The sequence below is a fragment of the Pseudomonas sp. AL03 genome, from assembly GCF_029960815.1.
GTDB lineage: Bacteria > Pseudomonadota > Gammaproteobacteria > Pseudomonadales > Pseudomonadaceae > Aquipseudomonas.
Genome location: NZ_JASBRE010000029.1, coordinates 1 through 55,958, shown reverse-complemented (window position 1 = coordinate 55,958; position 55,958 = coordinate 1). Strand labels below are relative to the sequence as shown.

General features: G+C 59.8%; 53 protein-coding genes and 4 pseudogenes (1 of these 57 running past the window's edge). 33 read left to right on the top strand and 24 right to left on the bottom strand.

Going from position 1 to position 55,958, the window contains the following annotated elements; translation table 11 throughout:
• Positions 1 to 151, top strand: the final stretch of a protein-coding gene (locus QK293_RS22860; RefSeq protein ID WP_007894425.1) for a DUF1820 family protein. Its footprint begins 179 nt before the window's first position; the window shows 151 of its 330 coding nt (coding positions 180-330); its start codon lies off the left edge, out of view; it ends in the stop codon at positions 149 to 151.
• A gap of 56 nt (positions 152 to 207) precedes the next feature.
• Here the strand turns inward: QK293_RS22860 and QK293_RS22855 are convergent, their stop codons facing one another.
• The 4 genes from QK293_RS22855 to QK293_RS22840 form a co-directional block, all read right to left on the bottom strand.
• A complete protein-coding gene (locus QK293_RS22855; protein WP_282381345.1) occupies positions 208 to 762 on the bottom strand; it encodes a tetratricopeptide repeat protein in 555 nt (184 codons plus the stop codon).
• 224 nt (positions 763 to 986) lie between these two features.
• A complete protein-coding gene (gene hemL / locus QK293_RS22850; RefSeq protein WP_282381343.1) occupies positions 987 to 2,270 on the bottom strand; it encodes a glutamate-1-semialdehyde 2,1-aminomutase in 1,284 nt (427 codons plus the stop codon).
• A 17-nt stretch (positions 2,271 to 2,287) separates the two neighbouring features.
• The gene (gene thiE / locus QK293_RS22845; protein WP_282381341.1) at positions 2,288 to 2,911 is read right to left on the bottom strand and encodes a thiamine phosphate synthase; all 624 of its coding nucleotides are present in this window, start codon (positions 2,909 to 2,911) and stop codon (positions 2,288 to 2,290) included.
• 32 nt (positions 2,912 to 2,943) lie between these two features.
• On the bottom strand, positions 2,944 to 3,741 hold the full coding sequence (locus QK293_RS22840) for a hydroxymethylpyrimidine/phosphomethylpyrimidine kinase (protein WP_282381340.1): 798 nt from the start codon (positions 3,739 to 3,741) through the stop codon (positions 2,944 to 2,946).
• A gap of 425 nt (positions 3,742 to 4,166) precedes the next feature.
• On the opposite strand from QK293_RS22840, the gene QK293_RS22835 reads away from it, so the two are divergent.
• The 4 genes from QK293_RS22835 (at position 4,167) to QK293_RS22820 (ending at position 10,504) form a co-directional block, all read left to right on the top strand.
• Positions 4,167 to 6,551 carry a hybrid sensor histidine kinase/response regulator gene (locus tag QK293_RS22835; protein ID WP_282381338.1) on the top strand — a complete coding sequence of 795 codons (2,385 nt, stop codon included), beginning with the start codon at positions 4,167 to 4,169 and terminating at the stop codon, positions 6,549 to 6,551.
• A gap of 74 nt (positions 6,552 to 6,625) precedes the next feature.
• Positions 6,626 to 8,275 carry an acyl-CoA dehydrogenase family protein gene (locus QK293_RS22830; protein ID WP_282381336.1) on the top strand — a complete coding sequence of 550 codons (1,650 nt, stop codon included), beginning with the start codon at positions 6,626 to 6,628 and terminating at the stop codon, positions 8,273 to 8,275.
• Positions 8,276 to 8,296: 21 nt separating this feature from the next.
• The gene (gene amn / locus QK293_RS22825) at positions 8,297 to 9,796 is read left to right on the top strand and encodes an AMP nucleosidase (protein WP_282381334.1); all 1,500 of its coding nucleotides are present in this window, start codon (positions 8,297 to 8,299) and stop codon (positions 9,794 to 9,796) included.
• A gap of 72 nt (positions 9,797 to 9,868) precedes the next feature.
• Positions 9,869 to 10,504 carry a pseudouridine synthase gene (locus tag QK293_RS22820; protein ID WP_282381331.1) on the top strand — a complete coding sequence of 212 codons (636 nt, stop codon included), beginning with the start codon at positions 9,869 to 9,871 and terminating at the stop codon, positions 10,502 to 10,504.
• Here the strand turns inward: QK293_RS22820 and QK293_RS22815 are convergent.
• Together QK293_RS22815 and QK293_RS22810 are read right to left on the bottom strand one after the other, a co-directional pair.
• Entirely contained in the window at positions 10,499 to 10,708 is a 210-nt protein-coding gene (locus tag QK293_RS22815) for a DUF2788 domain-containing protein (RefSeq protein WP_282381329.1), read from the bottom strand. The genes QK293_RS22820 and QK293_RS22815 overlap by 6 nt on opposite strands.
• A gap of 117 nt (positions 10,709 to 10,825) precedes the next feature.
• Positions 10,826 to 11,305: an Lrp/AsnC family transcriptional regulator gene (locus tag QK293_RS22810; protein ID WP_054052470.1), complete on the bottom strand. Its 480-nt coding sequence runs from the start codon at positions 11,303 to 11,305 to the stop codon at positions 10,826 to 10,828.
• Positions 11,306 to 11,752: 447 nt separating this feature from the next.
• On the opposite strand from QK293_RS22810, the gene QK293_RS22805 reads away from it, so the two are divergent.
• Positions 11,753 to 12,766: a DUF6515 family protein gene (locus QK293_RS22805; RefSeq protein ID WP_282381325.1), complete on the top strand. Its 1,014-nt coding sequence runs from the start codon at positions 11,753 to 11,755 to the stop codon at positions 12,764 to 12,766.
• On the opposite strand, the gene QK293_RS22800 is transcribed toward QK293_RS22805, so the two are convergent.
• Positions 12,751 to 13,656: a cation diffusion facilitator family transporter gene (locus QK293_RS22800; RefSeq protein WP_282381323.1), complete on the bottom strand. Its 906-nt coding sequence runs from the start codon at positions 13,654 to 13,656 to the stop codon at positions 12,751 to 12,753. The two genes, QK293_RS22805 and QK293_RS22800, sit on opposite strands and share 16 nt — an antisense overlap.
• Positions 13,657 to 13,697: 41 nt before the next feature.
• Positions 13,698 to 14,117: a polyribonucleotide nucleotidyltransferase gene (locus QK293_RS22795; protein ID WP_282381321.1), complete on the bottom strand. Its 420-nt coding sequence runs from the start codon at positions 14,115 to 14,117 to the stop codon at positions 13,698 to 13,700.
• Positions 14,118 to 14,479: 362 nt separating this feature from the next.
• Here QK293_RS22795 and hrpB point away from each other — a divergent pair, with 362 nt between their 5' ends.
• Positions 14,480 to 16,996 (top strand): ATP-dependent helicase HrpB, encoded by a 2,517-nt coding sequence (gene hrpB, locus QK293_RS22790; RefSeq protein ID WP_282381319.1) that lies wholly within the window; start codon positions 14,480 to 14,482, stop codon positions 16,994 to 16,996.
• A 3-nt stretch (positions 16,997 to 16,999) separates the two neighbouring features.
• On the opposite strand, the gene QK293_RS22785 is transcribed toward hrpB, so the two are convergent.
• Positions 17,000 to 17,920, bottom strand: coding sequence for a LysR substrate-binding domain-containing protein (locus QK293_RS22785; protein ID WP_282381354.1), 921 nt, complete (start codon positions 17,918 to 17,920; stop codon positions 17,000 to 17,002).
• 225 nt (positions 17,921 to 18,145) lie between these two features.
• Here QK293_RS22785 and QK293_RS22780 point away from each other — a divergent pair, with 225 nt between their 5' ends.
• The 5 genes and pseudogenes from QK293_RS22780 (at position 18,146) to QK293_RS22760 (ending at position 24,041) form a co-directional block, all read left to right on the top strand.
• A complete protein-coding gene (locus QK293_RS22780; RefSeq protein ID WP_282381352.1) occupies positions 18,146 to 19,639 on the top strand; it encodes an aldehyde dehydrogenase in 1,494 nt (497 codons plus the stop codon).
• A 31-nt stretch (positions 19,640 to 19,670) separates the two neighbouring features.
• A complete protein-coding gene (locus tag QK293_RS22775) occupies positions 19,671 to 21,041 on the top strand; it encodes an aspartate aminotransferase family protein (RefSeq protein WP_282381317.1) in 1,371 nt (456 codons plus the stop codon).
• A 375-nt stretch (positions 21,042 to 21,416) separates the two neighbouring features.
• Positions 21,417 to 22,404: pseudogene (locus QK293_RS22770) on the top strand (ABC transporter substrate-binding protein).
• Between the two features lie 9 nt (positions 22,405 to 22,413).
• Positions 22,414 to 23,217, top strand: coding sequence for an ABC transporter permease (locus QK293_RS22765; RefSeq protein ID WP_282381315.1), 804 nt, complete (start codon positions 22,414 to 22,416; stop codon positions 23,215 to 23,217).
• The gene (locus QK293_RS22760) at positions 23,205 to 24,041 is read left to right on the top strand and encodes an ABC transporter ATP-binding protein (RefSeq protein ID WP_282381313.1); all 837 of its coding nucleotides are present in this window, start codon (positions 23,205 to 23,207) and stop codon (positions 24,039 to 24,041) included. Before QK293_RS22765 ends, QK293_RS22760 begins: the two co-directional genes overlap by 13 nt.
• Positions 24,042 to 24,048: 7 nt before the next feature.
• Here QK293_RS22760 and QK293_RS22755 read toward each other — a convergent pair whose 3' ends face one another.
• Both QK293_RS22755 and QK293_RS22750 read right to left on the bottom strand, forming a co-directional pair.
• Positions 24,049 to 25,128, bottom strand: a complete 1,080-nt coding sequence (locus QK293_RS22755; RefSeq protein ID WP_282381310.1) for an endonuclease/exonuclease/phosphatase family protein — start codon at positions 25,126 to 25,128, stop codon at positions 24,049 to 24,051.
• Positions 25,129 to 25,383: 255 nt separating this feature from the next.
• Positions 25,384 to 26,058, bottom strand: coding sequence for a YciC family protein (locus tag QK293_RS22750; protein ID WP_282381308.1), 675 nt, complete (start codon positions 26,056 to 26,058; stop codon positions 25,384 to 25,386).
• A 175-nt stretch (positions 26,059 to 26,233) separates the two neighbouring features.
• On the opposite strand from QK293_RS22750, the gene QK293_RS22745 reads away from it, so the two are divergent.
• The 3 genes from QK293_RS22745 to QK293_RS22735 all read left to right on the top strand — a co-directional run bounded on the left by QK293_RS22745 (position 26,234) and on the right by QK293_RS22735 (position 28,243).
• Positions 26,234 to 26,992, top strand: a complete 759-nt coding sequence (locus tag QK293_RS22745) for a DUF2076 domain-containing protein (RefSeq protein WP_282381305.1) — start codon at positions 26,234 to 26,236, stop codon at positions 26,990 to 26,992.
• Positions 26,993 to 27,129: 137 nt separating this feature from the next.
• Positions 27,130 to 27,609, top strand: coding sequence for an NYN domain-containing protein (locus QK293_RS22740; protein WP_236483033.1), 480 nt, complete (start codon positions 27,130 to 27,132; stop codon positions 27,607 to 27,609).
• A 22-nt stretch (positions 27,610 to 27,631) separates the two neighbouring features.
• Positions 27,632 to 28,243: a 3'-5' exonuclease gene (locus tag QK293_RS22735; protein ID WP_282381297.1), complete on the top strand. Its 612-nt coding sequence runs from the start codon at positions 27,632 to 27,634 to the stop codon at positions 28,241 to 28,243.
• 22 nt (positions 28,244 to 28,265) lie between these two features.
• On the opposite strand, the gene QK293_RS22730 is transcribed toward QK293_RS22735, so the two are convergent.
• Positions 28,266 to 28,718 carry an Lrp/AsnC family transcriptional regulator gene (locus QK293_RS22730; RefSeq protein WP_282381295.1) on the bottom strand — a complete coding sequence of 151 codons (453 nt, stop codon included), beginning with the start codon at positions 28,716 to 28,718 and terminating at the stop codon, positions 28,266 to 28,268.
• Positions 28,719 to 28,881: 163 nt separating this feature from the next.
• Here QK293_RS22730 and yedA point away from each other — a divergent pair, with 163 nt between their 5' ends.
• Both yedA and QK293_RS22720 read left to right on the top strand, forming a co-directional pair.
• Complete coding sequence (yedA, locus tag QK293_RS22725) at positions 28,882 to 29,808, top strand: drug/metabolite exporter YedA (RefSeq protein WP_282381293.1); 927 nt, start codon at positions 28,882 to 28,884, stop codon at positions 29,806 to 29,808.
• A gap of 78 nt (positions 29,809 to 29,886) precedes the next feature.
• Positions 29,887 to 31,221, top strand: a complete 1,335-nt coding sequence (locus tag QK293_RS22720) for a DEAD/DEAH box helicase (RefSeq protein ID WP_282381292.1) — start codon at positions 29,887 to 29,889, stop codon at positions 31,219 to 31,221.
• 129 nt (positions 31,222 to 31,350) lie between these two features.
• Here QK293_RS22720 and QK293_RS22715 read toward each other — a convergent pair whose 3' ends face one another.
• On the bottom strand, positions 31,351 to 32,592 hold the full coding sequence (locus tag QK293_RS22715) for a TIGR03862 family flavoprotein (protein WP_282381291.1): 1,242 nt from the start codon (positions 32,590 to 32,592) through the stop codon (positions 31,351 to 31,353).
• A gap of 187 nt (positions 32,593 to 32,779) precedes the next feature.
• On the bottom strand, positions 32,780 to 33,700 hold the full coding sequence (locus tag QK293_RS22710; RefSeq protein WP_282381289.1) for a histone deacetylase: 921 nt from the start codon (positions 33,698 to 33,700) through the stop codon (positions 32,780 to 32,782).
• A 73-nt stretch (positions 33,701 to 33,773) separates the two neighbouring features.
• Here QK293_RS22710 and QK293_RS22705 point away from each other — a divergent pair, with 73 nt between their 5' ends.
• From QK293_RS22705 to QK293_RS22695, 3 genes are all read left to right on the top strand, one after another.
• On the top strand, positions 33,774 to 34,343 hold the full coding sequence (locus QK293_RS22705) for a GNAT family N-acetyltransferase (RefSeq protein WP_282381286.1): 570 nt from the start codon (positions 33,774 to 33,776) through the stop codon (positions 34,341 to 34,343).
• A 103-nt stretch (positions 34,344 to 34,446) separates the two neighbouring features.
• Entirely contained in the window at positions 34,447 to 35,316 is an 870-nt protein-coding gene (gene tesB / locus QK293_RS22700; RefSeq protein ID WP_282381284.1) for an acyl-CoA thioesterase II, read from the top strand.
• Positions 35,313 to 35,906: an HAD family hydrolase gene (locus QK293_RS22695; protein ID WP_282381282.1), complete on the top strand. Its 594-nt coding sequence runs from the start codon at positions 35,313 to 35,315 to the stop codon at positions 35,904 to 35,906. Before tesB ends, QK293_RS22695 begins: the two co-directional genes overlap by 4 nt.
• Positions 35,907 to 36,029: 123 nt before the next feature.
• Here the strand turns inward: QK293_RS22695 and QK293_RS22690 are convergent, their stop codons facing one another.
• Together QK293_RS22690 and QK293_RS22685 are read right to left on the bottom strand one after the other, a co-directional pair.
• Positions 36,030 to 36,989 (bottom strand): alpha/beta hydrolase, encoded by a 960-nt coding sequence (locus tag QK293_RS22690; protein WP_282381281.1) that lies wholly within the window; start codon positions 36,987 to 36,989, stop codon positions 36,030 to 36,032.
• Complete coding sequence (locus QK293_RS22685; RefSeq protein ID WP_282381280.1) at positions 36,990 to 37,883, bottom strand: neutral zinc metallopeptidase; 894 nt, start codon at positions 37,881 to 37,883, stop codon at positions 36,990 to 36,992.
• 319 nt (positions 37,884 to 38,202) lie between these two features.
• Here QK293_RS22685 and QK293_RS22680 point away from each other — a divergent pair.
• Both QK293_RS22680 and QK293_RS22675 read left to right on the top strand, forming a co-directional pair.
• Positions 38,203 to 38,412 (top strand): annotated as a pseudogene (locus QK293_RS22680) (hypothetical protein); the annotation flags it as partial.
• Positions 38,413 to 38,447: 35 nt separating this feature from the next.
• Positions 38,448 to 39,125, top strand: a complete 678-nt coding sequence (locus QK293_RS22675) for a TetR/AcrR family transcriptional regulator (RefSeq protein WP_282381279.1) — start codon at positions 38,448 to 38,450, stop codon at positions 39,123 to 39,125.
• 3 nt (positions 39,126 to 39,128) lie between these two features.
• Here QK293_RS22675 and QK293_RS22670 read toward each other — a convergent pair.
• Positions 39,129 to 39,327 (bottom strand): annotated as a pseudogene (locus QK293_RS22670) (shikimate dehydrogenase); the annotation flags it as partial.
• Positions 39,328 to 39,588: 261 nt separating this feature from the next.
• Entirely contained in the window at positions 39,589 to 40,500 is a 912-nt protein-coding gene (locus tag QK293_RS22665) for a LysR family transcriptional regulator (protein WP_282381278.1), read from the bottom strand.
• Positions 40,501 to 40,643: 143 nt separating this feature from the next.
• Here QK293_RS22665 and QK293_RS22660 point away from each other — a divergent pair, with 143 nt between their 5' ends.
• Complete coding sequence (locus QK293_RS22660; protein WP_271407487.1) at positions 40,644 to 40,850, top strand: 4-oxalocrotonate tautomerase family protein; 207 nt, start codon at positions 40,644 to 40,646, stop codon at positions 40,848 to 40,850.
• Between the two features lie 53 nt (positions 40,851 to 40,903).
• Here the strand turns inward: QK293_RS22660 and trmA are convergent, their stop codons facing one another.
• Positions 40,904 to 41,983 (bottom strand): tRNA (uridine(54)-C5)-methyltransferase TrmA, encoded by a 1,080-nt coding sequence (gene trmA, locus QK293_RS22655; RefSeq protein ID WP_282381271.1) that lies wholly within the window; start codon positions 41,981 to 41,983, stop codon positions 40,904 to 40,906.
• Complete coding sequence (locus QK293_RS22650) at positions 41,980 to 43,275, bottom strand: NCS2 family permease (protein ID WP_282381269.1); 1,296 nt, start codon at positions 43,273 to 43,275, stop codon at positions 41,980 to 41,982. Before QK293_RS22650 ends, trmA begins: the two co-directional genes overlap by 4 nt.
• Positions 43,276 to 43,490: 215 nt before the next feature.
• Between QK293_RS22650 and QK293_RS22645 the strand changes: the two genes are divergently transcribed.
• From QK293_RS22645 to QK293_RS22625, 5 genes are all read left to right on the top strand, one after another.
• The gene (locus QK293_RS22645) at positions 43,491 to 43,946 is read left to right on the top strand and encodes a DUF4879 domain-containing protein (RefSeq protein ID WP_282381267.1); all 456 of its coding nucleotides are present in this window, start codon (positions 43,491 to 43,493) and stop codon (positions 43,944 to 43,946) included.
• A 66-nt stretch (positions 43,947 to 44,012) separates the two neighbouring features.
• Positions 44,013 to 44,564, top strand: a complete 552-nt coding sequence (locus QK293_RS22640; RefSeq protein WP_282381265.1) for a DJ-1 family glyoxalase III — start codon at positions 44,013 to 44,015, stop codon at positions 44,562 to 44,564.
• A 494-nt stretch (positions 44,565 to 45,058) separates the two neighbouring features.
• Complete coding sequence (locus tag QK293_RS22635; protein WP_282381263.1) at positions 45,059 to 46,498, top strand: cytochrome ubiquinol oxidase subunit I; 1,440 nt, start codon at positions 45,059 to 45,061, stop codon at positions 46,496 to 46,498.
• 3 nt (positions 46,499 to 46,501) lie between these two features.
• Positions 46,502 to 47,509, top strand: a complete 1,008-nt coding sequence (cydB, locus tag QK293_RS22630; RefSeq protein WP_282381261.1) for a cytochrome d ubiquinol oxidase subunit II — start codon at positions 46,502 to 46,504, stop codon at positions 47,507 to 47,509.
• Positions 47,510 to 47,566: 57 nt separating this feature from the next.
• Positions 47,567 to 47,734, top strand: a complete 168-nt coding sequence (locus tag QK293_RS22625) for a DUF2474 domain-containing protein (protein ID WP_282381350.1) — start codon at positions 47,567 to 47,569, stop codon at positions 47,732 to 47,734.
• Positions 47,735 to 47,812: 78 nt separating this feature from the next.
• On the opposite strand, the gene QK293_RS22620 is transcribed toward QK293_RS22625, so the two are convergent.
• Entirely contained in the window at positions 47,813 to 48,937 is a 1,125-nt protein-coding gene (locus QK293_RS22620) for a class I SAM-dependent methyltransferase (protein ID WP_282381259.1), read from the bottom strand.
• Between the two features lie 179 nt (positions 48,938 to 49,116).
• Positions 49,117 to 49,848, bottom strand: a complete 732-nt coding sequence (locus tag QK293_RS22615) for a LuxR family transcriptional regulator (RefSeq protein ID WP_282381257.1) — start codon at positions 49,846 to 49,848, stop codon at positions 49,117 to 49,119.
• Between the two features lie 346 nt (positions 49,849 to 50,194).
• Here QK293_RS22615 and QK293_RS22610 point away from each other — a divergent pair, with 346 nt between their 5' ends.
• Positions 50,195 to 50,971 (top strand): ferredoxin--NADP reductase, encoded by a 777-nt coding sequence (locus QK293_RS22610; RefSeq protein ID WP_282381255.1) that lies wholly within the window; start codon positions 50,195 to 50,197, stop codon positions 50,969 to 50,971.
• A 45-nt stretch (positions 50,972 to 51,016) separates the two neighbouring features.
• Here the strand turns inward: QK293_RS22610 and mscL are convergent, their stop codons facing one another.
• On the bottom strand, positions 51,017 to 51,430 hold the full coding sequence (gene mscL, locus QK293_RS22605) for a large-conductance mechanosensitive channel protein MscL (protein ID WP_282381253.1): 414 nt from the start codon (positions 51,428 to 51,430) through the stop codon (positions 51,017 to 51,019).
• A 288-nt stretch (positions 51,431 to 51,718) separates the two neighbouring features.
• Here mscL and QK293_RS22600 point away from each other — a divergent pair, with 288 nt between their 5' ends.
• The 3 genes from QK293_RS22600 to radA are packed head-to-tail and all read left to right on the top strand — an operon-like array spanning position 51,719 to position 55,285.
• A complete protein-coding gene (locus QK293_RS22600) occupies positions 51,719 to 53,260 on the top strand; it encodes a catalase (protein WP_282381250.1) in 1,542 nt (513 codons plus the stop codon).
• A 57-nt stretch (positions 53,261 to 53,317) separates the two neighbouring features.
• Positions 53,318 to 53,872: an ankyrin repeat domain-containing protein gene (locus tag QK293_RS22595; RefSeq protein WP_282381248.1), complete on the top strand. Its 555-nt coding sequence runs from the start codon at positions 53,318 to 53,320 to the stop codon at positions 53,870 to 53,872.
• A gap of 45 nt (positions 53,873 to 53,917) precedes the next feature.
• Positions 53,918 to 55,285 (top strand): DNA repair protein RadA, encoded by a 1,368-nt coding sequence (gene radA / locus QK293_RS22590; RefSeq protein WP_033054257.1) that lies wholly within the window; start codon positions 53,918 to 53,920, stop codon positions 55,283 to 55,285.
• Between the two features lie 18 nt (positions 55,286 to 55,303).
• Here the strand turns inward: radA and QK293_RS22585 are convergent, their stop codons facing one another.
• On the bottom strand, positions 55,304 to 55,672 hold the full coding sequence (locus QK293_RS22585; protein ID WP_282381243.1) for a PilZ domain-containing protein: 369 nt from the start codon (positions 55,670 to 55,672) through the stop codon (positions 55,304 to 55,306).
• 158 nt (positions 55,673 to 55,830) lie between these two features.
• Between QK293_RS22585 and QK293_RS22580 the strand changes: the two are divergent.
• Positions 55,831 to 55,958: pseudogene (locus QK293_RS22580) on the top strand (carbon starvation protein CstA); the annotation flags it as partial.

The window sequence follows — 55,958 nt, the reverse complement described above, 5'->3', positions numbered from 1 at the left end:
TCAGTTCGAAGGCGTTGTGCGCAGTTTTGTGCCGATGCATTCGATCGTGCGCATCGACGAGGTCGAGCGCCTCGGCACGCCGAAAATCAGCGAAGCCCGCGGTGCGGTAGGCAATGTCATGCCGTTTCCGATGCCGATGCCTGAGAAGTAAGCAGATTCAGATTGATCGTTCCCACGCAGAGCGTGGGAGCTATCGGATCCGGCTAATCAGGGAAGTGGTGAAAACGGCGTACGCCCATCGGCGCTTTGCAATTCCATCAGGTACTTGCGGAAGATTTGCCCGAGCACCTGGGTAGCCACCTCAAGTTCTTCGCGGGGCATTTTCTCGGCGACTTCGTCGGCGGTGTCCAACGCATCTTCAGCGCCATTGACCGCCGCCATTTTCAGCACGATATAAGCCTGGATGTTATTGGCTGGTACGCCTTCGCCGTGGAAGAACATGGTGCCAAGTTTGAATTGCGCCTGTGCGTGGCCTTGCAGCGAGGCCTTTTCGAAGTAGCCCATGGCTTTTTTGAGGTCGCGCGGCGCGTTTTTGCCGTCGTAGTAGAACTCACCCAACTCGTATTGCGCTTGCGCATCCCCTTCATCCGACGCTTTCTGGCAGGCGGCGAGAGCCTGCGCCAGGTCTTGCGGCTGAGTATTGAGGGTGCAACGACCCATCGCTGGGATTAACAACGAGTTGCCGCCTGCTTGTGCGAGCGCGAGCAGGGGCTGAAGGAGCAACAGGCAGCCCAGTGCAAGGGCGCGGCCGGTGCGGTTCATGGGAATCGACTTACCTCTGAAGGGCGCGCGGACCCATCGAGGGATCCAATAAGCGCGCATTATGAAATAAGCAGGGCCAACCTTACAAAGTCTTTACTCGTTTTTCTGCTGCGCGGGGAATATATCGCCCACTTTGCTGGGGATATTGAGCAGAAGCGTAGGAATAAGGACGTAAAGGTAGGTGAAAGCTGACGCTGGCAATCGCCAACGTCAGCGGCACAGCGTTATTTCAATGCGGCAAATGCACGCTCGGCGGCATCCAGCGTCAGTTTCAGCTCGGTTTCACCATGGGCGATCGAAGTGAAGCCCGCTTCGAATGCGCTTGGCGCCAGGTACACGCCGCCTTCGAGCATCAGGTGGAAGAAGCGCCCGAAGAGGGCGGCGTCGCTGGCCATCACGTCATCGAAGGTGACGATGTCGTCGGCGCCGCTGAAGTACAGGCCGAACATGCCACCGGCCTGTGTGGTCACGAACGGAATGCCCGCCGCATCGGCGCGCTGTTGCAGGCCATCGAGCAGGCGGCTGGTGTAGTCGCTCAGCTCGGCGTGGAAACCCGGACGGCTGATCAAACGCAATGTTGTCAGACCGGCAGCCATAGCCAGCGGGTTACCCGACAAGGTGCCCGCCTGATAGACCGGGCCCAATGGCGCGATGTGCGACATGATTTCGCGCTTGCCACCGAAGCAGCCAACCGGCATGCCGCCACCGATGATCTTGCCGAAGGTGGTCAGGTCAGGCGTCACGCCGTAGTGGGCTTGTGCGCCGCCGAGGGCGACACGGAAACCGGTCATCACTTCGTCGAAAATCAGCACCACGCCATGCTTGTCGCACAGGGTCCGCAGACCTTCGAGGAAACCTGGCGCCGGAGGCACGCAGTTCATGTTGCCGGCCACTGGCTCGACGATGATGCACGCCACTTCCTGGCCGACTTCGGCGAGCAGGGTGTCTACGGCTTCGATGTCGTTGAACGGCAGGGTCAGGGTGTGTTTGGCGAAGGCCGCCGGCACACCGGCCGAGCTAGGCACGCCTTGGGTCAGGGCGCCGGAACCGGCCTTGACCAGCAGGCTGTCGGAGTGACCGTGGTAGCAGCCTTCGAACTTGATGATGCTGTCGCGGCCAGTGAAACCACGGGCCAGGCGGATCGCGCTCATGGTCGCTTCGGTGCCGGAGCTGACCATGCGCACCATTTCCATCGACGGCACGATCGAGCAAACCAGATCAGCCATCTGGGTTTCCATCTCGGTCGGGGCGCCGTAGGACAATCCGTGCTCAAGCTGTTTGCGTACCGCGTCCAGCACGTCGGGATGACTGTGACCGAGAATCATCGGCCCCCAGGAACCGACGTAATCCACGTAACGCTTGTCGTCTTCGTCAGTGACGTAGGCGCCTTCAGCGTGCTTGAAGAACAACGGCGTGCCGCCGACGCTTTTGAACGCGCGAACAGGCGAGTTCACGCCACCGGGAATGTGTTTCTGGGCATTGGCAAACAGCGTTTCGGAACGAGACATGATCGGGCTCTCAAAAATCAGGATTTGAACAATTCGTTAAAGGCGCGGGCGCGGCGCGTCACTTCGGCAGTGCTCTCGGCGCCAAACAGGCCATGGACTACCGCCAGCAGATCGACCCCGTGGGCCACCAGCGGGGCGGCGTTATCCAAGGTGATACCGCCGATCGCGCAGATCGGCAGGTGCAGTTTGCTGCGGGCCTTGTCGAGCAGTTCGAGACTGCAAGTCGGTGCGCCGGGTTTGGTGTTGGAGTTGAAAAAACGACCAAAGGCAACATAGCTGGCGCCTTCTTTGGCGGCTTGCTCGGCGAGTTCGAGCTGCGCGTGGCAAGTCGAACCGATGATCGCCTGGCGACCGAGCAACGCGCGGGCCGGAGTCAGCGGGCCATCGGTCTGGCCCAGGTGCACGCCGACGTTCAGGCGCGCGGCCAGTTCGGCATCGTCGTTAATGATCAGCTGGGTCTTGTAGCGATCGCACAGATCGCGCAGCGTTTCGGCCTCGCGCAGTCGGCGGGCCTCATCGCTGCTCTTGTCGCGGTATTGCAGCAGGGTGACGCCGCCTTCCAGCGCCGCCTCCACGTACGAAAGAAATTTACCGGCCAGCAGTTGGCTATCGGTAATGGCGTACAGGCCACGTAGTTTCATCGGACAAGCCTCCCCGCATTACAAATGAAAAGTTACGAACAGAAGTCCAGCGGCAGGCGGCGCGGCACGAACTGGCCTTTGCCTAGCTGCTCCGCGTCACGCAGGGTACGCCAAGTGTAGTTAAGTGCCGACTGTACGGCGCTGGCGAGGTTTTCACCGAGGGCCAGACGACCCGCCAGGGCGCTGGCCAACGTGCAACCGGAACCGTGATAACTGCCGGGCAGGCGTTGGCAGGTGAAGGTTTCGCGGTGACCGTCGCGGCTGTACAGGCGATTGTGGATTTCGTGTTCATCGCCATGGCCGCCAGTGATCAGCAGGTGTTTGACGAATGGCAGGAGTTTTTCAGCGCACTCGTCCGCGGTGCCTTCGGGCAGTTCGGCGAGGATGCGGGCTTCGGGAAGATTAGGGGTGGCGATGATCGACAGGGGCAGCAGGCGTTCGCGCATGGCGTAGCCGACTTCGTCCTTGCCCAGGCGTCCGCCGCCGCCAGCGCGCAGCACCGGGTCGCAGACCACCGGCAAATCCGGGTGGGCCGACAGCAGTTCGACCACGGTGTCGACCATTTCCAGGGAACCGAGCATGCCCAGTTTGACCGCTGCTACCGTCGAGTCGTTGAGCACGGCATTGGCCTGGGCCAACACCCACTCACGGTCGAGGACGCGGAAGTCAGTGACATTGACCGTGTCTTGCACGGTCAGGGCGGTGACGGCCGGGGCCGCATGACAACCCTGAGCGAGCAGGGCTTCGATATCTGCCTGCAAGCCGGCGCCACCACTTGGGTCGTGGCCGGAGAGACAGAGGACAACGGGGCGGGAGCTGTAGATATTCATGGTGCGCGAGCTTACCACCAAACATCTTTTTTCGGGTGTCGACCAGTGAGTCATGAGGCGGTCCATGTAGCAGCTGCCGAAGGCTGCGTTCGGCTGCGCAGCAGTCGTGAAGTCAGTCGCTGCGGTGCATCAGGCAGACCGCGTGTTCATTTTACGACTGCTACGCAGCCGAACGCAGGCTTCGCCAGCTGCTGCAGGGAATAAGCCATTGCCACACGCTGACGGGTAAACAGCTCTATCCCAACGCATTGAGCTGGAACGCCCGTGTTAGAGCCTTTGTAGGAAAAATTTTAATAGTGCTCAATGGCCATCAATGGCTATGCTAGAGTGGATCCAAACCAATAACAGGTAATACCGGTTTTACGTCTACTCAAAAGGAATGAGGGGCTTCCTGAGATAACCGGACAGGCCACGCTGGGGCTTAAATGCGCTATTTGCTGATGTTACTGTTGTGCTTGCCCCTCATGGCGAGTGCCGTCGAGTTCGATGAATTCACTCAAAGCCTTCCCCTGGGCCGAACCCTGCAAGTGTTTGAAGACGCGGGCGGTCAGGCGACCATCGCCGACGTCCGTGCGCAAGCCGCGGGCGGAAACTTCAAGCCTCACGACAAAGCGACCCTCAACGCCGGTTACTCGCGTTCAGCGTTCTGGTTGAAAATTGACCTGCATTACCGCCCGACCAATCCCGCGGTGCAACGCACCTGGTTGCTGGAACTGGCCTATCCGCCCCTTGATCACCTTGATCTGTACTTGCCCGATGCTGCCGGTGGCTATCAGTTGGCCCGACAGACCGGTGATGCCTTGCCGTTCGCCACTCGCGAAATCCGCCAGAACAACTACCTGTTCGATATGAACTTCACCGCTGATCAAGCGCAAACCGTGTACCTGCGCCTGCAGAGTGAAGGGTCGATCCAGGCGCCGGTCACGTTGTGGTCGAGTACTGCTTTGCTCGAAGAACAACCGGTCCGACTCTATGTGTTGGGCCTGATCTACGGCGTGTTGTTGGGCATGCTGGTCTACAACCTGTTCATCTACCTCAGCGTGCGCGATACCAGTTACCTCTATTACATCTTCTACATCGCCTCGTTCGGCCTGTATCAGCTGTCGGTAAACGGCGCAGCCGTGGAATATTTCTGGCCAGACAACCCGTGGTGGGCCAACGCCGCCACGCCGTTTTTCATCGGTTGCTCGGGGCTCTTCGGCAGCCAGTTCGCCCGTAGTTTCTTGCAGATCACAACGTACAGCCGTTGGCTCGACCGCTTGCTGTTGGCATTGATTGCGTTCAGCGCGGTGGTGGTCGGGTTGTCATTGATGGCCAGTTACGCCCTGGCCTTGCGTCTGGCGACAGCGCTGGCACTGGCCTTCACCCTAGTGATTTTTGCCGCAGGGATTTTCGCCTGGCTGCGTGGCCTGCGAGTGGCGCGGTATTTCATCATCGCCTGGTCGGCCTTCCTGCTCGGCGGCATCGTCAACACGCTGATGGTGCTGGGTTACCTGCCGAACGTGTTCCTGACCATGTATTCCAGCCAGATCGGCTCGGCGATTGAAGTGGCGCTGCTGTCCCTGGCACTGGCCGATCGCATCAATGCCATGCGCGAGCAACAGGCGCAGACCCTGTTCGATGCCGGTCAAAAGCTCGAAGTGCTGAACCAGCAATTGGCTCACAGTAACAAGCTCAAGGACGAATTCCTCGCCACCCTGACCCACGAACTGCGCACGCCTATGAATGGCGTGATCGGTTCGCTGGAGCTGATGCAGACCGTCGGGATGGGCCCGGAGTTGGAGCAATACCAGCAAACAGCCGCAGGTTCGGCGCGAGACATGATGCGCATGGTCAACGGCATCCTGACCCTGACCGAGTTGCAGGCCGGCAAACTCAAGACCTATCCGGCTACCTTCAGTTTGCGCGGCGTGGTTGAGGCTTTGCGCCTGCAGTTTGAGGGCAACGCCCTGAGCAAGTCGTTGGACTTCAAAGTTGACGTGACGGCGGGGCTGCCGGATCGCTTGCACGGCGACAGCGCCAAGTTGGCGCAGTGCCTGGAATGCCTGCTGGATAACGCGATCAAGTTCACTCGAATTGGCGGGTTAGCGATGCGGGTGACGGGTAAACCCGTGGAGCCCAACCGACTGGCACTGTCGTTTGCGGTGATCGACACCGGCATCGGCTTCAGCGATCTGGGAGAGGCGACCCTTTATCAGCGGTTCTTCCAGCTCGACGGCTCGATGACCCGAGAATACGGCGGTCTGGGCGTCGGCCTGGCGATCTGTCGGCAGTTGGTGGAATTACTCGGCGGGCGCCTGACTCACCGCTCCGAGCCTGGCCGGGGCAGCCGCTTCCAGCTCGACGTCGAACTCGAACTGCCCGTGGTGGAACGGCCGTCAGTGCCCTTGATGACCCAGGAATTTCCTCGCCTGCGATTGCCTCAGGACTGCACGGTGCTGCTGGTCGATGACAACAGCATCAATCAGTTGGTGATGCGCGGGATGTTGCTCAAACTGGGGTTCCGGGTGCGCACCGCCGACAATGGCGCTACCGCGCTTGATCACTTGCAGCGCGAAACCTTTGATGCGGTATTGCTCGATTGCCAGCTAACACCTCTGGACGGCGCGTCCCTCTGTTGCCAGATCCGCGCGTTGCCGGGCTGCAGCGAATTGCCAGTATTCGTGATTGCCTTGAGCATTGATCGGGAACGCTTCCCGACCGGTGCCTTGATCGATTACCTGAACAAACCGGTGAAGTTCGAGGACCTGCAGGCAGCGCTCTATCGTCGCGTGCTCTGTCCAAGGCAAGGCGAAAGCGCCGGCAGTTAGGCAGATATGACACTTTGTTCCGCTAAGGGGCGGTGCTTAACTGAAGTCCCTTGGCTGACCAAAGGAGCCCCGTCATGAACCTGCATCAGTTCGCCGAAACCCACGAAGTCACCAACCAGCCACCGTCGCTGGACGGCACCAACCTGTATCGCATCGACCTGCCGTTGCAGGAGTGGTCGCGGCGTTTCGGGGCCGGGTGGGCCGAGTCGCGGATCGACGCTTACGGCGCCCTGGCAGGCGGGTCGCTGATGGACGCGGGGTTCCTGGCCAATCAGAACAAGCCGGTTTTCAGCAGTCATGACCGTTACGGCCATCGCATTGACCTGGTGGAATTTCACCCGGCCTATCACGAACTGATGCGCACGGCGGTCGAGCACGGTTTGACCTCGTTGCCCTGGGCGCATCCGCAGTCCGGCGCCCACGTCGCCCGCGCCGCCCTGACCTACCTGCACAGTCAGGCCGAAGCTGGCAGTGGTTGCCCGCTGACCATGACCTTCGCCAGCGTCCCGGCGATGCGCCTGCAACCGGACCTGGCGGAGCAGTGGCTGCCGAAAATCCTCTCTACCGAATACGACCCGCGCAATGTCGGCATGGCCCACAAGGCCGGGGTCACCATCGGTATGGCGATGACCGAGAAACAGGGCGGCACCGACGTGCGGGCCAACACCACCAAGGCTTATCCGGTCGGCGCCAGTGGTCCGGGCCAGGCGTATGAGCTGGTGGGTCACAAGTGGTTCTGTTCGGCGCCGATGTGCGATGCCTTCCTGACCCTGGCCCAGACTGACAAGGGGCTGACCTGTTTCCTGTTGCCGCGCCATCGCCCGGACGACTCGCGCAATCAGTTCTACATACAGCGCCTGAAGAACAAGCTCGGCAATTGCTCCAACGCTTCCAGTGAAGTGGAGTTCCGTGGTGCACTGGCATGGATGGTCGGCGAGGAGGGGCGGGGCGTTCCGACCATCATCGAAATGGTCGCCATGACCCGCTTCGATTGCATGGTCGGTTCCAGTTCGCTGATGCGCCAGGCCCTGACCCAGGCCAGCCATCACTGCGCTCACCGTAGGGTTGGCGGCAAGTTGCTCAGCGAACAACCCTTGATGCAGAACGTACTGGCCGACCTGGCTCTGGAAAGCGAAGCCGCCCTGGCGTTGAGCCTGCGCATGGGCCAGGCGCTGGATCATCTGGATGACGACCATGAAGCCAAATTCGCTCGGCTGGTCACGGCGGTGGGCAAGTACTGGATCTGCAAACGCGCGCCAGGGATGATCAACGAAGCCGCCGAATGCATGGGCGGCGCCGGTTATGTCGAAGACAGCATCTTGCCGCGGTTGTACCGTGAGGCACCGGTCAATTCGACGTGGGAAGGTTCCGGCAACGTGCAATGCCTCGACGTTTTGCGAGCGTTGTCGAAGGAGCCGGGTGTGCTCGACGTATTGTTCAGCGAATTGGGCGATGGTCATGGCGACCAACGCTTGGCCGCGCACATCAGCCAATTGAAGGCGGCCTTCAAGGACACCCGCGATATTCAATACCGCGCCCGCCAGCTCACCGAAGACATTGCCTTGGGCCTTCAAGCCAAACTGTTGCTGGAAGCCGGCAACAGCGCCGTCAGTGACGCCTTCATCGCCAGCCGCCTAGGTTCCGCCGGTCGGGTGTATGGCGCGTTGCCACGTGGGCTGGGTGTGGAAGCGATTGTTGCCCGCTCGACACCACAGGGCTTCTGATCGCGCTGACTTGCAGGCAAGATGAAGGTCTGCAAGTCAGAACACAGGATGCTGATCGTGACCGAAGCTTTTATTGTCGTTCAAACCGCCGAGCAAGCCGTGGATCGGCTTGCGCTCTTGCACAATCGTGCAACCACCGCGCTGAACCAGGCGCTCAAGCGTTACCTCAAGGATCGTGTCGAACCGGACGCCGAACAGCGTGCGATGTTTCGTTATCCCGAACTGCGCCTGACCTACCTCTGCCAGGGCGAAGTCCCACAGACCACGCGCGCCTATGCCAAGGTTCAATTGCCGGGGACTTACAGCGTCACCGTCACCCATCCGGCGGCTTTCCGTAAATATCTGCTGGAACAGCTTGTTCCTTTGATGCACGACTTCACCGTGACGGTGGAAGTCGGTATCAGCCAGCAAAACATTCCTTATCCGTACGTGGTTGAGCAGGGCGATGAACTGGCCGGCTCCGGCGTCACCGCAGCGACGCTGGCGCGGGTGTTTCCGAGTACTGACCTGTCCGCCGCCACCGACGGCATCGCCGATGGTTTGTACGATTGGGAAAACACCGATCCGCTGCCGTTGGCTTTGTTCGACGCCGCGCGGGTGGATTTCTCCCTGCGCCGCCTGGTGCATTACACCGGCAGCGACTGGCGCCATGTGCAACCGTGGATTCTGCTGACCAACTACCACCGCTACGTCGACCAGTTCATCGTTCATGGTCTGGAACAGTTGCGCAGCGATCCGCGTTTCGTGCGCATGGTCTTGCCGGGCAACGTCATCATCGAAAAGAGCATGGACCACGGCGAAGCCTCGGCGATTGCCGCGGGCGTGGTCTGGCACCGTTATCAGATGCCGGCCTATCACCTGATCGCCACCGACGGCCATGGCGTGACTCTGGTCAACATCGGCGTCGGCCCGTCCAACGCCAAGAACATCACCGACCACCTGGCAGTGCTGCGTCCGCACTGCTGGCTGATGATCGGCCACTGTGGCGGCTTGCGTCAGTCGCAGACCATTGGCGATTACGTGCTGGCGCACGCCTACATGCGCCGCGACGGGATTCTCGATCGGGTCGTACCGCCGAATATCCCGATTCCGGCCCTGGCCGAAGTGCAGATGGCGTTGCAGCAAGCGGCGGCCAACATCACTGGAGAGAAGGGCGACGAGCTGAAAAAACGCCTGCGCACCGGCACCGTACTGACCTACGACGACCGTAACTGGGAATTGCGCTGGGCTCAAGAACGTCCGCTGATCAACCTGTCTCGCGCCGTGGCGGTGGACATGGAAAGCGGCACCATCGCCGCGCAAGGTTATCGTTTGCGGGTCCCATATGGCACGTTGCTCTGTGTCTCGGACAAACCGTTGCACAGTGAAATCAAGCTGCCGGGTTCGGCCAACGCTTTCTATGAGCGCGCGGTCAGCCAGCACTTGAAGATCGGCATCGAGGCGGTGGACTTGTTGCGCACCGAGCTCAACTCTCTGCACTCACGCAAACTGCGCAGCTTCGACGAGCCGCCGTTCCGCTAACGGTTTGTCGTGGTCATTTGGCGGTCGGGGCACTAGCATTAGCAGTCCTGACCGTTAGATGTTGTTTTCCCCATGTCCCGTCCCCCGCGTCCTCCTTCCCGCCATCCAGGTGCGAAGCCAGCTCCTTCAGCCCCGCGTCGTGTCGCCAAAGCGCCGCCGGCCGAGCCGAAGCTGATTCTGTTCAACAAACCGTTCGATGTGCTAACGCAATTCAGCGACGGCGAAGGGCGGGCGACGCTCAAGGATTTCATCGAGATTCCCGGGATTTACCCGGCAGGACGGCTTGACCGTGACAGCGAAGGTTTGCTGCTGCTGACCAACGACGGCCAGCTTCAGGCGCGGATCGCCGACCCGAAACACAAACTGGCCAAGACCTATTGGGTGCAAGTGGAAGGCGAGCCGAGTGCCGAGCAATTGCAGCGTTTGCGCGATGGCGTCGAGCTGAATGACGGTATGACCTTGCCAGCCGAGGCGCGACAGTTGGAAGAGCCCGAGCTGTGGCCACGCAATCCGCCGGTGCGGTTTCGCAAAAGCGTGCCGACCCGCTGGCTGGAGCTGGTGATTCGCGAAGGGCGCAACCGTCAGGTACGGCGCATGACCGCGGCGGTGGGGTTGCCGACATTGCGCCTGGTGCGGGTCAAAATTGGCGACTGGACCATCGAAGGGCTTGATCAGGGCCAGTGGAAGGAAGTGCCGGCGCGTTTATAACGAGCCGGATTCGATCAGGCCGATCACCACGCTTTTGATCACGAACGCGGCCACGCCCAGGCCGAGTACGGAAAACAGAATGAACGAGCCAAAGCGCCCGGCCTTGGACTTCTTCGCCAGGTCCCAAACGATGAAACCCATGAAAATGATCAGGATGCTGACCAGGCTGGTCATCATCCACTCTTCGAATACTGCAGGATCCATCGAACATCTCCAGCGTTGGCGGGGCTAAAAGGCGCTGGAGTATACGTCATGGGGGATTGGCCGGGCATTGACCTGCGGCAGTGTGTCGCAGCTATTCGTCGCCCTGATAGTGATCGTTCAGCCGCGCAAATGAGTCAACGGCAACTCGGTACTATTGAGCACCTGGTTCAACACAAAACTCGACCGCACACTCGTCACCCCTTCAATCCGTGTGAGATGCCCTAGCAGCAATTTCTGATAATGGTCCATGTCCGGCACCACCACCTTGAGCTGATAGTCGGCATCCATTCCGGTCACCAAACTGCATTCCAGCACCTGCGGCAACGTACGAATGGCCGCTTCGAAGTTTTCGAAACGCTCCGGTGTGTGTCGGTCCATGCCGATCAACACGTAAGCCGTCAGGCTCAGGCCGAGCATCTTGCGGTCCAGCAGGGCCACCTGACGGGAGATGTAACCGTCGTCTTCCAGCTGCTTGACCCGTCGAGAGCATGGCGAAGGGGAAAGGCCGATGCGTTCGGCCAGCTCCTGGTTGGAGATGCGCGCGTCACGCTGCAATTCCGCCAAAATGCTCAGGTCGTATCGGTCGAGTTTGCTCATCAATCAGGCCTTTGTCATAACTATTGCGGCGGATTATCTATCCAGGGTTAAAAATTGCGCAAGTGATGTTTATTTGAGCAATCTTCGCAATCCTCTGCTGGCGCCGCGAGCCTATTCTTATCACCAGAATCACTGCTCGGACAAACAGTCCAGTGCGGCTCGCCCAATCAGGCCCGCTGCGGTCGCCACCCCCACAGGGGATGAGCCGGCCCCCGAGCTACACACTGTCCAGAAGACGGCGTGAGGTGAGCCGACGTCAAAAGCGTCGAGCACGGACGAAGTTCTCAAAGGGAGGCCGACGGGTCTCCCTTTTCTTTTGCCCGGAATTTGGCATGCCCTAGATAAAGTCTTCCTCAATAAATAAGTGGAGGGCTGATAACCTGTTGCAGAACCGGCCGGTGCTTTCCCAGTCTTACGTACAGGCCCTAACCCGCAGTGAGGAAAAGCATGAAGTCGCGCATCTGGCGTTTGGCCGGTGTTGGTTTGCTGTGTGTATGTGTCACTGCGCAATCGCTGGCCGATGAGCCGCAAAACCGGGGTCCCGATGGTGGACAACGTGGCTCGGACGGCCATCAGGGAAACAATCAGGGCCATGGCGGCGATAATCAGCAGCAGAATCAATCGCGTCCGCAGAACAACGACATCATTCGTGGCGACAACAGTCGCCAGTTCGAGCACAACGGCCAGAATCAGCAGAACCGTCAGCCGCACGACTACAACAGTCCGGTTCGACCACCACCGCCGCCGCCGCAACTACCGGCCAATGACCTGCCGATCCAGGGGCGGCCCGACACCGTGCGCCAGACCCAGCAGCCGCAGCGTGGTTACTATCAGGACGTGCCGCGGCGCAACGATAACAACCCGCATTGGCAGAACAACGGTCCGCGTCCCAATGACCATCGCTGGACCGGTCGCCCGGATGGGCACGGTAATGGCTGGGGCTCCGGCCCGCAGTACCGACCCGGTCATGTGATCGATCGCTTCCCGGACCGTGATTACCGCGTGCCCTATCGTGGGCAGGATTACTTCTACTCCGGCGGCTACTGGTATCGCCCGCTCGGCCCGCGTTATGTGGTGGTGCAGCCGCCACGCGGGATTCGCACCCGCTACTTGCCCGATTACGCGCGTGAAGTGTGGATCGGCGGTGCGCTGTTGTTCCTGGCGGCCGGCTCGTATTACGCCTATCAGGACAGCACTCAGGATTACATCGTGGTCGAGCCGCCCGTGCAACCGCAGCTGCAACCGGTCAGCAATAGTTATGACGTGGTGGCGTATCCAGCCAACGGTCAGTCGCCGGAGCAGGTCAACCAGGACGGTTACGAGTGCTATCAATACGCAGTGCAGCAGAGTGGCTTCGATCCGCGAACGGCCACCTACCAGCCGGACCCCTCGGTGGTGCAAGCCTACCGCCAGGCCCAGGGCAACTGCCTGAGCAGTCGCGGTTATCAGGTGAGTTTCTGAGCCCTGGTGGTCTGCACCACTTCCTGCGGGTCGGCGTGCACCAGCACTTCGGCTCGCGGGTAGGCGGCATGAATAGCATCGGCGGCTTGGTCGCTGATGCCGTGAGCGACTGACAGGGTCAAATCCCCCGGTAATTCCAGATGCAACTGCACGAACCACTGGCTACCGGAAATCCGTGTACGCAAGTCGTGCGCCCCCAATACTCCCGGTACGCCGCAGGCCAGTTCGAGCATGTGCTGGCTGACGTCCGACGGCAGTTCTTCATCCATCAACACGGTAAAACTTTCCCGGCCGATCTGAATCGCGCTCCAGAGAATGTAGACGGCGATCGCCAATCCAAACCAAGGGTCGACCTGATGCCAGCCAAACCCGGCGAGCACCAGCGCCACCAGAATGCTGCCGTTGAGCAGCATGTCCGAGCGGTAATGCAGAGAGTCGGCGCGCACCGCGTTGGAGCCGGTCGCCTTGACGACCCGATGTTGCAACATCAGCAGGGCCAGCGTCAGCACCAGGGAAAACACAATCACCCCGATGCTGATCCATGGCGCCCCCACCGGTTCCGGGTGTTTGAGTCGATCGATCGCCTGCAAGGCAATCAGCACAGCACTGCCACCAATGAACAACGCCTGAGCCATGCCTGCCAGCGACTCGGCCTTGCCGTGACCATAACGGTGATCGTCGTCGGCCGGGCGCAAGGCGTAATGCACCGCAAGCAAGTTGAGCAGCGAGGTGACGCCGTCGAGGGTCGAGTCGGTCAGCCCGGCGAGCATGCTCACCGAACCGCTCAACCACCAGGCGATGGCTTTGGCGACGATCAGCGTACACGCCACCGCGACCGAGGCGCGGGTCGCCAGCCGCAACAGGCGGGCGTGTTCGGAGCTTGCGATCATAGGGGCGGCTTGTCCTTTAAGTGTTCCTTCACAGGCACGGATTACGCGGCAGGTTGCAGGCCGAACATGGCCAGTTGCTGCGCGCTGCCCTTATGCTGAATCAGACGCGGGTCGTCCAGCGGGAAGCTACGTCCCAGTTCGGTTTCGAGAATAGTCTGCAACTTGTGGTTATCGACCTTGCCGTCGGCGCCGATGGCTTCCTTGAGTTTTTCCGGGGCCACTTGGGTGGTCTTGCCGGGCTCGAAGTAAATCGCGCCAGTGGCGAAGTCCACGGCAAACGCGATCAGGCCGGGAATGATGTAGAACAGCAGGCCCACGGCATCGAGCGCGGCGATGGCCGGGTCGATCTTGCCGTCGATCTGACCACGACGGTCAGGGTAGAAAATCGATCCGCAAGCGGTCACTTGCGTCAGCAACGTCGCGACCAATACACCGCCAATCAAGCGAAAGGGAATACGCATATGAAATCTCCTGAGTCATCTGGAAAACGAAGCGTCGTCGATATGAATTAGGACAGCAACGAGCGACAAGCAGTTCGCCGTTATACTCGCGCCGGCAGGGCGTGCCCACAGTAAATTGCGCCCTCGTCTCACCCCCACTGGAATTGTTGAGGATTGATGTTGTTTTTTCCAGATCGACAACGCGCGACGGCTGATAAATTTTATCGGGGTTCGGCCCTCCGGGCTGAAGCTGTGGACGCGCCATGCTGCGTTGCGGAACTTGGTAAGGAAACGACCCTTACCGGCGTCCCGCGCCTTGCCTGGCACGCCCACAGCTTCAACGCGACTCGCAATTTACTGTGGGCACGCCCTGGGGACCCAGCATGATTTCTTTGCCGATTGATGAAGTTTTACCCGCCCTGCGTGAAGCCTTGGCTACACGCCACGAAGCCGTGCTCGAAGCACCGCCCGGTGCCGGTAAAACCACCCGCGTGCCGTTGGCCTTGCTCAACGAGCCCTGGTTGGCCGGGCAGACCATTCTGATGCTCGAACCGCGCCGGTTGGCGGCGCGGGCGGCGGCGGAGCGCTTGGCCAGTGAGCTGGGCGAGAAGGTCGGTGAAACCGTCGGTTATCGCATTCGACTCGACAGCAAAGTCGGCCCCAACACCCGTATCGAAGTGGTCACCGAAGGCATCCTCACCCGGCGCTTGCAGGACGACCCGGCGCTGGAAGGTGTGGGTTTGCTGATCTTCGACGAATTCCACGAACGCAGCCTCGACGCCGACCTGGCGTTGGCCTTGAGCCTGAATGGCCGCGAGCTGTTTCGTGATGATCAAGCGCTGAAGATCCTGTTGATGTCGGCAACCCTTGAAGGCGAACGACTGGCCGGGTTGCTGGATGACGCGCCGATCTTGCGCAGCGAAGGTCGCATGTACCCGGTGGCGATGCGCTGGGGCCGACCGTTCCAGCCCGGTGAATTCATCGAGCCACGTCTGGTACAGACCATCCTTGAAGCCTTGAATGATGAAACCGGCAGCGTGCTGGTGTTCCTGCCGGGGCAGGCGGAAATCCGTCGGGTGCATCAACAACTCGCCGATGCGCTGGGCGCGAGCACGCAGGTGTTGCTCTGCCCATTGCACGGTGAACTGGACCTGGCCGCGCAACGCGCCGCGATCGACCCGGCACCGGCAGGCTTTCGCAAAGTGGTGCTGGCCACCAACATCGCCGAGACCAGTCTGACCATCGACGGCGTGCGCGTAGTGATTGATGCCGGGTTGGCGCGAGTGCCGCGGTTCGATCCCGGTAGCGGCATGACCCGCCTCGACACCCAACGTATTTCTCGCGCCAGCGCCACTCAGCGTGCGGGTCGGGCAGGGCGCTTGGAACCGGGCGTGTGTTATCGGTTGTGGTCGCAGGATCAGCACGAACAATTGGCGGCCTACGCCAGCGCGGAAATCCTTTCGGCTGACCTCGCCGGTCTGGCATTGCAACTCAGTCGCTGGGGCGTTACGCCGGGGCAGTTGGTTTGGCTCGACGTACCGCCCGCGGCGGCATATGCACAGGCTCAAGATCTGCTGGAGCGCTTGGGCGCATTGGACGGTGAAGCATTGACCCGGCACGGTCAGGCCATGGCCGAACTGCCGGCTCATCCGCGCATCGCGCATTTGTTGTTGCGCGGTCAGGCACTCGGCTTGGCCGACATGGCGTGCGATGTTGCGGCCTTGCTCGGTGAGCGGGATATTTTGCGTGGCGCCGGCGCGGATCTGCACAGCCGATTGGTGTTGTTGTCCGGCGAAGAACGGGCCGCACGCGGCGCTCAGGGTGGCGTGCAAAGGGCTCGGCAATTGGCGCGGCAGTACCGCGGTTACCTGCGGAGTAAAGCATCGGAGCCGGTCAGCGATCCGGATCATCCGCGTTGGCTCGGCGCGCTGTTGGCGTTGGCCTATCCGGATCGGGTCGCCCAACAGCGCCGGGCCGGTGGTGCGGAATATCGTTTGGCCAACGGTCGTGCAGCGCTGTTTGCCGAAGCCGACAGTTTGATGAAGCAACCCTGGCTGGTGATCGCCGACCTCGGCAGTCGTCAGGGCCAGCGTGAAGAACGAATTTATCTGGCGGCGGATTTCGATCCGGCGCTGTTCGATTCGGTGCTGGCCGAACAGGTGCGCTGCGTCGATCAACTGGATTGGGACGAGCGTGAAGGCGTGTTGCGGGCCGAGCGTCAGCGCAAGGTTGGTGAATTGATCCTCAGCCGCGAACCCCTGACCGGCCTCGATGAAACGGCCCGCAGTCAGGCGCTGGTCAATCTGGTGCGACGCAAAGGTCTGGAGCTGTTGCCGTGGACGCCAGAACTGCGTCAATGGCAGGCGCGGGTGGCGTTGTTGCGGCAGCTGGACCTCGGCAGTAAGGAGCAGAGTGAATGGCCGGATGTCAGCGATGCTGCGTTGCTCAAAAGCCTCGAACAGTGGCTGATGCCGTATCTGGGGAGAGTTTCGCGGCTCAGCCATTTCGGCAATCTGGACCTGTCGAGCATTGTTCATAACCTATTGCCGTGGCCGCTGCCGCAACGGCTCGATGAGCTGGCGCCGCATCATCTGAGCGTGCCGTCGGGTTCGTCGATTCGTCTGGATTACAGCGAGCAGCCGCCGATTCTGGCGGTGCGGTTGCAGGAGCTGTTCGGTCTGGCCGAAACCCCGCGGATTGCCGGTGGTCGGCAGGTGGTCAAACTGCATTTACTGTCCCCGGCGCGACGGCCGGTGCAGGTGACCCAGGACCTGGCAAACTTCTGGCGCAGCACGTATGCCGAGGTGAAGAAGGACTTGAAGGGTCGGTACCCCAAGCACTACTGGCCGGATGATCCGCTGGTGGCTGAAGCAACGGCGCGAATCAAGCCCCGTAAATAATCGCTAAGGCCTGGCCCCGGCCTTGGCGGTCAGTTGCTCCCGACAATAATCAGCAAACAACTGCGCGGGTTTGGTCAACTGCCCGCGCTTGAGCCACGCCGCCACCAGCCCAGAGCCGGTGACGTCTTCGACGATGTCCACGCACACCACTTTCTGGCCGTCATAGGTGCATTCCGAATGCGGCCGGGTGACCAGGATCGAGAAACCGAACCCTTGCCCGACCATCCCCCGCACCATCTCGATCGACGGTGAGCTGAAGGCAATGTTCGGCGTCAGCCCCAACTCTTCGAACAAGCTGACGAAGTAGGTCCGGCTCGGTTGCACATCCAGCAGAATCATCGGCTCCAGGCACAGATCGCGCAGCGACACTTGCTTGAGCTGAGCAAAGCGATGATCCGCCGGCAACAACGCATAAGGGCGCTGCGCCGGCATCAGCGGTTCGGTCTGGATGGTGGCGTCGAGGTCGTGTTCGTACAGGATCGCCAGGTCGAAGGTGCCCGACGTCAGGCCTTGCACCAGCTCTTGCTGCTCGCCGTCGCGGATGCGGATTTTCACCCCCGGGTACAGCGCCGAGAACCCGGCAATCAACTGTGGCAGGTACAGCGGAGCGACCGTTTCGAAGCAACCGATATCGATTTGCCCGGCCACCACGTCGTTGTCGGCGAGGGCGTTCTGTTCGAACTCCTTGGCCATGCGCAACAGGTCTTGGGCCTTGCGATAAAAGCGCGCGCCGCTGGGGGTCAAGGACACGCCTTGGGCGTGATGACGGATCAGCAGTTGCACGCCGAAGCTGTCCTCCAGGCCTTTGATCGCCGTGGAGATCGCCGGCTGGGCGATGTACAGCTTACGCGAAGCCTCGGCGACACTGCCGCAATCAACGGTGGTGATGAAGTATTTCAATTGACGCAGGTTGTAGGCAGCCACGGCAAACCTCGGGGTGGATGGACTCGACATCCAGGCAATTTTTGCGCCGACTGCATCCGTTCTGACGACGGTGTTGTTATGCCTGAACAATAACCACATACCGCGCCACCGGGGAGATTGGCTGCCCAGTTTTTTCATGGTCTGCGAAGATATTTTTACTATTTTTCCTGGACACGGGCCTGGGCCACCATCCAGACACAAGAAAAGTCCATGGAGCATCTGAACGTGTTCGAGCTTGCATATTGGCAAAACAAAGCTGCCGCGCTGCGGTTACCCGACCAGGCCGTCATCGACGGCAAATCTCGCTCGGCGCAGTCGGGCCAGACTTTCGCAGCGATCAATCCGGCCACCGGCCAGTGTCTGGCAAATGTGACTGCGTGCGGCGATGAAGAGGTGAACGCCGCGGTCAGCAATGCGCGGCAAGTGTTCGAGGCCGGGACCTGGTCGGCGCGATCGCCGGGCGAGCGCAAGCAAGTGCTGCTGCGCCTCGCCGACCTGATCATGGCCCACCGCGAAGAACTGGCGCTGCTCGATTCGCTGAACATGGGCAAACCGGTGATGGACGCCTACAACATCGACGTACCGGGCGCCGCCGGGGTGTTTCGCTGGTACGCCGAAAGCCTCGACAAACTCTACGGCCAGATCGCCCCCAGTGCACAAAACGTGCTGGCAACCATCACCCGCGAGGCGCTGGGCGTGGTCGCTGCGGTGGTGCCGTGGAATTTCCCGTTGGACATGGCCGCCTGGAAACTCGCGCCAGCGCTGGCGGCGGGCAATTCTGTGATCCTCAAACCCGCTGAGCAGTCACCGTTTTCCGCCCTGCGTCTGGCCGAGCTGGCGCTGGAAGCCGGCTTGCCAGCCGGCGTGCTGAACGTGCTGCCGGGGCTCGGCGAGCAGACCGGCAAAGCCCTCGGTTTGCACCCGGATGTCGATTGCCTGGTGTTCACCGGCTCCACCGAAGTGGGCAAGTATTTCATGCAGTACTCCGCGCAATCGAACCTGAAACAGGTGTGGCTGGAATGCGGCGGCAAGAGCGCCAATCTGGTGTTCGCCGATTGCCAGGACCTCGATCTGGCGGCGCAGAAAGCCGCGTTCGGGATCTTCTTCAATCAGGGTGAAGTGTGTTCGGCCAACTCGCGGTTGCTGGTGGAGCGTTCGATCCATGACGAGTTCGTCGAGCGCCTCAAGGCGCAGGCCGAATGCTGGCAGCCGGGTGACCCGCTGGACCCGACGAGCCGCGCCGGGGCGATTGTCGACAGCCGTCAGACCTCGCGCATCATGAAGTTTATTCAGCAGGCTGAGCGCCACGGTGCAACGAAGGTGTGCGGTGGGCGGCAGTCGATTTTCCACGGTTCCGACAACTTCATCCAGCCGACGATTTTCACCGGCGTGAGCCCGGACATGCCGCTGTTTCGCGATGAAGTGTTCGGCCCGGTGCTGGCGGTCACGGCGTTCGATGACGAGGCTCACGCCTTGCAGCTGGCCAACGACAGCGTCTACGGATTGGCGGCCTCGCTGTGGACCGATGATCTCAATCGCGCCCACCGCGTGGCGCGGCAGTTGCGAGCAGGCACGGTGTCGGTCAACAGCGTCGATGCGCTGGACGTGACCGTCCCTTTTGGCGGCGGTAAACAGTCCGGTTTCGGCCGCGACCTATCGCTGCATTCATTCGATAAATACACCCAGTTGAAAACCACCTGGTTTCAGCTGCGCTCATAACAGCCGCTAATAACAAAACGGAGAACTGGCGATGACCACACCACGTGAAACCCGCGACTACCAGGCCGCCGACGCTGCGCACCACATCCACGCATTCGTCGATCAAAAAGCGCTCAACGATGAAGGCCCTCGGGTGATGGTCCGTGGCGAGCGTCTGCACCTGTGGGACAACGATGGTCGGCGTTACCTCGACGGCATGTCCGGGCTGTGGTGCACCAACCTCGGTTACGGGCGCAAGGATCTGGCGGCTGCAGCGACCCGGCAGCTGGAACAGTTGCCGTACTACAACATGTTTTTCCACACCACCCACCCGCAGGTGATCGAGCTCTCAGAGCTGCTGTTCAGCCTGTTGCCGGGGCACTACAGCCACGCGATCTACACCAACTCCGGCTCCGAAGCCAACGAGGTGCTGATCCGCACCGTGCGGCGTTACTGGCAGGTTCTTGGCAAGCCCGAGAAGAAAATCATGATTGGTCGCTGGAACGGATACCACGGCTCGACCCTGGCGGCGACGGCGCTCGGTGGCATGAAGTTCATGCACGAAATGGGCGGCATGCTCCCCGACATCGAACACATCGATGAACCGTACTTCTTCGCCCACGAGGGCAACCTGACCCCGGCTGAATTTGGCCTGCGGGCGGCGCAGCAACTGGAAGCGAAGATTCTCGAACTGGGTGCGGACAAGGTTGCCGGGTTTATCGCCGAACCGTTCCAGGGCGCTGGCGGGATGATCTTTCCGCCAGAGAGTTACTGGCCGGAGATTCAACGAATCTGCCGTAAGTACGACGTGCTGTTGTGCGCCGATGAAGTGATCGGTGGCTTTGGCCGCACCGGTGAATGGTTCGCCCACGAGCACTTCGGTTTCGAGCCGGACACCTTATCCATCGCCAAGGGGTTGACCTCGGGTTACATCCCCATGGGCGGTCTGATTCTGTCGAAGAAAATCGCCCAGGTATTGGTGGAGCAGGGCGGGGTGTTTGCCCACGGCTTGACCTACTCCGGGCACCCGGTGGCAGCGGCGGTGGCCATCGCCAACCTCAAGGCCTTGCGTGATGAAGGGGTGGTGACGCGGGTCAAGGATGACATCGGCCCCTACCTGCAACAGTGCTTGCGCGAGGTGTTCGGCAATCACCCGTTGGTGGGCGATATTCAGGGTGTCGGCATGGTCGCAGCGCTGCAATTGGCAGAGGACAAAACCAGTCGCAAGCGCTTTGCCAATGAGAACGACATTGCCTGGCGTTGCCGCACGATCGGCTTCGAAGAAGGGGTGATTATTCGCTCGACGCTGGGGCGGATGATCATGGCGCCGGCGTTGATTGCCAGTCGCGAAGAGGTTGATGAGTTGGTCGGCAAGACCCTCAAGGCAGTCGATCGCACGGCGCAGGAATACGGCCGACTCTGAGCTCCACTGATCGTTCCCACGCTCTGCGTGGGAATGCCTCAATGGACGCTCTGCGTCCGCTTTGGGACACGGAGCGTCCCGGGCTGCATTTCCCACGCGGAGCGTGGGAACGATCATCGTCTCACCTTTTGCACCCACCCCGTGCACCCCCGCCAACACTGCCCTTTTACCGCGCACGCTACCCAGTTTTTTCATCACTCCCATCGACATATTTCCTAATTTTCCTAATCCCCGCCTTGGGCCAACATCGACCTCGCCAGTCAGCCAAACGCTGACCGCCGAAAGGTCCATCAGAGACCTCAGGTTGCTTCTGCTCCAAGGCCACTGGCCGTACTGCCCATGACAAAACTAAATCAACAGCTTTGGGAGTGCTCCATGATCAAGTCCTTGCTTACCCGCTTCGCTCATCCGCTGGCGGTCACCGCCATCGCCGCCACGGTCGCTACCAGCGCCCAGGCCGGCACCCTGTCCATCGGCCACACCACGTGGGTCGGATATGGCACGCTCTACCTGGCCCGGGATCTGGGCTACTTCAAGGAAAACGGTCTGACCGTCGAATTGCCTGTCGTCGAAGAGGCTTCGATGTACATGGCTGCGCAAGCCTCGGGAGAGTTATCGGGGTCGGCGTCGACCATCGACGAAGTGCTCAAGTACCGCCCGCAATTCTGCTTCAAAGCGGTGGCCGCACTCGATGACAGCCATGGTGGCGACGGCGTGCTCGTGGGCAAGGACGTCAAGAGTCTGCAGGAGCTGAAGGGCAAAGCCGTGGCGGTGAACGAAGGTTCTACCTCGCAGTTCTGGCTGTCGTACTTGCTGAAAAAAACACGGCATGAAAATGAGCGACATCACCGTGCAGAACATGACCGCCGACGATGCCGCCACCGCGTTCATCGCCGGTCGCGTGCCGGCCGCCGTGACCTGGGAGCCGCATCTGTCGATGGTCCGCAACAAGCAACAAGGCAAGGTGCTGATCGACAGCAGCAGCACGCCGGGAGTGATTGTCGATGTGGTCGCGCTCAATTGCACCGTCATCGAGAAGCAACCGGAAGACGTCAAGGCGTTGGTGGCCGGTCTGTACAAAGCGGTCCAGTACACCCAGGACCATCCGGAAGAAGCCTATAAAATCATGGCCAAAGGCGTCGGCGGTTACCTCGCCGATCCGAAGGAGCTGGCGGCTGCCGCACAAGGCGTGCGCTTTTACGATCAGGCCATGAGCGAAAAACTCTTCGGCTCGCCAGGCAAGCCGGGCGACAGCGCACCGCTGATCAAACTGGCCAACGAGACCGCCAGTGAATTGCAGGGCAAACCGTACAACGTCAGCAATGACGACCTGATCGACAACCGCTTCGTCAGCCCGCTCTAGGAGGTCCGCATGTTCAAGCGCAATTCATGGCTGAGCCGCTGTATCACGCCCAAGACCGGTTTGCCGGTTTCGGTGATTTGGAGCGCGAGCGGTCTGGCCTGGGTGTTGTTGGTCGGCCTGTGGGCCGGGTTGTCTTACGGCGGCGTGGTGCCGGGCATGTTCTTGCCGACACCGGGCGCGGTGGTCGAGGCCGCCGTGCGCCTGAGCCGCGACGGCACCCTCGGCCTGCATGTATGGGCCAGCCTCGAAGTGGTGATGGTCGGTTTCATCGTCTCGTCGTTGGTGGCGGTGCCGCTGGGGTTGCTGATGGGCAGCTTTCGCATCGTCCAGGCGTTCCTTGAGCCGATGGTCAATTTCATCCGCTACCTGCCGGTCACTTCGTTCGTGCCGTTGTTCATTCTGTGGATCGGCATCGGTCTGGAGCAGCGGGTCTCGGTGATCATCTTCGGCGTGTTTTTCCAGCAACTGGTGATGATCGCGGACGTGTCCAAAGGTATCTCCAAGGACCTGATCAACGCGTCTTACACCTTGGGTTCGAACCGCCGCGATGCGGTGCTGCATGTGATTGCCCCGGCGTCGTTGCCGGGTGTGCTCGATGCCTTGCGCGTGACGATGGGCTGGGCCTGGACTTACCTGGTGGTCGCCGAGCTGGTTGCGGCGTCCAGCGGCCTGGGTTACCTGAGCCTTAAAGCCATGCGCGGCTTTCAAGTGGATGTGATCTTTCTGGCCATCGCGATCATCGGCCTGTTGGGCCTGGTCACCGATCAACTGTTTCGTTTCCTACGTCTGAGGATCACCGCATGGGCTCAGTAAGCGCCGTCAACCCGCGTTTCATCACGCCACAGGCGGCCCCGGTGCACGCCGCGCCACGGCTGCAAGTGGACAAGGTCAGCCTGCGTTATCAGAAGCCTGATGGCGGAATATTCACAGCGTTAGAGCAGGTGTCTTTCGAAGTGCCGGATCAACAATTCGCCGTACTGGTCGGGCCTTCGGGCTGCGGCAAGTCGAGTCTGCTGTATCTCACGGCAGGTCTGAATGAGCCCACGGAAGGCGAAATCTACGTCGGCGGTCAGCACGTGCAGGGCCCGGGCGCGGATCGCGGCATGGTGTTTCAGAGCTATACGCTGTTCCCCTGGCTGACCGTGCGCCAGAACGTCGAGTTCGGCCTCAAGCGTCGCGGCATGGCGGCCGCCCAGCGCAAGGACATCGTCGACTACTACGTCAACGAAGTGGGTCTGACCGGGTTCGCCGATAACTACGCCAAGCAGCTTTCCGGCGGCATGATGCAGCGCGTCGCCATTGCTCGGGCGCTGGCCAACGACCCGCAAATCCTGCTGATGGACGAGCCCTTCGGCGCACTCGACAGCCAGACGCGCCTGCAAATGCAGCAGCTGTTGTTGCGGGTCTGGGGCAACAGCAAGAAGACCGTGTTGTTCGTGACCCACGATATCGACGAGGCGATTCTGCTGGGTGACCGGGTCTACGTGATGGGGGCCAGGCCTGGGCGGATCAAGCAAATTCTGGACGTGCCGATCGAGCGCCCACGGACCCTGGACAGGGTCATGGAGCGCTCGTTCATCGACATGAAGCGCAAGATCTTCGGGTTACTGCATGATGAGCTGGAGGAGGAACATTGATTCAGCCCTAGGGCGCCGCAGGCAAGAGGAACCTTGCGATCACTGGCAAGTGATCGGAAATGCGCAAGGTGTCGTCCTGCCTCACCATCGCCTCGACCCGTTTGATCCGCGGACTGTAGAACAGGAAGTCGACCGTCCGGTCCGGGCCGTTCAAGCCCGGATCGTTCGGGTAGTGGGTCAGCCACCGCGCTCGATCAATGCCGCTGGCTTCGTTGTTGGTCGGGATCATCGGGTACTTGTCCCACAGCACATGCAGCGCACTGTCGGCGGAGTAGGGCGTGCGTTGCTCATCGGGCAGGCGTCGATATTGCCCCAGCGGCAACAGGTTGAAGTCCCCGCCGATCAACCACGGCGTGCCGCGGCTTTCGAACGTGTCGAGGACTTTGGCCACGGCCGTCACCTGGGCTTGCAGCGTTTCGTCGGGCTGGGTAACGCGGTCCAGATGGGTGTTGAGCACCGCTACCTGACCGCCGTCACTCAGCGGCAGATAGGTGACCAACAAGGCGTTTTTCGGTTTGAACTGGCGGGTGACGAAGTTGGCCGGCACGACCGGTAATTGAAGGCGTTCGGCGTGCTCGATCTGATAGCGGCTGAGGGTGGCCAACTGCCGGCCGACGCTGCCGAAAATGTGCGACTCAGGCACGAAATCGGCTTTCCAGTCGAAGGCGTGAGCGCCGCACGGATAAAGGTCCGCGACCCGCTCCTGAAGCAGCTTGAACTGGCTTTGGTAATCGCTGGCCTTGGCGCCGTCATCCAGCTCCTGCAACAGCACGACATCCGGTTGCTCGTCGCGGATCACCCGCGCCACTTCATCAAGGCTGAAGGCCATGTCATCGGGCGTGGGTTTTTCGTCATTGCCGGCCGCCAGGTCATTCCAGAATACGTAGCGTTTTCCCGCCAGGTACTGGACGTTCCAGGTCATCACCTTCAGCGCCTGACCGGGCACCAGCGTCGGTGCCTGGGCGTTGCAAACGACCGGTAATGCTTCCTTGGGTTCGGGACGCCAGGTCAGGTTGTAGATCAGCAAGGCAATCAGGCCGGTCATCATCAACAGGCCCAGCAGGGTGTAGCGCAGTAGACGGGTCATGGCTCGGCTTATAGCGTTACAAAAGTTGACCCCGAGCATAACCGAGCATCCGGCTTAAGCCCAAGGGCGAAACGGCATACCCATCAATTAGCCGTGACACGCCCCTGTAGCAGCTGGCGAAGCCTGCGTTCGGCTGCGAAGCAGTCGTTAAACCGGCTCACGCGATTTACCTGATTCACCCTGAGCACTGATTTTGCGACTGCTTCGCAGCCGAACGCAGGCTGCGCCAGCTGCTACAAGGGGCGCGTCGTCTAGTCAGAGCGGCCCGTCAATTTTTTCGGGCACATCGCTGATCAGCATGAACAAGCGGAACAGCACCACGCTGGTGAACAGTTGCAGGAAGCTGTGAGCACTGTCGATCAGCAGAGAAAACACCGGGTTCTGCGGCTCTGGGTAAACCGCGAGGGTCGCGCCCTTGAGTAGCCACAACGGCGCCATCACGCACAAAATGCACACCAGAATGCGCAGGAAGTGGCCGCGGGTCAGGCGCAGGCTTTCCTTCATCGCCGCCAGCGGGGCCAGGCCGCGTAGCACCAACAGGTATTCGCCAAACGCCAGGGTCACCATCAGCCAGATGCCCGGCAGGAAATACAGCGACAGGCCGATCAGAATCAGCAGGGTATTGAGGGCGGTGAGCAGGGCGAAGCGTGGCCACAGGGTCGCGGACATCGCCAGCAGGTCGCGATTTCGCGGCGATTCGCCACGGCTGCGAGCATCGAGAAACAGGATCAGTGCGCCGGAGTAAAGCGGGTAGACCAGCAAGCCGACCATCACGCTGATACCAGGAAAACTGTCCGGCTCGGTGGAGTGGTCGACCACCAGTTGCAACAGCGCCTCGAAGATCACCAGCGGTAGGCACAGCCGAACGATCTGGCCCAGATTGCGTTTGAAGAAATACAGAGAGTCACGCAGTACATCGAACGAATTCATCAGTCGGTATCGCAGGTTGGAAGCAGTGGCACACTTTAACCGATGAAGCGCTTTGGGGCGCAAACGTAAACGTTCGGTAAAGACCATTGAAACATCCTGCATCAACCTCCATTAGAGGGGTGTCCCTTATCCACAGTGGATAGGGCAGATATTCCCGGCAATCTACGAGGTCGCCATGAACAGCGAAGAACAAACCCTGATCGATGGACTGTTTTCCCGGCTGCAACAGGCCGAAACGGACTCAGCCCCGCGCGACGCCCAGGCTGAGGCGCGGATCAAGGAACACCTGACTCGCCAGCCAGCGGCAGGCTATTTCATGACCCAGGCGATTCTGGTGCAAGAGGCGGCCCTCAAGAGCCTCGACGAACAGAACAAGCAACTCGCTCAGCAAGTCCAGCAATTGCAGGCCGAACTGCAGCAGGCCAAAGCTCAGCCGGCGGCTCCGGCAACCAGCGGCGGCTTTCTATCGAGCATATTCGGTGGCGGTTCCCGTGATTCGCAGCCTGCTCCAACCCAAAGCCCACCCGCATCGAGCGGTGGCGGCTGGCGTGAACCGGCGGGGCCGTCGTTCAATTCGCAGCCGCCACAACAGAACTTCGGCTCAGCGCCTCCTCAGCAGAATGACGCTGCGCAACAGCCTGCCGGCAGCGGTTTCCTCGGTGGTGCGCTGAAAACCGCAGCCGGTGTGGCCGGTGGCGTGATGCTGGCGCAAGGCATCAGCAGCCTGTTCCACCACAATCAGCAGCCGGAAGTGGCTGAAGTCATCAAGGAAGAACCGGCTCAGGTCAATGATCAGAGCGACAGCGGCAATGGCGGAGGCGATGATCAGCGCGTGGCTGACAACAACGCCAACGATCAGGGCGGCTTTACCGACGCCGGCTACAGCGATGACAGCTCATCGTTTTTCGGCGGCGACGACGATTCCTTCGTCTGATACACCATTCGTCCGGAGCGCTCTGGCGCTCCGGGCCGATTATTCGCGGAACAATCCTTCAGACTGGCATACTGGGCAACTTTTCGGGCCTGGTGCCTGATCCTGCCCGCGCTCCGGCGCGCTAATGAGGATGACCGGTGAAAAAAATCGCAGTGTTCGCCGATGTCCAGAACCTCTATTACACCGTGCGTCAGGCTTATGGTTGCCACTTCAACTATGCCGCCCTGTGGGCTGACATCAGCAAACAGGGGCAGATCGTCGAGGCCTATGCCTACGCGATCGATCGTGGCGACAGCAAACAGCAGCAATTCCAGCAGATCCTGCGCAACCTCGGTTTCACCGTGAAGCTCAAGCCCTACATCCAGCGCAGCGATGGCTCGGCCAAGGGCGACTGGGACGTGGGCATCACCCTCGATATCATGGACGCCGCCGATCATGTCGACGAAGTGGTGCTGGCCTCCGGTGACGGTGATTTCGACATGCTGCTGGAGCGCATCATCACAAAGCACGGGGTGCAAGCGGTGGCCTACGGCGTGCCGGGCCTGACGGCCAACTCGCTGATCCGCGCCGCCAGCCGCTACGTGCCGATCGAAGGCGCGTTGCTGCTCAAGAATTGATTTTTACGGAGTTGAAACAGGTTTGGAACGCATAGCAGTCATCGACTTTGAAACCACCGGGATCTCCCCGAGCAGCAGCTGCCGGGCCACGGAAATTGCCGTGGTGATCCTTGAACAGGGGCGCATCGTCGAGCGTTACCAGAGCCTGATGAATGCCGGCGTGCGCGTCCCGGCCTTTATCGAACAACTCACCGGCATCAGTAACGCCATGCTGCGCACCGCGCCGTCGGCCGAGCAGGTGATGAACGAAGTCAACGAGTTCGTCGGCATCACACCGCTGCTGGCGCACAACGCCGCGTTCGACCAGAAGTTCTGGGACTTTGAACTCGGCCGCATCAAGCGCACACGCTTGCAGAACTTTGCCTGCTCGCTGCTACTCGCCCGCCGTTTGATGCCCGCCGCGCCGAACCACAAACTTGGCACCCTCACCACGTACGCCAGCCTGCCCAACACAGGTAAAGCTCACCGGGCCATGGCCGATGCCGAGATGGCGGCCAACCTGACGGCGCATTTGGCTCAGGAGTTGCGGCAAAAGCACGGGTTGCGCGAGTTGTCGCATGATCTGCTGGTCAGCTTGCAGAAAGTGCCGGCGGCGAAGATCAATGAGCACTTGAAGCGGCATCGCGGATTCTAAAAACACCGCAAATCCCCTGAACCTATTTGCCATTTCCTTCCAACTGCCCCAATGGCACGCGCTTCTCGATGGCACTCGACAACACAATCGACGTCTTGCTGAACCCGAACTTGGCAATCCGGTTAATCAACTCTTCCAGCTCCGGCATCGATCCCACCGCCGCCTGCATGATCACGCACGGATCACCCGTCACCCGGTGGCATTCGGTCAGTTGTGGGATTTTGACCAGATCATCGTAGGCCTTCTGATTACCGTGCTGGTTCAGGCGCAGTTCGATGACGCATTGGATCGGCAATCCAAGCTTGGCCATGTCGACTTTCGCCTGGTACCCGGTGATCACCCCGCAGGCTTCGAGTTTGGCCACGCGCTCGGCCACGGCCGGGGCGGACAGGTTCACTTTGCGCGCCAGGTCGGCGTAGGACGCACGACCGTTTTCCAGCAGGGCGCTGAGGAGCGTGCGGTCGTATTTATCCATCGTGGTAATCCTGAAAAATGACTGACTTTCGAAAGCACGGTTTATAACGGCAATCTCCGTGTTTTGAAAAGTGTACCGGCGCTATAAACAGGTTTTGTAACTTATTTTACGCCGCTGGCCTTTCTAGAATAGCTGTTCACTTGTCTTGCCTACGAGCCGCCCCATGCCTGGCCTACGCCGTTTTCCCTTGCCGTTGATCGCCGCCTTTTTCGCGTTGTACGTGATTTGGGGCTCGACCTACCTGGTGATTCGCATCGGCGTGGAGTACTGGCCGCCGTTGCTGCTCGCCGGTATTCGTTTCGTGATCGCCGGGACGCTGATGTACGCGTTCCTGCGTTGGCGCGGGGCGCCGGCACCGACCTGGGCGCAGTGGAAGGCCGCCGGGATCATCGGGATCTTGCTGCTGACGTGCGGCAACGGTGCGGTCAGTGTCGCCGAACACACGGGTGTCGCTTCCGGCGTTGCCGCGCTGGCGGTGGCGACAGTGCCGCTGTTTACCTTGCTTTGCGGATACTTCTGGGGTGCGCGTAATACCCGTCTCGAATGGGCCGGGATTATGCTCGGGCTGATCGGCATTGCCATGCTCAACCTCGGCTCCAACTTGCAATCGAGCCCGCTGGGCGCCGCATTGCTGATATTCGCGGCAGCTTCCTGGGCCTTCGGTTCAGTCTGGAGCAAACATTTGCCGTTGCCCCAGGGCGCGATGGCCAGTGCCGTGGAAATGCTGGTGGGCGGCGTGGCGTTGTTGATCGGCAGTGCGCTGAGCGGTGAACATCTGGAAAGCATGCCGCCGATTGAAGGCTGGGCAGCCTTGGCCTACCTGACGGTCTTCGGTTCGATCATCGCTTTCAACGCCTACATGTACCTGTTGAAAAACGTGCGTCCGGCGGCGGCCACCAGTTATGCCTACGTCAACCCGGCGGTGGCGGTGTTGCTGGGGATCGTGTTTGTCGGTGAGACCATCGGTATTGAAGAAGGGCTGGCGATGCTGGTGATCATCAGTGCCGTAGTGTTGATCGGGTTGCCGCAGTGGCGTCGAGCTCCCGTTCGACCTGCCGTAGCGGTGCCGACAGAATCCCGTGTGAATTAGGGTAAACTGCGCGCCATTGCATCTCGTTTTGCACACTTGTTTTGAAAAACCCGCGCTGAATTTTCCTACGGTAATCCCATGACTTTCGCCTCCCTTGGCCTGATCGAACCCTTGCTGCGCTCTCTCGAGACGCTCGGCTACCAGACTCCTACGCCGGTTCAGGCGCAAGCCATTCCGGCGGTGCTGGCCGGTCGCGACCTGATGGCTGCGGCCCAGACCGGCACCGGCAAGACCGCCGGTTTCGCGCTGCCGCTGCTGCAGTTGCTGGCCATGGAAGGGCCGAAAGTTGCCTCCAACTCGGTGCGCGCCCTGATCCTGGTGCCGACCCGCGAACTGGCGGAACAGGTTCACGAAGCCGTGCGTCAGTACGCCGAGAATCTACCGTTGAGCACTTACGCGGTGTACGGCGGCGTCAGCATCAACCCGCAAATGATGAAGCTGCGCAAAGGTGTCGACGTGCTGGTGGCGACCCCGGGTCGTTTGCTCGACCTGTATCGCCAGAAGGCCCTAAAGTTCAATCAGCTGCAAACCCTGATTCTTGACGAAGCCGACCGCATGCTGGATCTGGGTTTTTCCGAGGAGCTGGGGAACATTTACCGTGTGCTGCCGAAGCAACGTCAGACGCTGTTGTTTTCCGCGACCTTCTCCGACGCGATCCGTTTGCTGGCCGGACAAATGCTCAACGATCCGTTGAGCATCGAAGTCAGCCCGCGCAACGTCGCTGCCAACACCGTCAAGCAATGGGTTGTGGTGGTGGACAAGAAGCGCAAGCCGGAGCTGTTCATCCATTTGCTGCGCAAGGGCAAGTGGAAGCAGGTGCTGGTGTTCGCCAAGACCCGCAATGGCGTGGACGCGCTGGTGGAAAAACTCCAGGGCCTGGGCATCAACGCCGACGGCATCCACGGTGACAAACCGCAGGCGACCCGTCAGCGTGCGCTGGACCGTTTCAAGGCCAGTGAAGTGCAGATTCTTGTGGCCACCGACGTCGCGGCCCGTGGTCTGGATATCGAAGATTTGCCATTGGTGGTCAACTTCGACCTGCCGATCGTGGCTGAGGACTACATCCACCGGATTGGTCGTACCGGTCGCGCGGGTGCCACCGGGCAGGCTATTTCGCTGGTCTGCGCCGATGAAGTGAATCTGCTGTCGGCCATCGAGACGTTGACCCGTCAGACATTGCCTCGCCAGATGGAGCATGACTTCGAGCCTGAGCACCGGGTGCCGGATACCGATGCCAGCGGTCAGGTGGTCAAGAAGCCGAAAAAACCGAAGAAGCCGAAGACGTCCGGCGGCGGCAAACGCAATCTGGGCAAGTGGGTTGAGAGTGGTGATGCTTCGGCGCCGGAACCTTCGATCAAGCCTGTGCGCAAGGTGCCAGTGTTTAATACTGGGCCGCGTAAGCGTAAGCCTTGATTCTCTGCGGCGTCTGTTGATCGTTCCCACGCTCTGCGTGGGAATGCAGCCCGGGACGCTCCGCGTCCCTTCAAAGCCGAACGCGGAGCGTCCGAAGAGGCATTCCCACGCAGAGCGTGGGAACGATCATCACGCCCCTCGCTTCAACCACTCCACCATCCCCAACCCCGCCGTTCTACCACTGGCGAAACACGCCGTCAGCAAATACCCCCCCGTCGGCGCTTCCCAATCGAGCATTTCCCCCGCGCAGAACACGCCAGGCAGTTGCTTGAGCATCAATCGTTCATCCATCGATTCGAACATCACGCCACCGGCGCTGCTGATGGCTTCATCCAGCGGACGGGTTTTCACCAACGTCAGTGGCAACGCCTTGATCGCTTTGGCCAGCAGCGCCGGATCAGCGAAGCATTCGGCCGGAGTGAGTTCGCGCAGCAACGCCGCTTTCACACCCTCGATCCCGAGCTGGCTGTGCAAATGTTTCGACATGGAACGAGACCCACGCGGTTTGCTCAGCGCAGTCTGGACTTTATCCACAGCCCTGCCCGGCAACAGGTCGAGGTGAATCGTCGCCGAGCCGTGCTGATTGATGGCTTCGCGGATCGGTGCTGACAAGGCGTAGATCAAACTGCCTTCAATCCCGGTCGCCGTGATCACGCATTCGCCGAGCCGTGGGACGTCGTCATTGAGGCCAATGGCGATGTTTTTCAGCGGTGCGCCGGCGAATTTGCTGACCATCAACTCGCTCCAGGCCTGCACCTCGAAGCCGCAATTACTCGGTTGCAGCGGCGCAAGTCCTACGCCGCGTTGTTCCAGTGGCAGCATCCAGGCGCCGTCCGAGCCGAGGCGCGACCAGCTGCCGCCGCCGAGGGCCAGCAAGGTTGCGTCAGTCTTGACGGTTTTTTCGCCCTCGGGGCTGTCGATGCGCAATTCGCCGCTGTCATTCCAGCCGAGCCAGCGGTGACGGGTGTGGATAACGACGCCGCTGTCACGCAGGCGTTTGAGCCATGCACGCAATAGGGGGGCGGCCTTCATGTCTGTAGGAAAAACTCGGCCGGAGCTGCCGACAAAGGTTTCAATGCCCAGGTCATGAATCCATTGGCACAAGGCTTCGGCCCCGAAACCTCGCAGCAACGGCGCAATCTGCGGCGCGCGTTCGGCGTAGCGCGAGAGAAACGCCGGATAAGCTTCGGAATGGGTGATGTTCATGCCACCCACACCGGCCAGCAGGAATTTTCGCCCCACTGAAGGCATGCCGTCGTACAGATCAACCTTGATCCCGGCCTGGCTCAGCACTTCAGCCGCCATCAAACCGGCGGGGCCGCCGCCGATGATGGCAACGTGAGAAGTGGAGGAAGGCGAGGGCTGGGTCATGGCTAGAGCTGCGGCGTGGCGGAATAAGCCGCGCATTCTACCAGCACGAATCATTGTGGGCGTTGTTGAAGAAGCTGATCAAAAAATAATCACCCCTTTACAGGCTATAGGCAGCATGGCCTGCAGTACCTTTCACTCAGGTTATCCACAGGCAGTTCCACAGACATTGTGGGTAAAGACCCACACCTCAATGACAACCTGATGACTGCCAGACCCGCTGCGCGCTGTGATGGAGGATTCCATGACGGCGCGCCAACGCCTTGCGGTCCTTGCTGTAGCCGCCGCCGATCACGCCGACCACCGGAATATCGCGGCCCAGGCAATGACGCATCACACTTTCATCGCGAGCGGCCACGCCTTCGTCGGTCAGCTTCAGGTAACCGAGTGCGTCATCTTTATGCACATCGACACCGGCGTCGTACAGCACCAGGTCAGGTTGGTAGAGCGGCAGCAAATAGTTGAGCGCATCGTCCACCACCTTCAGGTAGTCGGCATCGCCCATCCCCATGGGCAGTGGAATGTCCCAGTCACTTTCGGCCTTGCGTGCAGGAAAATTCTTTTCGCAGTGCAGGGAAACGGTCACCGCGTCCGGGGTGTTGTGCAGAATCCGTGCAGTACCGTCACCCTGATGCACATCGCAGTCGAAGATCAGCACCCGATTCACACGGCCGCTTTCCAGCAAGAAATGGCTGATCACTGCCAGGTCATTGAAGATGCAAAACCCAGCAGGATGGTCGTAGTGGGCGTGATGGGTGCCACCCGCCAAGTGACAGGCCAAGCCATGTTCCAGCGCCTGCTCGGCGGCCAGAAGCGAGCCGCCAACTGCCCGCACCGTGCGCCGGGCCAAGGCTTCGCTCCACGGCAGGCCGAGGCGCCGCTGGTCTTCGCGGGACAATTCGCCGCTCATATAGCGTTCGATATACGCAGAGTCATGAGCGAGGGCGAGAATCTCTGGCGGGCAGAGGTCGGGGCGCAGCAGGTCGGCGTCCCGGGTCAGGCCGCTGTCCACTAGGTGATCGCGCAGCAGGCGAAACTTGTCCATGGGGAAGCGGTGATCCGCCGGGAACTCGGGACTGTAGTCTTCGTGGTAGATCAGGGGCGGGGGCATGACGAATTCAGTTCGGAATGAAGGAAGGATCCTACCAGCGATGTAGACTTGCGGCATGGAAACGGGGGGCACGATGGAGCCGATACTGGAACTCGAGAGCGCGCGACTGCTGTTACGGCAGTGGCGCGATGAGGATTTGCCGGCGTTTGCGGCGATGTGCGCCGATCCACAGGTGATGCGATATTTTCCGGCGCCCTTGAGTCGACTGGAAAGTGCTTCGCTGATCGGACGGATTCGTGGCCATTTTGCCGAGCATGGCTTCGGTCTCTGGGCGCTGGAGCGCAAGGATACCGGGGCATTTATCGGGTTTACCGGGCTCGGGGTGATTGGTTTCGACGCGCCTTTCACCCCGGCCACTGAAATCGGCTGGCGCCTGGCCCGCGAGCACTGGGGCCTTGGCTACGCCAGTGAAGCGGCGTGGACCGCTCTGCGCTGCGGGTTTGACCGGTTGCCGCTGAAAGAAGTCGTGTCCTTCACCAGCGAAACCAACCTGCCGTCGCAGAAAGTCATGCAGGCGATCGGCATGCACCATGATTCAGCCGATGATTTTGAACATCCGAAGCTCGCGGTCGATCATCCCCTGCGTCACCATGTGCTGTACCGCATCACTCGTGAACAATGGCTGCAAACCTTGCATGGATAAGCCGGCACGGACGTTTACAATGGCTCCCATGGGCCCTGGCCAGAAATTGAATCGACCGTCGCAGCCAAGACTGCGCGGCATGCGTTGTGTGAGGAGAGTCTGAATGAGCCAAGTGTTGGATGATCTGGTTGACCTGTTGACCCTGGAACCGATCGAAGAAAACTTGTTCCGTGGCCGCAGCCAGGACCTGGGTTTTCGTCAGCTGTTCGGCGGTCAGGTAATCGGTCAGTCCCTGTCGGCGGCCAGTCAGACGGTCGAAGAAGCGCGCCATGTGCATTCGATGCACGGTTATTTCCTGCGTCCGGGCGATTCCGCGTTGCCCGTGGTTTATCAGGTTGATCGGGTACGCGACGGCGGCAGCTTCAGTACGCGTCGGGTGACAGCGATTCAGAAAGGCAACCCAATCTTCACCTGCAGCGCTTCCTTCCAGTACGACGAAGAAGGCTTCCAGCACCAGGTCGAGATGCCGATTGTGGTCGGCCCGGAAAACCTGCCGTCGGAATTGGAACTCACCCAGCAGCGTGCGCACCTGATTCCCGAGCACATGCGCGAAAAATTTCTGTGCCCCAAACCGATCGAGTTCCGACCGATCACCGAGAAAGATCCCTACAACCCGCAACCGTCCGATCCGATCAAGTACGTCTGGTTTCGCGCCGACGGTGCCTTGGCCGATTCCCCGGCGTTGCATAAATACCTGCTGGCCTACGCCTCGGATTTCGGTCTGCTGACCACGTCAATGCAGCCTCACGGCAAGTCGGTCTGGCAGAAAGACATGCAGGTCGCCAGCCTCGATCATTCGCTGTGGTTTCACGCCGATCTGCGCGCCGATGACTGGCTGCTGTATGCGATGGACAGCCCGTGGGCCGGCAATTCCCGTGGTTTCTCCCGCGGCAGCGTGTTCAACCGCGCCGGGCAACTGGTGGCCTCGGTCACGCAGGAAGGCCTGATTCGCCACCGCAAGGATTGGGCATGAGCCTGGCCGAGGTGCGGCACTGGGTGTTCGACATGGACGGCACTCTGACGGTGGCCGTGCATGATTTCGCGGCAATTCGCGTGGCGCTGGCGATCCCGGCCGAAGACGACATCCTGACCCACCTCGCCGCGCTCCCGGCCGATGAAGCTATGGCCAAACATGCATGGTTGCTGGAACACGAACGAGACCTGGCGCTGGGTTCGACAGCGGCACCGGGCGCGGTAGCACTGGTGCGTGAACTGGCCGGGCGCGGTTATCGCCTGGGCATTCTCACCCGCAATGCTCGCGAACTGGCGCATGTGACGCTGGAGGCAATCGGTCTGGCCGACTGCTTCGCGGTGGAAGATGTGCTGGGCCGTGATGAAGCACCGCCAAAACCCCATCCAGGTGGTTTGCTGAAGTTGGCCCAGGCCTGGAATGTACCGGCCAGTGAGATGGTGATGGTCGGTGATTACCGCTTTGATCTGGATTGCGGCCGGGCGGCAGGGACGCGGACGGTGTTGGTGAACCTGCCGGATAATCCCTGGCCGGAATTGACTGATTGGCATGCCGCCGATTGCGTGGCGTTGCGGCAGATGTTGTCGGCTTGAGGGCCCCTTCGCGGGCAAGCCTTGCTCCTACAGGTCCTTGGTGTAAATGCAATCGCGTGCACACCACAACCCCGTAGGAGCAAGGCTTGCCGGCGATGGCGTCGGCTAAAACACCACAAAAACTCACTGCCCGAACAACGCCTTCTGCCCCTCAGGCGAGTTGAACATACCCTCCCCATCATGCCCGACCCCGGGCACTTCGATCAGTTGCTGACTCAGTCCTTGAGGGTGCAGCCGTTTCAGATAAGCAAAATAATTGCGCCCGCGAATCAATCGATTGGCTCCCTGAGCTTGGGCCTCACAGCTTTTATCCAGCGCCGGTTGCTTCGGGTCGATGTCCTGCTGCCCCAATAGATAAACGACGTCACGCTTGACGTAGTTTTCCTTCAGCTGCGCGGGTGTTTGCCCATCAGCGTAGGCAGGGAGATTCGCCAGCCCATATTTCCAGCGATTGAAATTCGGGCAACCGGCGTGGCTGAACGCCACCGGCCGTCGTTCATCGAAGTACGCATAAGACGACGGGTTGGCAATGACGTAACGCACCTGTATGTCGGCCGCCTTGAGCGCTGGCTGATCGTGGCCCAGCAACGCGTATCGCTGCACCACCTGAGCGCCACCGGAGTGACCGGCAATGACAATTTGCTTCACGTCCGGAAACTGTTTTCGATCGCCGATTCGGGCGATGATTTCGTCGAGCGCCGCGTAGGAGCTCAGGGAAAACGGAGCAGTGGATAAGCCGCCAGCCATCCAGTCATTGCCCTGCCAGCGCAATACGCTGTCAGCCACTGGGTGGAGCGCGACGTCGGTTTCATTGAGAAATTGCGGGGCGATCACCAAGGTGGTTGCGCTTTGCCCGGCCTGCTCGGCCGCGTGCTCGGCGCTCTGGCGATAGGTTTGGGCATTGCGCAATCGACCGTGGATGATGATCAGCACGCGTTCGATTTTCGTCGGCGCCGGGCCGATGCCCACCGCGATTTCACCTGAAGTCAACAGCAGCCGTCCGGGGCTGACCTCCTTGACCGCATGCTCGGCAGCCTGGGCGCTTGCGCAGGTGATCAGTAGAGCTAACAGCCACTTATTCATTTATAGGTTTTTCGCTGCAAAGGTATCGCACTGGCCGACCTGGCCTTGCGCGAATCCGGTTTTGAACCAGCGCACCCTTTGCGCCGACGTACCATGCGTAAACGAGTCCGGGACCACGCGCCCCTGACCTTGTTGCTGCAAGCGGTCATCGCCGATGGCGTTGGCGGCGTTCAAGGCTTCTTCGATGTCACCGGGTTCCAGCCAGTTCAGACGTTTCTGCGCATTGTTGGCCCAGACCCCGGCCAGGCAATCGGCTTGAAGTTCCTGGCGCACCAGCAAACCGCCGTCGCCTTCCATCTGCCGGCCCTGTTGGCGGGCGGTCTGAATCTTCGCCGAAACACCGAGCAAGGTCTGCACATGGTGTCCGATTTCGTGAGCGATCACGTAGGCCTGAGCGAAGTCGCCAGCAGCTGAGAAGCGTTGAGACATTTCCTGGAAGAAACTCATGTCCAGGTAAACCTTCTGGTCCTCCGGGCAATAGAAAGGGCCGGTCGCCGATGTTGCCAGGCCACAGGCCGAATTGACGCGGCTACTGAACAGCACCAGGGTCGGTTCCTTATATTGACGACCCGCCTGCTGGAAAATCTGATTCCAGGTGTCTTCAGTATCGCCGAGGATCGAGCGCACGAACTCGGCCCCTTCATCATTGGCCGGCGGGGCCTTGCGGGTTTCGGTCGGTGCGGGTGCCGATTGCTCGCTCATCTGCCCGGTCAGTTGCCCGAGGATTTGCATCGGGTCCTGGCCGGTGATCCAGCCGATCCCGACGATCAATATAATCGCCGTCAGGCTCAGGCCCTTGCCGCCACCGAAGCGCATCCCGCCACCACCACCGCCGGCATCATCTCCACGGGCATCGACCACGTTGTCGCTGCGTCGGCCTTTTTTCCATAGCATGTGGGAATCCTCTGATTGTCCGTGGGGATGAGTGTTGCTGCTGAGTGGGAGCGGCGCCAGTCCGGTCGTCCATCTTTTGTTGCGCGCAGGAGCCTTCCCGGCAACCTGTGGTGGGTTGCCGGGAATACTCCAGACTCGTATTGAACACGGACAACCCATCTAATTCCTTCAGGCGATGGATTTTTATCGAGCAGGCGACCGCCTGCGTCGGCGGGATTATTGGTCGACCGCATCCTTGAGCGACACCAGGGTCTCGATCGTGCGCGACAGGTCCCAGTCGGTGGTCGGCTTCGAGGAAAGCCTCGATCATGGCCGGCTCACCGAACCGTTTGAAGGGTGGTTTTTCTTTGAAATTATCCAGCGCAAGAATGGCTACGCGGGATACGGTGCGGCCAACGTGGCGGTGCGACTGGCGGCCATGGCCAAATCCGCAGTGGTGCCGTATGTCAGGCAAAGTTGTAGGGAAATCGTAAACACGGGTACAAACCGCTGCCGCGCGGCTTCCTTCACTGTGCGGCGCGCCCCATAATTGCCAGCCTGTGCCGTGATGGCCGTGAGCCCGCAATGACAATTATTTCAGAACTCTCCCCAGCGCCCGACGAACCCATGGCCGAGCCCCGCAAGAGTCGCAAGAACAACCCGGAAAAGACCCGCGAGAACATCCTTCAAGAAGCCATTGTCGAGTTCGTCCAGCAGGGGCTTTCCGGCGCACGCGTCGATGCGATCGCCGAGCGCATCCACACCTCCAAACGCATGATCTATTACTACTTCGGCAGTAAGGAACAGCTCTACGTCGAGGTACTGGAGAAACTCTACGGCGATATCCGCAGCACCGAAAACCGTCTGCACCTGACCGAACTGGCGCCGGTGGAAGCGATTCGTCGGCTGGTTGAATTCACCTTTGACCACCATGATCGCAACGTCGACTTTGTGCGGATTGTCAGCATCGAGAACATTCACAACGCTGAATACGTGAAACGTTCCGATGCGATCAAGGCGATGAACAACACCATTCTCGATTCACTGGGCGAGATTTTGCGTCGTGGTGCTGAGGAAGGCGTTTTTCGCGCGGGACTTGAGCCGCTGGATGTGCACCTGCTGATCAGCTCGTTCTGCTTCTATCGCGTATCGAACCGCCATACTTTCGCTGAGACTTTTCAGATCGACTTGCCGGACGAAAGCATCAAGCAGCGTCATCGGGAGATGATCTGCGAGTCGGTTTTGCGGTATCTGCAGGCCTGATGTGCACGGAAAGGTGATATTCAGGCCGGTGAAATTCATGCGTTCGGCGGCCATCAACAGATCGGGCAGGGCGTCGCTGTCGAGTTTCAACTGATCCAGATCAATCAGGCGATAGAGGTAACGCAAACCCTGTGCCGCCTTCATGCTCGTGCAGCGCAGGGGTGCGGGAAGCCTGGATGCCGGCGCCGATCAGTCCGGCCAATACCGCGTTGTTCTAAGTCACGGCCTTCACCCCTTCAAACGTGGACTAAATGCTCCAGCGCTCTCGGGTGCCTAGCAGGTTCAGATTCGGGCCGTTGAGCACCAGAACGATCGGGGGCATCGGGGTCTCTCCACTTATTATTTTTGGCATTGGCTGAGGGTTTCAGCCTCGGGAGATAAATTGTACTAGCTGGTTAATCTGGTCAATTGAAGAGGCGGTTCGCAAGGTTTTTGTGTGCGGTGATCGGACGGTTTCGGGTTTCTAGCGAGGCAGCTGTTCAACCAGAAAATCGATAAACGCCCTCAACCGCAGCGGCATATGGCGACTTTGCGGGTAGAGCAGGGTGAACGGCCGCGAGCGCCCGCCACAAGGCTTGAGTACTTCCACCAGCGAGCCATCGGCCAGGTCTTTTTCGACGATGAAGCGGTAGGTCTGAAACAACCCCGCCCCGTATTTGGCCAGGGTCACGCCGCCCAGTACGTCGTCGGAACAACTGAGATTACCCTCGGCCAGAATCTCCCGGTGCACGCCATTGTCGTTGAACAGCCAGGCAATCCGCCGACCGCTGCTGGGCAGTTCGTACTGAATGCATTCGTGCTGCTGAAGGTCATCCAGTGTGTGCGGGACACCGGCACGTTTCAGGTAATCGGGACTGGCAATCATCACCAGTGCTGCATCCTCCAAGTGGCGGGCGATCAGGCCGGAATCCGGAATCGCCCGCACGCGGATCGCCATGTCATAACCCTCACCGACAAAATCGATATTGCGATTGCTGATGTGCGACTCGACCTTCACCATCGGAAAGCGTGCCCGAAAAGCTGGCAGCAACGGCAGAATCCGGTGATGGGCATAGGTGGTGGGAATGCTGATGCGCAACGTGCCGGAAGGCTGTTGCTGATGGCCCATGACCTCGCGCTGGGCCTCGACCAGTTGCGCCAGCGCCTGACGACATTCCTCGTAATACCGCCGACCACTGTCGGTCAGTTTGACGCTGCGGGTGGTGCGGGCGAACAACCGCACGCCCAGGCGCTCTTCCATGCGCGATACCGAGCGGCTCACGGCTGCCGGCGTCACGCCAGCCACCAGCGCGGCGGCGGTAAAGCTGCCAGCCTCGGCGGCCAGACAAAACAGTTCGATGCTGCCCAACTGAAGATCGTCGAATTGTCGCTGCATGATTGATGACACCGGGGATCAAATGAAGTGCTGGATTTCGCCACTGTAGATGAAATCACCGAAGCGGTGCTTTACTTGACCAGCGCCGACTTCATTACCGGCAAGTGGTCGGTCTTTTTTAATCACCGGACAGGAGAAACGTCATGCCTTTCGTCAGCGTACGTATTACCCGTGACGGCGTGACCCGGGAGCAGAAAGCCCAGGTCATCGCCGAAATCACCGACACCTTGCAGCGAGTCCTCGGCAAGCGTCCGGACCTGACCCACATCGTGATCGAGGAGGTCGACACGGATAACTGGGGTTATGCCGGAATGACCACGACCGAGTATCGAAAAAATCAGCCTGGGTGATTGTGTGAAAAAAAAGCCGTCATTGAGACGGCTTTCTTGTCTGGCACCGGCAATCAACGCCGAGTCAACAACACCCCGGATTCCATGTGATGGGTCCACGGGAACTGGTCGAACATTGCGCATCGGGTGATGCGGTGGGTGTCGTGCAGTTGGGCGATGTTGGCCGCCAGGGTTTCCGGGTTGCAGGAAATATAGAGGATGTTGTCGAAGCGGCGGGTCAGCTCGCAGGTGTCCGGGTCCATGCCGGCGCGAGGTGGATCGACGAAGACACTACCGAACTCGTAGCTCTTCAGATCGATGCCGTGCAGACGACGGAACGGACGAACTTCGTTCAGGGCTTCGGTCAGTTCCTCGGCGGACAAACGCACCAACGTGACGTTATCCACAGCGTTTTCGCTGAGATTGCTCAACGCCGCGTTAACCGAGGCCTTGCTGATTTCGGTGGCCAGCACTTTGCGCACGCGCGTCGCGAGCGGGAGGGTGAAGTTGCCATTGCCGCAATACAGCTCCAGCAAATCGTCGGAGCGATCACCGAGTGCGTCGTAAGCCCAGTTGAGCATCTTCTGGTTCACGGTGCCGTTGGGCTGGGTGAACGCGCCTTCCGGCTGGCGGTAGCTGAAGGTGCGACCGCCGACGTCCATCTGCTCGACCACGTAATCGTGACCAATCACTTCGCGTTTACCCTTGGAACGGCCGATGATGCTGACGTTCAGGTCGGCGGCCAGTTTCGAGGCCGCCGCGTGCCAGTGCTCATCCAGCGGGCGGTGATAGCACAGCGTGATCATCGCATCGCCAGCCAGCGTGGTCAGGAACTCCACCTGAAACAGCTTGTGGCTCAAGGCCGCACTGGCTTGCCACGCCGCCTTAAGCTGCGGCATCAACTGATTGATACGCAGGCTTGCGATCGGGAACGCTTCGATCAGGATCGGTGTGCGTTTATCTTCCTGGGAAAACATCGCGTAGTGACGCTCACCGGCTTCGCGCCACAAGCGGAATTCGGCGCGCAGACGGAAATTTTGCAGCGGTGAGTCGAACACTGCAGGTTCTGGCGCACCGAACGGGGCCAGCAGGTCACGCAGGCGCGTGACCTTTTCTTCGAGCTGAACGGCGTAAGCCTGGGAATCAAAAGTCATGCGTTGAACCAACCCAACTTGATCACGAACAGAATCGACAGAATCACCAGCGCCGAGTTGAGCTCACGGGCGCGGCCGGACAGCAATTTGATCGCGGTCCAAGAGATGAAACCGAAGGCGATGCCGTTGGCGATGGAATAAGTGAACGGCATGGCCAGGGCGGTGACCACGACCGGTGCGGCGACGGTGATGTCGTCCCAGTCTATTTCGGCCAGGCCGGATGTCATCAATACCGCGACGAACAGCAGTGCAGGCGCGGTAGCAAAGGCTGGAACGCTGGCCGCCAATGGCGAGAAAAACAGCGCCAACAGGAACAGAATCGCCACGACAACGGCGGTCAGGCCGGTGCGGCCACCGGCACTCACGCCGGCGGCGGATTCGATGTAACTGGTGGTGGTCGAGGTGCCCAGCAGCGAACCGGCCATGGCCGCGGTACTGTCTGCGATCAGGGCGCGGCCCATTTTCGGCATATGACCGTCCTTGCCCATCAGGCCGGCGCGCTTGGCGACGCCGATCAGGGTGCCGGAGTTGTCGAACAGGTCGACGAACAGGAAGGCGAAAATCACGCTGACCAGCCCGATGTCCAGGGCGCCCTTGATGTCCAGTTGCAGGAACGTCGGGGCCAGGGACGGCGGCATCGACATCACGCCGCCAAACGGGGTGAAGCCCATCACGATCGAGGCGACGGTCACCGCCAGAATGCCGATCAGTACCGCGCCGCGCACTTTAAGCGCTTCAAGTGCCACGATCAGGGCAAAGCCGAGGGTCGCGAGGATCGGGGCCGGTTGTTTCAAGTCGCCGAGGCCGACCATGGTTGCCGGGTTGCTCACCACGATGCCCGCGTTATGCAGGGCGATCAGTGCCAGGAACAGGCCGATACCGGCGGCAATCGCCGAACGCAGCGGCAACGGGATGCTGTTGATGATCCATTCGCGGATGCGGAAGATCGACAGCAGGAAAAACAGCACCGCCGAGATGAACACCGCCCCCAGCGCCACTTGCCAGGTATGGCCCATGTGCAGGACCACGGTGTAGGTAAAGAAGGCGTTCAGGCCCATGCCCGGCGCGAGGGCGATCGGATAGTTGGCGATCAGGCCCATCACCGTGGAGCCGAAGGCGGCTGCCAGGCACGTGGCGACGAACACCGCGCCCTTGTCCATGCCGGTCTCGCCGAGAATGCTCGGGTTGACGAACAGAATGTAGGCCATGGCCAAAAAGGTCGTGACGCCCGCCAGAATCTCGGTCCGCACGTTGGTGTTGTGTGCCTTGAGTTGAAACAGCCTTTCCAGCATGTCTGCTCCCCGTGGCGCGCCCGGCGCCGTGAATGTATCGACCTCAACAGCAAAGCACAGACCGCTAATGGCGCCCTGGTGATTTTCTGTGGGTCGGAAAAAGCCGCGCATCATACCAGCAGCGTGGGGCTATGGCTGCTTATGGCTGCGATCGTCGTCGATGTTTTGCGCTAAAGCCAACTGCGCCATACTGCGCGCTGGTTTTGGGGGTACTTATGTATTGCATGAATAGACGTCTGATTGCCGTATGCGCAGTGTCGATCGCCTTGTTCCTGGGGGCACACACCGCCTCGGCTGCATCGGCGGCGCCGTTGAGTCAGGTGAAGGTACTCAAGGTCGAGTCGCCGGGCTGCGGCTTTGAAGACATCGCGCAGGGGCAAGAGCAAACCCGCTGCAATCACAGCGGACCGAACATCAAGGTCTACGTGCTGGAAGTCGGTTACGGTCGCAGCGCGCATGTCGGGCTGGATGGTTTTGAGGTGAACGGCACGCGAACCCCGGTCTGTGCTTTTGATAATGGCAACCTGACTGAGTGCACCGTCGGGAAAAAAACCGTCGGCTATTTGTATGTCTTCGATCTGGCCGGTAAGCAGGAAGGTACTTTCACCTTCAGCAACACGTCGATCAACGCGCCAGGCAATACGCTGTCGACGCAGCTTTACATCAAGTAACGGCGGGTTCGAACAAGGGGCAGGAAAGCTGACTACGCTTTAAAGATCATCCTGTGGACTGCGCCCATGACCTTTAGAGCTCTGATTACCCTCGCCGAGGGCATCGATGACCTGCAATCAGTGACCCTGATTGATGTGTTGCGCCGCGCCAAGGTTGAACTGGTGGTGGCCAGCATCGAGCGGCGGCGCATGCTCACCTGCGCGCGCGGCACCCGAGTGACGTCCGACGCGATGCTGGTGGACGTGCTGGCCCAGCCGTTCGACCTGATTGTCCTGCCCGGCGGTGCCGTGGGGGCGCAACATCTGGCGGCCCATCAACCCCTGCAACAATTGATCAAGGATCAGGCCGCGGCCGGACGCCTGTTCGCCGGCATCGCCGAGGCCCCGGCGCTGGCGTTGCAAGCCTTTGGCGTACTGCGTCAGCGGCGCATGACCTGCCTGCCATCGGCCAGCCATCAACTGTTGGGGTGCAACTTCGTCGATCAACCGGTGGTGGTCGATGGCAACTGCATCACCGCGCAGGGTTCAGGGGCGGTGTTGCCGTTCGCCCTGACGCTGGTGGAACAACTCTGCGGTAAGGCCACGCGAGCGGCGGTGGCGGGGGAGTTGGTGGTTTAGAGCGTGTCAGGCGTGGACGGCAATGGGTTCGATGATAGATTGATCGACAACTGCTTCAGGCCTTCACTTCTTCCACCGGCACACGAACGCTCCACGGCAAATCTCGCCAGGTACAGCGACATCAGCAGCGCCCCGACAGTTGGGCGAGTTTGAATCCGGCTTGACCGCCCATCACCAAGCTGTAACCAAAAGTTGCAGCGCTCGGAAATTTCGTTAGCTAGACACCGATATGCCTGGCCCCCATCGGTGAGGCAACCTGTCACGCGGCAAAAGACCACACCGTCCATCGTCAAAAATGGGACTACTCTTTTAACGTTGCTTGATCCAGATCAAGAACGCTCGTGGAAATGATCCGCAGGCCAGCTGGCCAGACTCCCTACGTTGTGATGTTTGTAAAAAAAGAACGAATTCAAATTCGCCACACTCCATATCCGTGGGGGCAGTGGGTGTAGGCCACAAGCCTTCAGCCGGTATTACCTGACAGAGGAAGACTTATGTTCGGTTTGGAGGCACTTGATCTTGCCCGGATTCAGTTCGCGTTCACCATTTCGTTTCACATTCTATTTCCCGCCATCACCATTGGCCTGGCGAGTTACCTGGCGGTGCTCGAAGGCCTGTGGCTGAAAACCCATAACGACACGTACCGCGATCTGTACCACTTCTGGTCGAAGATCTTTGCCGTCAACTTCGGCATGGGCGTGGTCTCCGGGCTCGTCATGGCCTATCAGTTCGGCACCAACTGGAGCCGCTTCTCGGACTTCGCCGGCTCGGTGACCGGGCCGTTGCTGACGTACGAAGTACTCACCGCTTTCTTCCTCGAAGCCGGTTTCCTCGGCGTCATGCTGTTCGGTTGGAACAAGGTCGGGCGCAATCTGCACTTCTTCGCCACGGTGATGGTGGCCATCGGCACGCTGATCTCGACCTTCTGGATTCTTGCCTCCAACAGCTGGATGCAGACCCCGCAGGGCTACGAAATCGTCAATGGCCAGGTCATTCCGGTGGACTGGCTGGCGGTGATCTTCAATCCGTCATTTCCTTACCGCCTGTTGCACATGTCGACGGCGGCGTTCGTTGCGACCGCCTTCTTCGTCGGTTCCTCGGCGGCCTGGCATTTGCTGCGCGGCAAGGACAACCCGGCGATCCGCACCATGCTCTCGATGGCCATGTGGATGGCGTTGATCGTGGCGCCGATTCAGGCCGTCATCGGAGACTTCCACGGGCTGAATACGCTTGAGCATCAGCCAGCGAAAATCGCCGCGATTGAAGGCCACTGGGAAAACGTCGGTGATGAACCGACTCCGCTGATCCTGTTCGGCTGGCCGGACATGAAAGCCGAGAAAACCAGATTCGCCGTCGAGATTCCGTACCTGGGCAGCCTGATCCTCACGCACTCGCTGGACAAGCAGGTGCCGGCGCTCAAGGACTTCCCGCCTGAAGACCGGCCGAATTCGACCATCGTTTTCTGGTCGTTCCGGATCATGGTCGGCTTGGGCCTTCTGATGATCTTCACTGGTCTGTGGAGCCTGTGGCTGCGCAAGAGCGACAAGCTCTATACCTCGCGGCCGTTCCTGTACCTGGCGTTATGGATGGGCCCGTCCGGCCTGATTGCGATCCTCGCCGGTTGGTTCACCACTGAAATCGGCCGTCAGCCGTGGGTGGTCTACGGCCTGATGCGCACCGCGGATGCATCTTCCAATCACAGCTTCATGCAGATGAGCATCACGTTGATCATGTTTGTCGTGGTCTATTTCGCGCTGTTCGGTGCCGGTCTGGGTTACATGATGCGCCTGGTGCGCAAAGGGCCGAAGATCGACGAAGGCAAGGAAACCAACGATGGTGGTCCTGGCCAGAAACGCACGCCGGCCCGTCCGCTGTCCGCCGCCGATGACAACGGTGACGGTGATCACAGCCCCAGCCTGACCAAGGAGATTTGAATCATGGGTATTGATCTTCCGCTGATCTGGGCCGTGATCATCATCTTCGGCATCATGATGTACGTGGTAATGGACGGCTTCGACCTGGGCATCGGGATTCTCTTCCCGTTCATCAAGGGCAAGGCTGATCGTGACGTCATGATGAACACCGTCGCGCCGGTCTGGGACGGTAACGAAACCTGGCTGGTACTGGGCGGCGCAGCGTTGTTCGGTGCCTTCCCGCTGGCGTATTCGGTGGTGCTCTCGGCGTTGTACCTGCCGCTGATTTTTATGCTGATCGGGCTGATCTTCCGCGGTGTGGCCTTCGAGTTCCGCTTCAAGGCCAAGGACGACAAGCGCCATCTCTGGGACAAGGCGTTCATCGGTGGCTCAATCGCCGCCACCTTCTTCCAGGGCGTGGCATTGGGGGCGTTCATCGATGGATTTCCAGTGGTCAACCGTCAGTTTGCCGGCGGCTCACTGGACTGGTTCACGCCGTTCACAATGTTCTGTGGCGCAGCGCTGGTGGTGGCTTACGCGCTGCTTGGCTGCACTTGGCTGATCATGAAGACCGAAGGCAAGTTGCAGGAACAGATGCATGACCTGGCACGACCACTGGCCTTCGTGGTGCTGGCGGTGATCGGTATCGTCAGCATCTGGACTCCCCTGGCCCACGCCGACATCGCGTCTCGCTGGTTTACCCTGCCGAATCTGTTCTGGTTCCTGCCGGTGCCGATTCTGGTGCTGGTGACCATGTACGGCTTGATCCGCGCGGTGGCTCGCAATGCGCACTACACGCCATTCCTGCTGACCCTGGTGCTGATCTTCCTCGGCTACAGCGGCCTGGGCATCAGCTTGTGGCCAAACATCGTGCCGCCGTCGATCTCGATCTGGGACGCCGCCGCACCGCCGCAAAGTCAGGGCTTCATGCTGGTGGGCACGTTGTTCATCATCCCATTCATCCTGGGTTACACCTTCTGGAGCTACTACGTGTTCCGCGGCAAGGTCACCCACGAAGATGGTTACCACTAGAACACGCGACAGCGGCGCAGTGCTGATACCTGCGCCCTTTCAGAGGAGATTGCGATGATGGCGGGTAAACATTCCTTGCAGGAAATCGAAGCAGCAGAGAAAAAGCCGCTCTGGCAGCGACTCGGTTGGCTGGCGATGATCTGGACCGGCAGCGTTGTGGCGCTGCTCATCGTGGCCAGCCTGATGCGCCTGTTCATGAATGCCGCGGGCCTGACGACCCACTGATTTTTGGACACCTGATCCCATTCCGTTACCTTGCGGCACGGATTTACAACCCTCCCGATGGAGGGTTTTTTTTACCCGTCATTTGCGGGCTTTAAGGATCACGAACTTGGGTGTGGCCGCCACTTGCTCGACGCCGCGGAACAACCGCGCGAGCTTGCTGTGATAACCCAGATGCCGGTTGCCGACGATGTACAACGCGCCGCCCACCACCAGTGCCTCTCGGGCCTGCTGGAACATGCGCCAGGCCAGGAAGTCGCCGACGACTTGTTGTTGGTGAAACGGTGGATTGCACAGCACCACGTCCAGGGACTGAGGTTCCTGACCCGCCAATCCATCGTCGGCACGTACAACCACTTCCCGGTCACCGAGCGCCGTGCGCCAGTTTTCGGCGGCCGATTGCACGGCCATGAACGATTCGTCCACCATCGTGTAATGGGCCTCAGGGTTTTGCAAAGCGCTGGCGATGGCCAAAACCCCGTTACCGCAACCGAGGTCGGCGACCCGCGCCGAGCCGAGGTTCTTTGGCAGGTGCGGCAAAAACGCTCGCGTGCCGATATCCAGCCCTTCGCGGCAGAACACATTGGCGTGATTGACCAGTTCGATCTCAGGCGTGTCGAGTCGATAACGGGTCGGGTAGGGGGACACGACGGGCGCTTTGACTTCAGCGGTCGCGATCAATAGCCGAGCCTTCTTCACCGCCAACGAGGCTTGCACCGGGCCGATGTAGCGCGCCAGCAGATCGCCCGCGGCTCGGGGTAAATGCTTGATCATTGCGGCAGCAATCACCTGAGCACCCGGCGCGAGTTGTCCCTGCAAGCGAATCAATTGCTCTTCCAGCAAGGCGAGGGTTTTCGGGATCCGGATCAGTACCCGGTCAAAAGGGCCCGAAAAGGCTTCGCTGGCCGGTACGCTCGGCACCGCATCAAACGCCTGGCCGTTACGGATGAGATTCTTTTCCAGCCCCTGAAAGGCCAGGAACGAGTCGCCGCTGCTGGTCACTTGAACCTTGCCCACCAGGCTGGCGGCCAATGCGCCAAAACTGTCGTTGAGCACCAAAACCCGAGTGTCGGCCGAGGGCTGTTGGTCAGCCAAATGATTGAGCAGGTATTCGTCTGCGGCATCAAACGCCTGCAGCGGTTCGTTCTGCTGGTCGGGCTGGCGGATCAGGTCGAGTCGGGCGAAGGGGGTTTCGAGCAAGGGCATTGGGCGGGGGCTCTGGGTAATCAACGGGGGTATTCAATAGAGATGTCCCGCAGCCCTGAGGCGTTGTAGCGGGCGGGACCGTCCGAGTGGACTGCAGCGTGTAGTTTTACACGTCATCACTCAGGGGGAACCGCAAATGGTACGTTTTTTTCATTTGGATTACTTGCAGGTTTTTATGATCAACCTATAGCGCTGCTGTTGAGAGAGCCGCACTTGGTTGCGGCGAGCACTGCCGAAATTTTGTTATTGACTCCCAGTTTCAGAATCGCGCTTTGCACATGGAAATTGACCGTGCGTGCGCTGAGATTAAGGATTCTGGCACTCTCATACGCAGTCTTACCCACAGCCGCCAGTTTCAATACGTCGATTTCGCGGGGGGTCAAATGCGGTGCGGAGGGCTTCACCGCTTTCTTGGGCAGTGTCTGCGCGATTAACGTGTGGAGATGGTGCCCAATGAACATTGAAAAACCGAGATTTTCGTACAGCTCAAATGCCGTTATCGGGCAATGGCTTCTCGCCAGGCTCAGAATGCTGCAATGACCGTTTTCCTCGTCATGGAACGATTGTGACCAACCGTGCTGCAATCCTCGTTGCTCAAGCGCGTCCCATATCCACGGGGTCTTGGAAAAAAGTTCTTCACTCCAAAGGACCGGTAGTCTGGAGTGATTGCAATGAGCCAATACCGGATCTATCGCGCCGAAGTTTTTTTGTTCATATTCAATGTTCCAGTCTGTAGGGTAGTAATTGAGCTGAACAGTCTTAAACTCGTCAGTTTTTATTTGGTATGTCGTTGAAAAGGCGAAAAATTTAAACCCTATATTTTTCGCGAATCCAAGTGAAATCCTGTAGGCAGTATCAATCTCCGTTGCACACGATAATTGGTTGAGCTGTGATTCCTTCCACCTCTCCATCTTGTTTCTCCATTTGTGGAATTACCCGGGGGTGTTTTTTTGGATCCAATTTATGTACGAGCCGAGTGTAGGATAATTCCTACGTGCGCGTTGAGAATATTTTGCGTTACTGACGTTCTTTAAAATAGTCTCTGGTTCTAACGTTTAGCAGCATGAGCCTGGATAGCGGGATGTCGGGCTTAATATAATTGGCTTTGTAATTGTGAGTTATCTGAGCGGTTAGTATTAGATCGTCTATATGAAGTTTTTGAGGGTGAGCGTACCTGGCTAAAGCCACTACAAATCATCGGTGTTTAAGCCACTCGCTTTGCGGGACACTGTGGCTATCTGTTGAATGGAGCACCCCATGACCGCCAGTGCAGAAAAGTTCACTCGCCAGACCTTGCTCAACGTCCAGCCGTTGACCCCCAGCCTGTTCACCCTGCGCACCACCCGGGATCCGGGTTTTCGTTTTCGTGCCGGGCAATTCGCCCGGTTGGGCGTTACCAAGGCTGACGGCAGCACGGTATGGCGCGCCTACTCCATGGTGTCGTCGCCCTATGACGAATTCCTCGAGTTCTTTTCCATTGTGGTGCCAGGGGGGGAGTTCACGAGTGAGCTGAGTCGGCTGGGCGTCGGCGATACGCTGCTGGTCGAACGCCAGGCCTTTGGTTACCTGACGCTTGATCGCTTCGTCGATGGCCGTGACCTTTGGTTGTTATCCACAGGCACTGGTCTGGCGCCGTTTCTGTCGATCCTGCAGGACTTCGAGGTCTGGAAGAAATTCGAACGAATTATCCTGGTCTACAGTGTGCGCGAAGCCCGGGAGTTGGCTTATCAGGAGCTTATCAGCGGGTTGGCGCAGCGCGACTACTTAGCGGAGTTTGCGCACAAGCTGCGGTTCATCACTACCGTCACTCGCGAGGAGCATCCTGGGGCCCTGAGTGGCCGGATAACGACGCTGATCGAAAGTGGCGAGCTGGAGCGGGCGGCAGGCTTGGCGCTGACGGCCGAGCATTCCAGGGTCATGCTCTGCGGCAATCCGCAAATGATTGATGACACGCGTAAATTGCTCAAACAGCGCCACATGCACTTGAGCCTCAGCCGACGCCCCGGGCAAGTGGCGGTGGAAAACTACTGGTAAAAAAACGGCGCCTCGAGGGCGCCGATTCTTGTTTTACAAAAGCGTTCAGGGCCGATTGTTCTGGGCCTTAAGCAGATCGCGGATCTCTTCCAACAGCTCCTCTTCTTTGCTCGGAACCGGCGGCAGCGTTGGCGCAACGGCCTCTTCGCGTTTCAAACGGTTGATGGCTTTTACGCCCATGAAGATCGCGAAGGCGACGATGATGAAGTCAATCATGCTCTGGATGAATTTACCGTACGCCACCATTACCGCCGGGATATCGCCGTTGGCTGCCTTGAGCGTAATGGCCAGGTCGCTGAAATCCACCCCTCCGATCAGCAGGCCGATGGGTGGCATCACCACATCGCCGACAAACGATGAAACGATCTTGCCGAAGGCGGCACCGATGATGATGCCGACGGCCATGTCGACCACGTTACCTTTGACCGCGAAGGCCTTGAACTCAGTTATCACGCCCATAGGTTATTTCCTTGTTACAGATGAGGTTGGTGAGCGCAGTGTAAATCAGCTAAACGGGTCTTGCTCGAAACACCTTCTTACAATGCTCGGTGTTATCGACACGTTTGCCGGTAATTAGTTGACAAAGTGCCATCAGTCGCGCACGTTTAATACACGTTAGCCACCTGATTATCCACATAAAATTCTAAATCATCGCATTACGTTCTTTCTATTTATGTTCTGCGACTTCGACCTCTAGCCTCTGATAAGCGCACTTGGATTGCGCCTTAAAAAACAGAGGAACCTGAAATGAATTTGACCATTGGCCTTGGGGCTTTTCCCCGTCGGCGCACCCTTGGCGTTTTGACCGCCAGTCTGCTGTCTTTCTCCGTCAACGCAGCAACCCTGACCCGCGATAACGGTGCTGCGGTGGGCGACAACCAGAACTCGCAAACCGCCGGCGCGACCGGCCCGGTGTTGCTGCAAGACGTGCAATTGATCCAGAAGCTCCAGCGCTTTGACCGTGAACGCATTCCTGAGCGAGTGGTGCATGCCCGCGGTACGGGTGCCCATGGCACCTTCAGCGTGACTGACGACCTGACTGATCTGACCAAGGCCAAGGTGTTCGCCGCTGGCCAGAACACTCCGGTGTTTGTACGCTTTTCGGCGGTGGTCCACGGCAACCATTCACCGGAAACCCTGCGTGACCCTCGCGGTTTTGCCACCAAGTTCTACACCGCGGACGGCAATTGGGACCTGGTCGGCAACAATTTCCCGACCTTCTTCATCCGTGACGCCATCAAGTTTCCAGACATGGTCCATGCCTTCAAGCCTGACCCGCGTACCAACCTTGACGATGACGCCCGTCGTTTCGATTTCTTCTCGCATGTTCCGGAGGCGACTCGCACCCTGACCGAGTTGTACTCTAACTCCGGTACACCGGCCAGTTATCGGCAAATGGATGGTAATGGTGTTCACGCCTATAAGTTAATTAACGCCAAAGGTGAAGTTCACTACGTGAAGTTTCACTGGAACAGTTTGCAAGGGATTAACAATCTCGACCCGAAAGCCGTGACGAAAATTCAAGGTGAAGATTACAGTCATATGACCAAGGACTTGGTTGCACATATTAACAAAGGCGATTTTCCGAAATGGGACTTGTACATTCAGGTTTTAAATCCTCAAGACTTGTACAAGTTTGATTTCGATCCTTTGGATGCAACCAAGATTTGGCCCGGCGTTCCAGAGCGAAAAGTTGGACAAATGGTCTTGAATCGTAATCCTGCGAATGTCTTCCAGGAAACGGAGCAAGTTGCTATGGCTCCGGCCAATCTTGTTCCCGGTATCGAACCTTCGGAAGACCGATTGTTGCAGGGGCGCGTGTTCTCTTATGCCGATACGCAACTGTACCGTCTGGGGGCCAATGCGATGCAGTTGCCGATCAATGCTCCAAAGACTGCGGTAAACAACGGCCATCAGGACGGCGCAATGAATATCGGCCACAGCAGCACTGGGGTGAATTACCAGCCAAGCCGATTGCTGCCTCGTGAAGAGCTGCAAACCGCGCGCTACAGCCAATCGGCGCTGTCGGGCAGCACGCAGCAGGTGAAGATTCAGCGTGAACAAAACTTCAAGCAGGCCGGCGATCTGTATCGCTCCTTCAGCAAGAAAGAACGCAAGGACCTGATCGAGAGCTTCGGTGGTTCGCTGGTCACCACCGATGATGAGAGCAAACACATCATGCTGTCCTTCCTCTATAAGGCCGACCCGGAGTACGGGGCCGGGGTGACCGAGGTTGCCAAGGGGGATCTGAACCGGGTCAAGGCTCTGGCCGCCAAACTGGTTGACTGATTTTTCAGCCTGAAGCGGGGCCTCATGCGAGGTCCCGTCTGGCAAAGGAGCCTTGTCATGCGTTTTTATCTGTCATTTTTTCTGGCGTGTTTGCCGTTCAGCGTGCTCGCCGGGCCGGCCACGCAAGGCACGAAAGATCCTGCTGCACTGAAAGCCCAATTGCAGGACTACTACTTCGATGCTGCCCGTCGCGGCGATGTGCCGATGCTCGAGGCCTTCATCGAGGCTGGATACTTCCTCGATACTCACGATAACAAGGGCTACACCGCACTGATTCTGGCGGCTTATCACGGGCAGAGTGCGGCGGTGGACCGATTGCTCGCTGCCGGGGCAGACGCTTGTGCTCAGGACCCTCGTGGCAACACGGCGCTGATGGGCGCGATTTTCAAGGGCGAAGTACAGATTGCTCGAACCCTACTGGCGACCAATTGCAGCCCCGATCAACGCAATGGTGCCGGGCAAACCGCAGCGATGTACGCCGGATTGTTCAAGCGCGTCGAGTTGCTCGACGCGCTCAAAGCCAAGGGGGCGGACCTTTACGCCGAGGATCCGCTGGGCAATAGCGCCGCGCGTCTGGCCAGCGGTGAAATCCGCACCGCGACGCCGCGCTGATCCGCGCCAGCTGAGCTATCATCGCGGTTTTTGCCGGGAGTTCAGATGGCCAAGGCCAAGCGCATGTATGGCTGCACCGAGTGCGGCTCAACCTTCCCCAAGTGGGCTGGCCAGTGCGGCGAGTGCGGGGCCTGGAACACGCTGACCGAAACCATGGTGGAAAGTGGAGGCGCCGCAGCACCCAGCGGTCGCACCGGCTGGACCGGACAACAGGCACAGATCAGGACCCTGGCCGAAGTCAGCGTCGAAGAAATCCCGCGTTTTTCCACCGCCTCCAGCGAGCTCGATCGGGTGCTGGGTGGTGGTCTGGTAGACGGCTCGGTGGTGCTGATCGGCGGTGATCCGGGCATCGGCAAATCGACCATTCTGCTGCAAACCTTGTGCAATCTCGCCAAAGTCATGCCGGCACTGTACGTCACCGGCGAAGAATCCCAGCAGCAAGTGGCCATGCGCGCCCGCCGTCTCGGCTTGCCTCAGGATCAACTGCGGGTGATGACCGAAACCTGCATCGAAACCATCATCGCCACGGCCCGACAGGAAAAACCCAAGGTGATGGTGATCGACTCGATCCAGACGATCTTCACCGAGCAGCTGCAATCGGCACCGGGCGGCGTGTCGCAGGTTCGGGAAAGTGCGGCGTTGCTGGTGCGCTATGCCAAGCAGAGCGGCACAGCGATTTTCCTGGTCGGCCACGTGACCAAAGAAGGTGCATTGGCCGGGCCGCGAGTGCTGGAGCACATGGTCGACACGGTTCTGTATTTCGAAGGCGAGTCCGATGGGCGCTTGCGTTTGTTGCGGGCGGTGAAAAACCGTTTCGGCGCCGTCAACGAGCTGGGCGTTTTCGGTATGACCGACAAGGGCCTGAAAGAAGTCTCTAACCCGTCGGCGATTTTTCTCACCCGTGCGCAGGAAGAAGTGCCGGGCAGTGTGGTCATGGCGACGTGGGAAGGGACGCGGCCGATGCTGGTGGAAGTCCAGGCGCTGGTTGATGATAGCCACCTTGCCAATCCGCGTCGGGTAACGCTGGGTCTGGATCAGAATCGTCTGGCGATGCTGTTGGCGGTGCTGCACCGTCACGGTGGCATTCCGACCCATGATCAGGACGTGTTTCTCAACGTGGTTGGCGGGGTGAAGGTGCTGGAAACGGCATCCGACCTGGCGCTGATGGCGGCGGTCATGTCCAGTTTGCGCAACCGGCCACTGCCCCATGACCTGCTGGTGTTCGGCGAAGTCGGGCTTTCCGGCGAGGTACGCCCGGTGCCAAGCGGCCAGGAACGCTTGAAAGAAGCCGCCAAGCACGGCTTCAAACGCGCCATCGTGCCCAAGGGCAATGCGCCGAAAGAGGCGCCGCCGGGGTTGCAGATTATTGCTGTGACACGTCTGGAACAGGCGTTGGACGCGTTGTTCGAGTAATGAGGTCGGGGGTGTTGATCAGACTTCGATCAGCGCCCCCAGCTCCCGCTCCAGCGCTTTCGGGTCACCCAAGTTGAATTCGATCAATCGCCGTAGGCATTCAATGGATTCCAGGCTGATATGCCGGCAGACGAAGCCGAGCTGGCTGTGGTCATCATGGGTCAGATGCACATCCATCTTGATTTCGATGTCATCGCTAAGATGAATGTCGACAGAAAAATCCTGCTCTCGACTCCCCAGCCACGGCTCGGGCTTTTCGATTAACAGTCCCTTGAGCGACAGGTCGATCAGCGTTACTGGCCAGATGAAGGCCCCTTGGCTCAGCTCGGTTCGGGCATCGAACGCAATACGTTTGAAACGGCGGCGATCGGCAGGGTGCTCGCTCATGGCGCAATCCTCGAAAAGGTTCGCTGACTATAGACCCGCTTCCTTAAAGGCTGCCAGCAAAGTGAAGGCTCAACCAAAGTCGGGGTATGGCCTTTGCGGCCGTTAGCGCTAAACTCCGAACGGCTGTCTTTCTTGTCCACCCTGGCTGGAATCATAAAATGAAAAATAATAATAGCCTGCTACGCCACTTGCCCTGGCTGCTGCTGGCAATCCTGGGAGCGTGCGCCCTTGGTGTCGTGGCCCTGCGCCGCGGCGAAGCGATCAACGCCCTCTGGATCGTAGTCGC

Bases quoted from the DNA above. Each gene is read 5' to 3' on its own strand.
- QK293_RS22715 (WP_282381291.1), bottom strand. From the start codon at position 32,592: ATGACCCAGCCCTCGCCTTCCTCCACTTCTCACGTTGCCATCATCGGC.
- QK293_RS22705 (WP_282381286.1), top strand. From the start codon at position 33,774: ATGGAGCCGATACTGGAACTCGAGAGCGCGCGACTGCTGTTACGGCAG.
- thiE (WP_282381341.1), bottom strand. From the start codon at position 2,911: ATGAAACTACGTGGCCTGTACGCCATTACCGATAGCCAACTGCTGGCC.
- cydB (WP_282381261.1), top strand. From the start codon at position 46,502: ATGGGTATTGATCTTCCGCTGATCTGGGCCGTGATCATCATCTTCGGC.
- QK293_RS22675 (WP_282381279.1), top strand. From the start codon at position 38,448: ATGACAATTATTTCAGAACTCTCCCCAGCGCCCGACGAACCCATGGCC.
- amn (WP_282381334.1), top strand. From the start codon at position 8,297: ATGAAGGTCTGCAAGTCAGAACACAGGATGCTGATCGTGACCGAAGCT.
- hemL (WP_282381343.1), bottom strand. From the start codon at position 2,270: ATGTCTCGTTCCGAAACGCTGTTTGCCAATGCCCAGAAACACATTCCC.
- QK293_RS22610 (WP_282381255.1), top strand. From the start codon at position 50,195: ATGACCGCCAGTGCAGAAAAGTTCACTCGCCAGACCTTGCTCAACGTC.
- QK293_RS22585 (WP_282381243.1), bottom strand. From the start codon at position 55,672: ATGAGCGAGCACCCTGCCGATCGCCGCCGTTTCAAACGTATTGCGTTC.
- QK293_RS22650 (WP_282381269.1), bottom strand. From the start codon at position 43,275: ATGCTGGAAAGGCTGTTTCAACTCAAGGCACACAACACCAACGTGCGG.
- QK293_RS22635 (WP_282381263.1), top strand. From the start codon at position 45,059: ATGTTCGGTTTGGAGGCACTTGATCTTGCCCGGATTCAGTTCGCGTTC.
- QK293_RS22810 (WP_054052470.1), bottom strand. From the start codon at position 11,305: ATGAGCAAACTCGACCGATACGACCTGAGCATTTTGGCGGAATTGCAG.
- QK293_RS22815 (WP_282381329.1), bottom strand. From the start codon at position 10,708: ATGGATCCTGCAGTATTCGAAGAGTGGATGATGACCAGCCTGGTCAGC.
- yedA (WP_282381293.1), top strand. From the start codon at position 28,882: ATGCCTGGCCTACGCCGTTTTCCCTTGCCGTTGATCGCCGCCTTTTTC.
- QK293_RS22835 (WP_282381338.1), top strand. From the start codon at position 4,167: ATGCGCTATTTGCTGATGTTACTGTTGTGCTTGCCCCTCATGGCGAGT.
- QK293_RS22765 (WP_282381315.1), top strand. From the start codon at position 22,414: ATGTTCAAGCGCAATTCATGGCTGAGCCGCTGTATCACGCCCAAGACC.
- QK293_RS22720 (WP_282381292.1), top strand. From the start codon at position 29,887: ATGACTTTCGCCTCCCTTGGCCTGATCGAACCCTTGCTGCGCTCTCTC.
- QK293_RS22710 (WP_282381289.1), bottom strand. From the start codon at position 33,700: ATGCCCCCGCCCCTGATCTACCACGAAGACTACAGTCCCGAGTTCCCG.
- tesB (WP_282381284.1), top strand. From the start codon at position 34,447: ATGAGCCAAGTGTTGGATGATCTGGTTGACCTGTTGACCCTGGAACCG.
- radA (WP_033054257.1), top strand. From the start codon at position 53,918: ATGGCCAAGGCCAAGCGCATGTATGGCTGCACCGAGTGCGGCTCAACC.
- QK293_RS22685 (WP_282381280.1), bottom strand. From the start codon at position 37,883: ATGCTATGGAAAAAAGGCCGACGCAGCGACAACGTGGTCGATGCCCGT.
- QK293_RS22645 (WP_282381267.1), top strand. From the start codon at position 43,491: ATGTATTGCATGAATAGACGTCTGATTGCCGTATGCGCAGTGTCGATC.
- QK293_RS22745 (WP_282381305.1), top strand. From the start codon at position 26,234: ATGAACAGCGAAGAACAAACCCTGATCGATGGACTGTTTTCCCGGCTG.
- QK293_RS22625 (WP_282381350.1), top strand. From the start codon at position 47,567: ATGGCGGGTAAACATTCCTTGCAGGAAATCGAAGCAGCAGAGAAAAAG.
- QK293_RS22855 (WP_282381345.1), bottom strand. From the start codon at position 762: ATGAACCGCACCGGCCGCGCCCTTGCACTGGGCTGCCTGTTGCTCCTT.
- trmA (WP_282381271.1), bottom strand. From the start codon at position 41,983: ATGACTTTTGATTCCCAGGCTTACGCCGTTCAGCTCGAAGAAAAGGTC.
- QK293_RS22805 (WP_282381325.1), top strand. From the start codon at position 11,753: ATGAAGTCGCGCATCTGGCGTTTGGCCGGTGTTGGTTTGCTGTGTGTA.
- QK293_RS22795 (WP_282381321.1), bottom strand. From the start codon at position 14,117: ATGCGTATTCCCTTTCGCTTGATTGGCGGTGTATTGGTCGCGACGTTG.
- QK293_RS22775 (WP_282381317.1), top strand. From the start codon at position 19,671: ATGACCACACCACGTGAAACCCGCGACTACCAGGCCGCCGACGCTGCG.
- QK293_RS22640 (WP_282381265.1), top strand. From the start codon at position 44,013: ATGACCTTTAGAGCTCTGATTACCCTCGCCGAGGGCATCGATGACCTG.
- QK293_RS22665 (WP_282381278.1), bottom strand. From the start codon at position 40,500: ATGCAGCGACAATTCGACGATCTTCAGTTGGGCAGCATCGAACTGTTT.
- QK293_RS22730 (WP_282381295.1), bottom strand. From the start codon at position 28,718: ATGGATAAATACGACCGCACGCTCCTCAGCGCCCTGCTGGAAAACGGT.
- QK293_RS22820 (WP_282381331.1), top strand. From the start codon at position 9,869: ATGTCCCGTCCCCCGCGTCCTCCTTCCCGCCATCCAGGTGCGAAGCCA.
- QK293_RS22690 (WP_282381281.1), bottom strand. From the start codon at position 36,989: ATGAATAAGTGGCTGTTAGCTCTACTGATCACCTGCGCAAGCGCCCAG.
- QK293_RS22615 (WP_282381257.1), bottom strand. From the start codon at position 49,848: ATGGAGAGGTGGAAGGAATCACAGCTCAACCAATTATCGTGTGCAACG.
- QK293_RS22620 (WP_282381259.1), bottom strand. From the start codon at position 48,937: ATGCCCTTGCTCGAAACCCCCTTCGCCCGACTCGACCTGATCCGCCAG.
- mscL (WP_282381253.1), bottom strand. From the start codon at position 51,430: ATGGGCGTGATAACTGAGTTCAAGGCCTTCGCGGTCAAAGGTAACGTG.
- QK293_RS22660 (WP_271407487.1), top strand. From the start codon at position 40,644: ATGCCTTTCGTCAGCGTACGTATTACCCGTGACGGCGTGACCCGGGAG.
- QK293_RS22755 (WP_282381310.1), bottom strand. From the start codon at position 25,128: ATGACCCGTCTACTGCGCTACACCCTGCTGGGCCTGTTGATGATGACC.
- QK293_RS22595 (WP_282381248.1), top strand. From the start codon at position 53,318: ATGCGTTTTTATCTGTCATTTTTTCTGGCGTGTTTGCCGTTCAGCGTG.
- QK293_RS22800 (WP_282381323.1), bottom strand. From the start codon at position 13,656: ATGATCGCAAGCTCCGAACACGCCCGCCTGTTGCGGCTGGCGACCCGC.
- hrpB (WP_282381319.1), top strand. From the start codon at position 14,480: ATGATTTCTTTGCCGATTGATGAAGTTTTACCCGCCCTGCGTGAAGCC.
- QK293_RS22830 (WP_282381336.1), top strand. From the start codon at position 6,626: ATGAACCTGCATCAGTTCGCCGAAACCCACGAAGTCACCAACCAGCCA.
- QK293_RS22760 (WP_282381313.1), top strand. From the start codon at position 23,205: ATGGGCTCAGTAAGCGCCGTCAACCCGCGTTTCATCACGCCACAGGCG.
- QK293_RS22840 (WP_282381340.1), bottom strand. From the start codon at position 3,741: ATGAATATCTACAGCTCCCGCCCCGTTGTCCTCTGTCTCTCCGGCCAC.
- QK293_RS22750 (WP_282381308.1), bottom strand. From the start codon at position 26,058: ATGAATTCGTTCGATGTACTGCGTGACTCTCTGTATTTCTTCAAACGC.
- QK293_RS22695 (WP_282381282.1), top strand. From the start codon at position 35,313: ATGAGCCTGGCCGAGGTGCGGCACTGGGTGTTCGACATGGACGGCACT.
- QK293_RS22600 (WP_282381250.1), top strand. From the start codon at position 51,719: ATGAATTTGACCATTGGCCTTGGGGCTTTTCCCCGTCGGCGCACCCTT.